Origin of the sequence: Lysinibacillus sp. OL1 (genome assembly GCF_004332175.1) — a bacterium.
Lineage (GTDB): Bacteria > Bacillota > Bacilli > Bacillales_A > Planococcaceae > Lysinibacillus > Lysinibacillus capsici.
Genome location: NZ_SJDS01000008.1, coordinates 115,344 through 173,014 on the forward strand (window position 1 = coordinate 115,344; position 57,671 = coordinate 173,014).

The 57,671-nt window shown below is 39.5% G+C and carries 61 protein-coding genes (2 of these 61 cut by a window edge); 8 read left to right on the top strand and 53 right to left on the bottom strand.

Going from position 1 to position 57,671, the window contains the following annotated elements; all coding sequences use genetic code 11:
• From EW028_RS15350 to EW028_RS15380, 7 genes are all read right to left on the bottom strand, one after another.
• Window positions 1–720, bottom strand: partial view of a 2-isopropylmalate synthase gene (locus EW028_RS15350; RefSeq protein WP_131521503.1) — the 5' end (the start) only. It extends 816 nt beyond the left edge of the window; only the first 720 of its 1,536 coding nucleotides appear in the window; its start codon is at window positions 718–720; the stop codon falls past the left edge of the window.
• Window positions 707–1,741 (bottom strand): ketol-acid reductoisomerase, encoded by a 1,035-nt coding sequence (gene ilvC, locus EW028_RS15355; protein WP_016991908.1) that lies wholly within the window; start codon window positions 1,739–1,741, stop codon window positions 707–709. The genes EW028_RS15350 and ilvC overlap by 14 nt, the downstream gene beginning before the upstream one ends.
• 86 nt (window positions 1,742–1,827) lie before the next feature.
• Window positions 1,828–2,343 carry an acetolactate synthase small subunit gene (gene ilvN / locus EW028_RS15360; RefSeq protein WP_004231416.1) on the bottom strand — a complete coding sequence of 172 codons (516 nt, stop codon included), beginning with the start codon at window positions 2,341–2,343 and terminating at the stop codon, window positions 1,828–1,830.
• Entirely contained in the window at window positions 2,340–4,106 is a 1,767-nt protein-coding gene (gene ilvB / locus EW028_RS15365) for a biosynthetic-type acetolactate synthase large subunit (protein ID WP_131521504.1), read from the bottom strand. Before ilvB ends, ilvN begins: the two co-directional genes overlap by 4 nt.
• A gap of 485 nt (window positions 4,107–4,591) precedes the next feature.
• The gene (gene ilvD, locus EW028_RS15370) at window positions 4,592–6,262 is read right to left on the bottom strand and encodes a dihydroxy-acid dehydratase (protein WP_004231412.1); all 1,671 of its coding nucleotides are present in this window, start codon (window positions 6,260–6,262) and stop codon (window positions 4,592–4,594) included.
• A 370-nt stretch (window positions 6,263–6,632) separates the two neighbouring features.
• Window positions 6,633–7,955: a D-arabinono-1,4-lactone oxidase gene (locus tag EW028_RS15375; protein ID WP_131521505.1), complete on the bottom strand. Its 1,323-nt coding sequence runs from the start codon at window positions 7,953–7,955 to the stop codon at window positions 6,633–6,635.
• Window positions 7,943–9,118 (bottom strand): amino acid deaminase/aldolase, encoded by a 1,176-nt coding sequence (locus EW028_RS15380; protein ID WP_131521506.1) that lies wholly within the window; start codon window positions 9,116–9,118, stop codon window positions 7,943–7,945. Before EW028_RS15380 ends, EW028_RS15375 begins: the two co-directional genes overlap by 13 nt.
• A 790-nt stretch (window positions 9,119–9,908) precedes the next feature.
• On the opposite strand from EW028_RS15380, the gene EW028_RS15385 reads away from it, so the two are divergent.
• The gene (locus EW028_RS15385) at window positions 9,909–10,166 is read left to right on the top strand and encodes a GlsB/YeaQ/YmgE family stress response membrane protein (protein ID WP_004231402.1); all 258 of its coding nucleotides are present in this window, start codon (window positions 9,909–9,911) and stop codon (window positions 10,164–10,166) included.
• Window positions 10,167–10,204: 38 nt separating this feature from the next.
• On the opposite strand, the gene EW028_RS15390 is transcribed toward EW028_RS15385, so the two are convergent.
• On the bottom strand, window positions 10,205–10,900 hold the full coding sequence (locus EW028_RS15390; RefSeq protein ID WP_131521507.1) for a lytic transglycosylase domain-containing protein: 696 nt from the start codon (window positions 10,898–10,900) through the stop codon (window positions 10,205–10,207).
• 203 nt (window positions 10,901–11,103) lie between these two features.
• Between EW028_RS15390 and mscL the strand changes: the two genes are divergently transcribed.
• The 3 genes from mscL to EW028_RS15405 all read left to right on the top strand — a co-directional run bounded on the left by mscL (window position 11,104) and on the right by EW028_RS15405 (window position 14,161).
• A complete protein-coding gene (gene mscL, locus EW028_RS15395; protein WP_009370295.1) occupies window positions 11,104–11,493 on the top strand; it encodes a large conductance mechanosensitive channel protein MscL in 390 nt (129 codons plus the stop codon).
• Between the two features lie 388 nt (window positions 11,494–11,881).
• Entirely contained in the window at window positions 11,882–12,997 is a 1,116-nt protein-coding gene (locus tag EW028_RS15400) for a methionine biosynthesis PLP-dependent protein (RefSeq protein WP_131521508.1), read from the top strand.
• Window positions 12,998–13,000: 3 nt separating this feature from the next.
• A complete protein-coding gene (locus tag EW028_RS15405; RefSeq protein ID WP_131521509.1) occupies window positions 13,001–14,161 on the top strand; it encodes an aminotransferase class I/II-fold pyridoxal phosphate-dependent enzyme in 1,161 nt (386 codons plus the stop codon).
• Between the two features lie 52 nt (window positions 14,162–14,213).
• Here the strand turns inward: EW028_RS15405 and EW028_RS15410 are convergent, their stop codons facing one another.
• Window positions 14,214–14,642 carry an NUDIX hydrolase gene (locus EW028_RS15410; RefSeq protein WP_004231389.1) on the bottom strand — a complete coding sequence of 143 codons (429 nt, stop codon included), beginning with the start codon at window positions 14,640–14,642 and terminating at the stop codon, window positions 14,214–14,216.
• 69 nt (window positions 14,643–14,711) lie between these two features.
• Here EW028_RS15410 and EW028_RS15415 point away from each other — a divergent pair, with 69 nt between their 5' ends.
• Entirely contained in the window at window positions 14,712–15,203 is a 492-nt protein-coding gene (locus EW028_RS15415; RefSeq protein WP_004231387.1) for a GNAT family N-acetyltransferase, read from the top strand.
• Between the two features lie 30 nt (window positions 15,204–15,233).
• On the opposite strand, the gene EW028_RS15420 is transcribed toward EW028_RS15415, so the two are convergent.
• The 16 genes from EW028_RS15420 to EW028_RS15495 form a co-directional block, all read right to left on the bottom strand.
• A complete protein-coding gene (locus EW028_RS15420) occupies window positions 15,234–15,572 on the bottom strand; it encodes a cupin domain-containing protein (RefSeq protein WP_131521510.1) in 339 nt (112 codons plus the stop codon).
• Between the two features lie 20 nt (window positions 15,573–15,592).
• Window positions 15,593–16,129, bottom strand: a complete 537-nt coding sequence (locus tag EW028_RS15425; protein ID WP_131521511.1) for a hypothetical protein — start codon at window positions 16,127–16,129, stop codon at window positions 15,593–15,595.
• Window positions 16,130–16,248: 119 nt separating this feature from the next.
• The gene (locus tag EW028_RS15430) at window positions 16,249–16,401 is read right to left on the bottom strand and encodes a YpzG family protein (RefSeq protein ID WP_004231380.1); all 153 of its coding nucleotides are present in this window, start codon (window positions 16,399–16,401) and stop codon (window positions 16,249–16,251) included.
• A 108-nt stretch (window positions 16,402–16,509) separates the two neighbouring features.
• Window positions 16,510–17,682 carry an amidohydrolase gene (locus EW028_RS15435; protein WP_131521512.1) on the bottom strand — a complete coding sequence of 391 codons (1,173 nt, stop codon included), beginning with the start codon at window positions 17,680–17,682 and terminating at the stop codon, window positions 16,510–16,512.
• 17 nt (window positions 17,683–17,699) lie between these two features.
• Entirely contained in the window at window positions 17,700–18,887 is a 1,188-nt protein-coding gene (locus EW028_RS15440; protein ID WP_131521513.1) for a hypothetical protein, read from the bottom strand.
• A 224-nt stretch (window positions 18,888–19,111) separates the two neighbouring features.
• Window positions 19,112–19,426, bottom strand: coding sequence for a DUF3784 domain-containing protein (locus EW028_RS15445; protein ID WP_131521514.1), 315 nt, complete (start codon window positions 19,424–19,426; stop codon window positions 19,112–19,114).
• Between the two features lie 11 nt (window positions 19,427–19,437).
• Window positions 19,438–20,721 (bottom strand): alpha/beta hydrolase, encoded by a 1,284-nt coding sequence (locus tag EW028_RS15450; protein WP_131521515.1) that lies wholly within the window; start codon window positions 20,719–20,721, stop codon window positions 19,438–19,440.
• Between the two features lie 13 nt (window positions 20,722–20,734).
• Window positions 20,735–21,814 (bottom strand): DUF1648 domain-containing protein, encoded by a 1,080-nt coding sequence (locus tag EW028_RS15455; protein ID WP_131521516.1) that lies wholly within the window; start codon window positions 21,812–21,814, stop codon window positions 20,735–20,737.
• 7 nt (window positions 21,815–21,821) lie between these two features.
• Window positions 21,822–22,199 carry a GntR family transcriptional regulator gene (locus EW028_RS15460; RefSeq protein ID WP_054549216.1) on the bottom strand — a complete coding sequence of 126 codons (378 nt, stop codon included), beginning with the start codon at window positions 22,197–22,199 and terminating at the stop codon, window positions 21,822–21,824.
• Window positions 22,200–22,782: 583 nt separating this feature from the next.
• Window positions 22,783–23,160, bottom strand: a complete 378-nt coding sequence (locus tag EW028_RS15465; protein ID WP_131521517.1) for a carboxymuconolactone decarboxylase family protein — start codon at window positions 23,158–23,160, stop codon at window positions 22,783–22,785.
• 202 nt (window positions 23,161–23,362) lie between these two features.
• Window positions 23,363–24,742, bottom strand: a complete 1,380-nt coding sequence (argH, locus tag EW028_RS15470) for an argininosuccinate lyase (RefSeq protein WP_009370279.1) — start codon at window positions 24,740–24,742, stop codon at window positions 23,363–23,365.
• Window positions 24,743–24,823: 81 nt separating this feature from the next.
• Window positions 24,824–26,017, bottom strand: coding sequence for an argininosuccinate synthase (locus EW028_RS15475; RefSeq protein ID WP_004231366.1), 1,194 nt, complete (start codon window positions 26,015–26,017; stop codon window positions 24,824–24,826).
• A 284-nt stretch (window positions 26,018–26,301) separates the two neighbouring features.
• Window positions 26,302–27,111: a CPBP family intramembrane glutamic endopeptidase gene (locus EW028_RS15480; protein WP_131521518.1), complete on the bottom strand. Its 810-nt coding sequence runs from the start codon at window positions 27,109–27,111 to the stop codon at window positions 26,302–26,304.
• 74 nt (window positions 27,112–27,185) lie between these two features.
• Entirely contained in the window at window positions 27,186–27,980 is a 795-nt protein-coding gene (locus EW028_RS15485; RefSeq protein WP_131521519.1) for a MerR family transcriptional regulator, read from the bottom strand.
• Between the two features lie 109 nt (window positions 27,981–28,089).
• A complete protein-coding gene (locus EW028_RS15490) occupies window positions 28,090–28,845 on the bottom strand; it encodes an SDR family NAD(P)-dependent oxidoreductase (protein ID WP_131521520.1) in 756 nt (251 codons plus the stop codon).
• 8 nt (window positions 28,846–28,853) lie between these two features.
• Complete coding sequence (locus EW028_RS15495; protein ID WP_193767393.1) at window positions 28,854–29,843, bottom strand: MBL fold metallo-hydrolase; 990 nt, start codon at window positions 29,841–29,843, stop codon at window positions 28,854–28,856.
• A gap of 347 nt (window positions 29,844–30,190) precedes the next feature.
• Between EW028_RS15495 and proC the strand changes: the two genes are divergently transcribed.
• Both proC and namA read left to right on the top strand, forming a co-directional pair.
• Window positions 30,191–30,994 carry a pyrroline-5-carboxylate reductase gene (proC, locus tag EW028_RS15500; protein WP_131521522.1) on the top strand — a complete coding sequence of 268 codons (804 nt, stop codon included), beginning with the start codon at window positions 30,191–30,193 and terminating at the stop codon, window positions 30,992–30,994.
• A 48-nt stretch (window positions 30,995–31,042) separates the two neighbouring features.
• Window positions 31,043–32,053: an NADPH dehydrogenase NamA gene (namA, locus tag EW028_RS15505; RefSeq protein ID WP_131521523.1), complete on the top strand. Its 1,011-nt coding sequence runs from the start codon at window positions 31,043–31,045 to the stop codon at window positions 32,051–32,053.
• A 49-nt stretch (window positions 32,054–32,102) separates the two neighbouring features.
• On the opposite strand, the gene EW028_RS15510 is transcribed toward namA, so the two are convergent.
• Both EW028_RS15510 and EW028_RS15515 read right to left on the bottom strand, forming a co-directional pair.
• A complete protein-coding gene (locus EW028_RS15510; protein WP_004231354.1) occupies window positions 32,103–32,381 on the bottom strand; it encodes a YuzB family protein in 279 nt (92 codons plus the stop codon).
• A 379-nt stretch (window positions 32,382–32,760) separates the two neighbouring features.
• On the bottom strand, window positions 32,761–32,952 hold the full coding sequence (locus EW028_RS15515) for a DUF3955 domain-containing protein (protein WP_227744961.1): 192 nt from the start codon (window positions 32,950–32,952) through the stop codon (window positions 32,761–32,763).
• Window positions 32,953–33,200: 248 nt separating this feature from the next.
• Here EW028_RS15515 and EW028_RS15520 point away from each other — a divergent pair, with 248 nt between their 5' ends.
• A complete protein-coding gene (locus tag EW028_RS15520; protein ID WP_131521524.1) occupies window positions 33,201–33,644 on the top strand; it encodes a hypothetical protein in 444 nt (147 codons plus the stop codon).
• 86 nt (window positions 33,645–33,730) lie between these two features.
• On the opposite strand, the gene EW028_RS15525 is transcribed toward EW028_RS15520, so the two are convergent.
• From EW028_RS15525 to EW028_RS15650, 26 genes are all read right to left on the bottom strand, one after another.
• A complete protein-coding gene (locus tag EW028_RS15525) occupies window positions 33,731–34,405 on the bottom strand; it encodes a serine/threonine protein kinase (protein ID WP_131521525.1) in 675 nt (224 codons plus the stop codon).
• A gap of 349 nt (window positions 34,406–34,754) precedes the next feature.
• Complete coding sequence (locus tag EW028_RS15530; RefSeq protein ID WP_131521526.1) at window positions 34,755–35,321, bottom strand: NADPH-dependent FMN reductase; 567 nt, start codon at window positions 35,319–35,321, stop codon at window positions 34,755–34,757.
• 13 nt (window positions 35,322–35,334) lie between these two features.
• Complete coding sequence (locus EW028_RS15535; RefSeq protein ID WP_131521583.1) at window positions 35,335–36,390, bottom strand: LLM class flavin-dependent oxidoreductase; 1,056 nt, start codon at window positions 36,388–36,390, stop codon at window positions 35,335–35,337.
• 16 nt (window positions 36,391–36,406) lie between these two features.
• Window positions 36,407–37,348, bottom strand: a complete 942-nt coding sequence (locus tag EW028_RS15540) for a ring-cleaving dioxygenase (protein WP_131521584.1) — start codon at window positions 37,346–37,348, stop codon at window positions 36,407–36,409.
• Window positions 37,349–37,406: 58 nt separating this feature from the next.
• Window positions 37,407–37,850 carry a MarR family winged helix-turn-helix transcriptional regulator gene (locus tag EW028_RS15545; protein ID WP_004231341.1) on the bottom strand — a complete coding sequence of 148 codons (444 nt, stop codon included), beginning with the start codon at window positions 37,848–37,850 and terminating at the stop codon, window positions 37,407–37,409.
• 100 nt (window positions 37,851–37,950) lie between these two features.
• Window positions 37,951–38,571: a sporulation-specific diadenylate cyclase CdaS gene (cdaS, locus tag EW028_RS15550; RefSeq protein ID WP_054549207.1), complete on the bottom strand. Its 621-nt coding sequence runs from the start codon at window positions 38,569–38,571 to the stop codon at window positions 37,951–37,953.
• Between the two features lie 90 nt (window positions 38,572–38,661).
• Entirely contained in the window at window positions 38,662–40,041 is a 1,380-nt protein-coding gene (locus EW028_RS15555) for a DHA2 family efflux MFS transporter permease subunit (protein WP_131521527.1), read from the bottom strand.
• A gap of 81 nt (window positions 40,042–40,122) precedes the next feature.
• The gene (locus EW028_RS15560) at window positions 40,123–40,704 is read right to left on the bottom strand and encodes a TetR/AcrR family transcriptional regulator (protein WP_131521528.1); all 582 of its coding nucleotides are present in this window, start codon (window positions 40,702–40,704) and stop codon (window positions 40,123–40,125) included.
• Window positions 40,705–40,817: 113 nt separating this feature from the next.
• Window positions 40,818–41,048: an acyl-phosphate glycerol 3-phosphate acyltransferase gene (locus EW028_RS15565; RefSeq protein WP_131521529.1), complete on the bottom strand. Its 231-nt coding sequence runs from the start codon at window positions 41,046–41,048 to the stop codon at window positions 40,818–40,820.
• A gap of 65 nt (window positions 41,049–41,113) precedes the next feature.
• On the bottom strand, window positions 41,114–43,108 hold the full coding sequence (locus tag EW028_RS15570) for a methyl-accepting chemotaxis protein (RefSeq protein WP_131521530.1): 1,995 nt from the start codon (window positions 43,106–43,108) through the stop codon (window positions 41,114–41,116).
• Between the two features lie 323 nt (window positions 43,109–43,431).
• Window positions 43,432–44,364: a ribonuclease Z gene (rnz, locus tag EW028_RS15575; RefSeq protein WP_131521585.1), complete on the bottom strand. Its 933-nt coding sequence runs from the start codon at window positions 44,362–44,364 to the stop codon at window positions 43,432–43,434.
• A 98-nt stretch (window positions 44,365–44,462) separates the two neighbouring features.
• A complete protein-coding gene (locus EW028_RS15580) occupies window positions 44,463–45,299 on the bottom strand; it encodes a class I SAM-dependent methyltransferase (protein WP_131521531.1) in 837 nt (278 codons plus the stop codon).
• Complete coding sequence (locus EW028_RS15585) at window positions 45,296–46,795, bottom strand: cobyric acid synthase (RefSeq protein ID WP_131521532.1); 1,500 nt, start codon at window positions 46,793–46,795, stop codon at window positions 45,296–45,298. The genes EW028_RS15580 and EW028_RS15585 overlap by 4 nt, the downstream gene beginning before the upstream one ends.
• Window positions 46,796–46,883: 88 nt before the next feature.
• Window positions 46,884–47,420, bottom strand: a complete 537-nt coding sequence (locus EW028_RS15590; RefSeq protein ID WP_131521533.1) for a cob(I)yrinic acid a,c-diamide adenosyltransferase — start codon at window positions 47,418–47,420, stop codon at window positions 46,884–46,886.
• A 13-nt stretch (window positions 47,421–47,433) separates the two neighbouring features.
• Window positions 47,434–47,994, bottom strand: coding sequence for a nitroreductase family protein (locus tag EW028_RS15595; RefSeq protein WP_131521534.1), 561 nt, complete (start codon window positions 47,992–47,994; stop codon window positions 47,434–47,436).
• A 33-nt stretch (window positions 47,995–48,027) separates the two neighbouring features.
• Window positions 48,028–48,795, bottom strand: a complete 768-nt coding sequence (gene cobA, locus EW028_RS15600) for a uroporphyrinogen-III C-methyltransferase (protein WP_131521535.1) — start codon at window positions 48,793–48,795, stop codon at window positions 48,028–48,030.
• On the bottom strand, window positions 48,792–49,430 hold the full coding sequence (locus tag EW028_RS15605; RefSeq protein WP_131521536.1) for a precorrin-2 dehydrogenase/sirohydrochlorin ferrochelatase family protein: 639 nt from the start codon (window positions 49,428–49,430) through the stop codon (window positions 48,792–48,794). Before EW028_RS15605 ends, cobA begins: the two co-directional genes overlap by 4 nt.
• A complete protein-coding gene (locus EW028_RS15610) occupies window positions 49,423–50,790 on the bottom strand; it encodes a cobyrinic acid a,c-diamide synthase CobB (protein WP_131521537.1) in 1,368 nt (455 codons plus the stop codon). The genes EW028_RS15605 and EW028_RS15610 overlap by 8 nt, the downstream gene beginning before the upstream one ends.
• Before the next feature lie 11 nt (window positions 50,791–50,801).
• Entirely contained in the window at window positions 50,802–51,923 is a 1,122-nt protein-coding gene (locus EW028_RS15615; RefSeq protein WP_131521538.1) for a cobalt-precorrin 5A hydrolase, read from the bottom strand.
• Window positions 51,916–52,701, bottom strand: a complete 786-nt coding sequence (gene cobM / locus EW028_RS15620; protein ID WP_131521539.1) for a precorrin-4 C(11)-methyltransferase — start codon at window positions 52,699–52,701, stop codon at window positions 51,916–51,918. Before cobM ends, EW028_RS15615 begins: the two co-directional genes overlap by 8 nt.
• Window positions 52,701–53,408 (bottom strand): precorrin-2 C(20)-methyltransferase, encoded by a 708-nt coding sequence (gene cobI, locus EW028_RS15625; protein WP_004231310.1) that lies wholly within the window; start codon window positions 53,406–53,408, stop codon window positions 52,701–52,703. The genes cobM and cobI overlap by 1 nt, the downstream gene beginning before the upstream one ends.
• The gene (gene cbiE, locus EW028_RS15630; RefSeq protein ID WP_227744962.1) at window positions 53,401–54,603 is read right to left on the bottom strand and encodes a precorrin-6y C5,15-methyltransferase (decarboxylating) subunit CbiE; all 1,203 of its coding nucleotides are present in this window, start codon (window positions 54,601–54,603) and stop codon (window positions 53,401–53,403) included. The genes cobI and cbiE overlap by 8 nt, the downstream gene beginning before the upstream one ends.
• Complete coding sequence (locus EW028_RS15635) at window positions 54,578–55,711, bottom strand: cobalt-precorrin-5B (C(1))-methyltransferase (protein WP_004231305.1); 1,134 nt, start codon at window positions 55,709–55,711, stop codon at window positions 54,578–54,580. The genes cbiE and EW028_RS15635 overlap by 26 nt, the downstream gene beginning before the upstream one ends.
• Window positions 55,711–56,370 (bottom strand): precorrin-8X methylmutase, encoded by a 660-nt coding sequence (locus tag EW028_RS15640; protein ID WP_004231303.1) that lies wholly within the window; start codon window positions 56,368–56,370, stop codon window positions 55,711–55,713. Before EW028_RS15640 ends, EW028_RS15635 begins: the two co-directional genes overlap by 1 nt.
• A 12-nt stretch (window positions 56,371–56,382) precedes the next feature.
• Complete coding sequence (cobK, locus tag EW028_RS15645) at window positions 56,383–57,144, bottom strand: precorrin-6A reductase (protein ID WP_048392346.1); 762 nt, start codon at window positions 57,142–57,144, stop codon at window positions 56,383–56,385.
• Window positions 57,141–57,671 carry the 3' portion of a sirohydrochlorin chelatase gene (locus tag EW028_RS15650; RefSeq protein WP_131521541.1) on the bottom strand. Its footprint extends 450 nt past the window's final position, so the window shows 531 of its 981 coding nt (coding positions 451–981); its start codon lies beyond the right edge, outside the window; the stop codon is at window positions 57,141–57,143. Before EW028_RS15650 ends, cobK begins: the two co-directional genes overlap by 4 nt.

Consider the following 57,671-nt stretch of genomic DNA (forward strand, 5'->3'; position numbering starts at 1 on the left):
GAGTGCCACATTACCTGCGCGCTCGCCGATACCATTGATCGTTCCTTCGACTTGTGCAGCACCATTTTCTATTGCTGCAATCGTGTTAGCTGTTGCCATCCCTAAATCATCATGACAATGGGCGGAGAATTTCACTTTGTCAGCACCTTTGACATTTTCCAGTAGGAACTTAAATAATGCACCATATTCTTGTGGGGATGCATACCCTACAGTGTCTGGAACATTAATCGTTGTTGCACCAGCAGCAACCACTTCGTTCATAATTCGCACTAAAAATTCACGATCAGAGCGGAATGCATCCTCAGCAGACCATTGTACAAGTGGGAAGAATTTTTTAGCGTATTTAACAGCCTCTATCGCTTGCTCCACCACTTGATCAGGAGATTTTTTTAATTTGTATTCCATATGAATAGGTGATGTGGCTAGAAAAATATGAATATGTGGCTGTTGTGCTAATTTTATCGCTTCCCATGTAGCATCAATATCCTTTTGGATACAGCGAGCTAGCCCCGTCACAATGGAATTTTTTACTGTACCTGCAATGCGATGGACCGCATCAAAGTCACCGGGTGACGAAGCAGGAAATCCTGCTTCGATAATTGTCACACCAAGGCGCTCTAATTGTTTGGCAATTTCAATCTTCTCAGCTGTGTTTAAGTTAATCCCAGCAGATTGTTCACCATCGCGAAGCGTAGTATCGAAAATATCAATTTTTCGCACTTGTCGCCACTTCTCTCACAACTTTTTCTTTACCTTCGTTGATGAATGGCATCATAGCACGTAGTTTAGCGCCTACTTCTTCGATTTGATGGTTCGCACCAGCTTCTTTGAATTTTGTATATTCTGGACGACCATTTTCATTTTCTTGAATCCAACGACGAGCAAATGTACCATCTTGGATATCTGTTAATACATCTTTCATACGAGCTTTTACAGACTCATCGATGATGCGTGGTCCTGCCACATAATCTCCCCACTCTGCTGTATCTGAAACTGAGTAGCGCATTGTTGCCATACCGCCCTCAAACATTAGGTCAACAATTAATTTAAGCTCATGTAGTGTTTCAAAGTAGGCTAATTCTGGTTGATAACCAGCTTCTACTAATGTTTCGAATCCTGCTCTTACTAGCTGTGTTGCACCACCACAAAGTACCGCTTGTTCACCAAATAAATCTGTCTCTGTTTCTTCTTTGAATGTTGTTTCAAGAAGCCCACCACGTGCAGCACCGATTCCTTTACCATACGCAAGCGCTAAATCTTTTGCTTGGCCTGTAGCATCTTGGTGAATAGCGAATAGTCCTGGTACCCCAGCACCTTCTTGGAATTGACGACGAACTAGATGTCCTGGTCCTTTTGGTGCTACTAAAAATACGTCAACGTCTGCTGGTGGTGTAATTTGACCGAAATGGATATTGAAGCCGTGTGCAAACATCAATGCTTTACCAGCTTGTAAATGTGGCGCAATTTCCGCTTCATAAACTGCTTTTTGACGCTCATCTGGTAATAGAATTTGGATAACATCTGCTTCTTGTGCAGCTTCAGCTACTGTTTTTACGTCAATACCATCTGCTTTTGCCGCATCGAAAGATCCACCTGGACGAACGCCTACTACCACGTCAAAACCTGATTCTTTAAGGTTTAAAGCATGTGCATGACCTTGTGAACCGTAACCGATAATTGCGATTTTCTTTCCTTTTAATACGTCCTCGTTGATATTTTGCTCATAGTACATTGTAGCCATAGTTAATTTCCTCCTAGAATATGTTTTGTTTTTTATAGCTTTAGATTCTTGCTTTGTCTATAAAGCTATTTATTTTTATATGCAAACTATTTTAAAATAGAGAGCTGCGGGTTTGAGACTTTTTGTGTTTCACGAACGGAGGCAGTTGCTCCTGTACGTGTAAGTTCTTTAATGCCATACGGTCGAATGAGTTCGATGAAGGCATCAATCTTCTCTGGATGTCCTACTACTTGATATGTCACAACATTTTTGGCTGTATCAATAATTTGGGCTCGGAACGGCTCAACAATTGAATTCATTTCCAAACGTAAATTTGGTGGGGAAATCACCTTTACTAGTGCTAGCTCTCGCAGAACAATCGATTTATCGGTTATGTCATTGACCTTTAACACATCAATTTGCTTGGATAACTGTTTCACTAGCTGCTCAATTTTGCGTTCGTCCTCTACGTTAACAACGAAGGTCATCTTTGAAAAATTCGGTTGCTCCGTATGACCTACTGTAATCGATTCAATATTGAACTGACGCTTCATCAATAAACCTGTCAAACGGTTTAATACACCACTTTGGTTAATCACAGTTACGGTAATTACTCGTTTCAATTCTTTTTCACCCCAATCATTTCATGTAAGCCTTTGCCAGGTGCTACCATTGGGTAAACACATTCAAGCTGTTTCACTCGACAGTCAATTAATACTGGCTCATCAGACAGCAGTGCCTCACGGAAAATAGACTCTGCTTCATCGATTGTGTTAATACGATAGCCTTTAATGTCATAAGCATCAGCTAACTTAACAAAATCTGGTTGGATCGGCATCAGTGATGATGAATAGCGCTCTTCATAGAATGTTTGTTGCCATTGACGCACCATGCCTAGACAGCTATTATTCAAAATCACTATTTTTACTGGTAAGTTAAATTCCTGTAGGATGGATAGCTCCTGTGCCGTCATTTGGAATCCTGCATCTCCTACAATCGAAATAACTTTTTTGTCTGGCTTCGCAAATTGGGCGCCAATTGCGGCCGGGAAGCCGAAGCCCATCGTACCAAGTCCACCAGACGTTACCCATGCATGATCATTATTTAAATGATAATATTGTGCTGCCCACATTTGATGCTGCCCAACATCTGTCGTCACAATGGCATTCCCTTCAGTTACCTTGTGCACTAATTGCAATGCCTCTTGTGGTAGAATTTCTTGCGTATTTGTATCCTTGCAATACCATAATGGATATTCCATCGCATGATTCCTTAAATAAGCTAACCAATCGGCTGTATCAGGACCTTGGAAATCCTTTTTCAATAGGGCTTTTAAAGCCTCCTTGGCATCAGCAACAATTGGAATATCTGTCGGTACATTTTTGCCAATTTCAGCAGGATCAATATCGATATGGATAATCGTTGCATTTGGTGCAAATGTAGCTAGATTACCTGTTAGACGATCATCAAATCGTGCCCCAATATTGAGTAATAAATCCGATTTTGTGATCGCTGTATTTGCTGTAGCTGTACCATGCATCCCAGCCATCCCAAGGAATAAGTCATGTTCACCATGGATGGAGCCCAATCCTAGCAATGTGTTCGTTACTGGAATACGATATTTTTCTGCGAAAATCGTTAATTCCTCACGTGCATCCGCAAAAAGAACACCTGCACCCGCTAAGATGATTGGGTTTTTTGCCAATGAAATGGCTTGAATCGCCTTTTGGACTTGTAGATAATTTGGTTTATATGTTGGCTGATAGCCTGGTAAATAAATTTCATCAGGTGCTTGCGGTGGATTCTCTACATCAAACAACATTTGGGAAACGTTTTTTGGGAAATCCACGACAACTGGTCCCTTACGACCTGTGCTAGCGATATGGAAAGCTTCCTTCACAATGCGGGGAATATCATTGACATCCTGCACCTGATAGTTGTGCTTTGTAATCGGTGTTGTAATCCCCATAATATCGGCTTCTTGGAAAGCATCTGTTCCAATCACAGATGTCGCAACCTGTCCTGTAAAAACAACCAATGGAATAGAGTCGATCATGGCATCCGCAATACCTGTTACAAGGTTTGTTGCACCAGGTCCACTTGTGGCAATAACAACACCCGTTTTACCTGAAACACGAGCATAGCCTTCCGCCGCATGAATAGCACCCTGTTCATGTCTTGTTAAAATATGGCGAATTGGGTTTTTATACATCGCATCATAAATTTGTAATACGGCTCCTCCTGGATAGCCAAAGACAATTTCAACCCCTTGATCGTGCAATGCCTGCACTAATACATCTGCACCGTCCTTTGCTTGATAGGTTTGTTCAGCTGTTGCTGTTGTAGCTAATTGTTCTTGTTCATTGATTGAAACATTCGCACTCATCAAATTATGCCTCCTTCATTTCTTTCAAACTCACACATCAGTGTTGTAGATTAGTGAAGTGTCAATAGCTGGATTGACTATTCCTCTCATCCTTTTCGTTGAGAGGCTGTTCAATTGCATCGTGAAAATAATAAAAAGCCTTTTTCTCCACACGCAAAGAACTACCTTACGTAGGGATGAAAAAGACTTTCCATGGTACCACCCTTTTTTATAGCAAATAATTGCTACCTCGCGAATAAATGACAGCATTTATGCACCAATGCGAAAGACATCGCATCCAATATAGTGCCATAAAACATTTATTCATTAATAACGAGCACTTTCGACTATGCCCGGAGCTATCTAATGGTGTTAACACGTTTAATAGCCCACTCCGAGGGGATGTCGGATCTAGTTGTATCGCCGGCTTCCAGCACGACCGGCTCTCTGGTAGATACAAGGCTCTAGAACCTTTAACCTCATCAACGTTTTTATTTATCTAGTTGTTAAATTTTCATTACGCCTCCAGTGGAAGCGCTCGTCACTAATTTTGAATATCTTGCTAACCAACCCCGTTTGATTTTTGGCTCAAAGACTGGTAATTTTGCACGACGTTCAGCTAAAACTTCATCTGAAACTTGTAAATTAATCGTACGATTTGGTAGATCAATTTCGATAATATCTCCGTTTTCTACTAAAGCGATTGGACCGCCTTCAGCAGCTTCTGGTGAAATATGGCCAATTGAAATACCACGAGATGCACCTGAGAAACGACCATCTGTAATTAATGCAACCTTTGTACCAAGGCCTCGACCTTGAATGGCAGATGTTGGTGCAAGCATTTCTGGCATCCCTGGGCCACCCTTAGGTCCTTCATAGCGAATGACGACTACATGGCCCTCTTTCACCGTTCCATTATCAATGTTTTCTTGTGCTGCTTCTTGTGAATCAAAAACAATTGCCTCGCCCTTGAATACTTTGATAGAAGGATCAACGGCCCCTACTTTAATAACAGAGCCATCTGGTGCGATGTTACCGAATAAAACGGATAATCCACCTACAGCACTATATGGATTGTCTTTTGTTCGAATGACTTGATCATTCGTGATGTGATAATCTTTAACAAGCTCACCCATTGTAACGCCTGCTACGGTTGGACGGTCTGGATGAATAGCACCTGGAATAGATGTTAATTCATTAATAATGGCACTTACTCCACCCGCTTTATTAATATCATCCATTGAAATATCTGAAGCAGGCATGATTTTTGCTAAATAAGGCACTCTTTCCGCTACTTTATTAATATCTTCAATGTTGTAATCTATTTCGGCTTCATTGGCAATTGCTAATGTATGAAGAACTGTATTTGTGGAGCCCCCCATTGCCATATCAAGAGCAAAAGCATCATCAATTGCCTCTTTTGTAATAATATCGCGAGGTTTAACGTCTTCCTTGACCATGCGAATTAATTGCTTAGCTGCTTCTTTAATCAGCTTGTGACGCTCTTCAGAAGTGGCAACGATTGTACCATTTCCAGGTAAAGCAACACCAAGCATTTCCATTAAGCAGTTCATGGAATTTGCTGTAAACATGCCTGAGCATGAACCACACGTCGGACAAGCATTATTCTCAATATCCAACAGCTCTTCCGCAGACATTTTTCCTGATTTGTGTGCTCCTACACCTTCAAACACAGATGTTAAGGAAAGCTGTTTCCCTGCTGCAGAAGTTCCTGCCTCCATTGGACCACCTGAAACAAAGATAGATGGTACATTCGTACGAACTGCTGCCATAAGCATTCCTGGTGTAATTTTGTCACAGTTTGGAATATAAAATACGCCATCAAACCAATGTGCATTAATAACTGTTTCAGCAGAGTCTGCTATAATTTCACGACTTGGTAAGGAATAACGCATACCAATATGCCCCATTGCAATACCATCATCGACACCAATTGTATTAAATTCGAATGGAATACCACCCGCTTCAATAATAGCTTCTTTCACTACATCAGCGAACGTACGTAAATGAACGTGACCTGGTATTATGTCGATATAAGAGTTACAAACCCCAATAAATGGTTTGCCTAGATCTTTTGCTTTTACTTTGCCTGTTGCATATAAAAGACTTCGATGTGGCGCTCGATCTACGCCTACTTTAATCATGTCACTTCTCATTTTAAACGCCCCTCATTGCTATCCATACTATGTTCGTTTCTATAGACAAAATGTTCTGTCTTTTTAATTTTTGTTTATAGAGTAATAGTCTCTTAGACGATTACCGCTGTAACGAACGTGTTAAATTGTTGTTATCATAGTACGAAAAAAAGGTCTCGTCAACAGTATTTTTTGAATTGTTTAAACAATTCAAAAAATCTGTCAAAATTGAAATCGTTTACATGCTGATTAAGCATCAGTTTTATCTCGCTTTGATAAAAATTTTGACATTTCGTTCAAATTTTAATTTTTCAATAATAAACAACAATAAGTAAATAAATAATTCCCATATATTTGAATAACTTAAATCATCCAATCCTAGAGATAACGCTTACAATAGAAACAATTTTTTTAAGTATCCTGTAAAAAATACTTGTTCAGGATCATATTGGTGTCGAATGCTTAAAAACTTTTCAATCTCTGGATACAACGCATAGACCGTTTGCGCTGTTAAATGATGTTGTTTTCCCCAGTGAGGACGACCTTCATATTTTTGCATCAATGTATGCACCCATTTAAAGTAAGGCTCTTCTGCCATTCCCTTATACATATGAAAGGCTATAAAAGCCGACTCACGCCCTTGTGTTGGACTTAAAAAACCTGCTTCGCCTGCAGTTGTTCGACACTCTAAAGGAAAATGAACATTAAAAGTCCCTTTTTTAAAGGTTGCATGGATTTCCTCCAAACAAGCTTCAAACTGTGATAGTGGGATGGCATATTCACTCTCTTGGAACTTCACGCTACGAGGTGAGGGATAAATTTCATAGCTTATCCCTACTTTTTCACTTTCTACCACATTGGCAGCCGCTATTTTGCTCATGGCACCACTTAAACCTGGTTTCCACTTACAAAGCTCTGACATCGCAAAGAAAGCACCATTTTCTACTATTTGTAGCTTTAACGTTTCTATTTTTTTATTCCATTCACTTTGAAAGACAGGCGCGACCGCGTTCATCCGTTTTACTTGAATTGTTTCACTACCAGGGAAATAAAACCACTCCACATGACGATGTTGACGAATATCCCCCGCAAATAACGAGAGACCATTTGTCAATGTTTCTCTTGCCCCCACATAATGCAAACCATATAGTGGTATGACTTTAATCGTTACTTTGACCAGAACACCTAGCATCCCAAGAGATACATGCAGTGCTTCAGATAAATCATCCATACCTCTCCTATGTTCCTGATAAGTACCCGTACCGTCTACAAATCCCCATGCCTGGACAGCTGACGATAGTGAACCAAGTGTAACCCCTGTACCATGTGTGCCAGTTGACACTGCTCCTGCTATGGTTTGCTCCTGTATATCGCCCATATTGATTAACGCAAAACCGTGTTTCGCTAGCATTGGTCCAATTTCATATAGGTAGGTCCCCGCCCATAATGTTGCCTCCTGCCTTTCCTCATTCACAGCGATTAATCCACGCAGATTATGTAAGGAAATGGCTATATGCTCAGGCATAGCCACAGCGCTAAAAGAATGAGCAGCACCTGTGACACGGATTGTCTTTCCTGATTGACACGCATGCTTCACAATTGCTGAAACTTCATCAATAGAGTGTGGTAAATACATTTCACTCGGATAGGAAATAACATTACCAGCCCAGTTTGTCCACTTTTCACCATTTCGCCATTTTTCTATAGAAAACATTGTCCATCCCCCCTATATGTTGTGTAATGTCCTGCATACTTGTTCCCACGAATAGCATGGAGGACCTGAAAACGCTCACAAAGCTCTCCAGCCTTCGCATGTCGAAAATAAATGGTATCGCCAATATGGACACTCTTCCCTTTGACCTTAATGGGTGTTTGCACTTCCCCTGCGCCTTCTAGGCTAAGATATGCAAAAGTAGTAGGGTCATAGAATACAGGCAAACGATCCATCCCAATGGCTCCAGAAGCCGTGTAGCCTCCCCCATGACAAACAACGATATTTTTTTCCGGCATTCTTGTTACACGTAAGGCAAATCCAGCAGCCTTTTCTAGCTGTAAATGTGTAAATTGATCGAACAATGCAGGTGCATAAAAAGCTGAGCCAACTGTAATTTCCGTTACTTCCTTCTGTTGATTGGTGTACGTCATACTTCCCGATCCTCCACCATTCACAAAGCGCAGATTGGGAAAATAGGCCTTGATATGGGCGATCGCTAATCGACGAAACTGCGTTACTTGCTTTTTGGCTTGTACTTGCATGGCTTCTATGATTCTACCTTTTAAAGCATTTGCAGGACGATTGCCAACCCCTGCTATTTGTGCCTCATAGCCCATCGCTCCTACCACTTCAATTACAGGGGTATTTTGAATGGTTTGTAAAAAAGGTGTCAACGTTTCAAGAGAAGACAATGACGAACGTTTTGTTCCAAAATACAATACTTTAAAATCATTCGAAACATTAAGATCAATGCAAACCTGTACACGTACGCCTATCTCTTGTCCTAATTTCGCCAATAGTTGGATATGTTCTGCTCTGTCTACCATAAAGGTAACGATTTTTCCTTCCTTTACAAAATGCAACAATCGACGAATCATTGCTTCCTCCATTACTGGATAGCCAAGCAATAAGTCATCAAACTGCTGCTCCAATAAAAAAAGGGTCTCTGCTGCAGTAAATGTCATAACCCCCACAACATTCACAAGTTTTTTCTGTATATAACGAAGGACCTCAATAGAACGAATCGATTTTGTTGCAATACGAATTTGTTTTCCACCACAAGCATCTTGAACCATTTGTATATTTTTATCTAGTGCATCTAAATCTAACCATGCAAATGGTCTTTCCAAATCACAAAATGCTTGATCCAATCTTGACGTCATTTCATCACTCCCTTGTATAAACTATGTATTTGACATTTAGCAGAACAATTCCTTTTTTCAGTTAATTAAGCATAATAAAACAACCGTGAGCCTGTTTTACAATAAGACTACACGGTTGTTTTAATAGGGGATAAACATTTTATTCACCTTTCTATTAAGTTGATTACGATGCGTATAAGAATTCAGCTGCAAGATTTAGCATCACTAATAAATGCAAACCAGCAATTAAAAATCCTTGACGATTTAAACGTTTCATAACAGCCATATTCATACGACCACGCTCCTTTTCTACATTATAATCCCTTTATACAGAATTTTCAAACTATTAAAAAGTGGAAATTTACCCATTTTTCTTTCTCTACTCTAAAAATTCTCCCCAAAAATAAGGAATTGTACAGGGAATTGACATTCTGTTTCAATAAATAATGTATTTTTTCACGAATGAAATGGCTATTGTAGTAAATAATTTAGTTAAATGGCTGTTTTTTATTGTTACTGGCGTTTCATTCATTTCTGGTACGAATTGAATGCATGAACATACTATAGAAGTAAGCGATAATCGGTGTATGTACAATATAGAAGTAATTGTAGTTAATGTGGACATTTTCACAGTAATTTATGCAGTTGGATTAGCTATAAAGTGAGCACAGCAAAGGAGCTGCATTCATTTGTCTACAGCCTTATTTACAACATGTAATAATTACTAAACAAATCACAGTGTTTAATCTACTCCATTCAGGGTATAACTAAGTAATCGCCATTATATCTTAAATTTAAGGAGATGAAAGTAATGATTAGTTTCATTTGGTATTTAATTATTGGAGGAATTCTTGGATGGTTAGCTGGCGTCATTTTAGGTAAAGATGTACCAGGCGGCATCATCGGGAATATTATTGCAGGGATTGTCGGTTCTTGGATTGGTAGTATGGTTTTAGGGAACTGGGGCTGGAGAGTAAGTGATTTCTATGTGTTCCCAGCACTAATCGGTGCCATCGTGTTGATCTTTATCGTCAGCCTTATTTTAAAAGGTATGCGTAAAGCAACTTAAATATGTAATGAAGAGCCATCCAGTGTGATGGCTCTTTATTATTTTCCATGTAAAAGAACAGCTGCTTGGAGCTCATCGTGAAAATCATCATACAACTGGTAGTAATATAACACATCCTCAACATATTTCTCGCTATGGTTGTATTGATAAACAGCTTTCTTAATATTCCCTGTCGCAGCACCGTATTTAGATAAGTAATTCGCAGCACTAAATACTGCATCCTCTATATCATAAGGATCGGCTATTCCATCCCCATTTGCGTCAACACCATATCCTCCGTATTTAGCAATTGTCTCAGGACTCATTAATTCAGTTTTCGTGATACTTCCTTTACCTAAACCTGAGCATGTAGGATGCTGCCAGCCAACGAATGTACAGGGCATGAATTGCATATGCCCCTCTGCCCCAGCAGATGATACCATTGATTTTACCGTAGAAAACCGTGTTTCAATACGATGATGAGCAGCAAGTAATGTCCAGGGTACACCATATTTTTCTTCTGCAGCTACATAAACGGGAATGTATTGCTCAGGAATTTTCATATCGAAATGCTGTTGAATCTCCTCAATTGCCTTTTGCTGGACAAGCTTTTCGAATATCGGTAATGTTTGAAGCTCTTTCCAAGCAAAAAACGTGAGGACATACACGGTAATTGCAATTGGAATCAATAATGCTATCATACCCAATTTTGTCGCGGGTGATAACATGGGTTTGTTATTCTTTTTCTTTGCCATACGTCACACCTAATCTAGTATTCTTTTTCTATATTACCAAATTTTCCGTCATGTGCAGTATATCTTTTCATTTTGAAAGATTGAAGTCTTCCACATCTATGAAAGTACATCATTTCCACCATGAAAGCAGTTGAAAGGTTTGGTAAAAATATAGTAAAATACAGATTGATTCGTTTATTGGTTATTAATAGGGAGGAATTTATTTGTGGAAAGACTTTAAAGAATTTGCGATGAAAGGCAATATTGTCGATCTAGCAGTAGCAGTAGTTATTGGTGGTGCTTTCGGTAAAATTGTTACCTCCTTAGTTGAAAATATCATCATGCCATTAGTCGGTGTTTTAACAGGTGGTATTGATTTAACAAAGAGTTTTGTTTTTGGCTCAGGTGAAGCCCAAATCAATTTTGGTGTATTTCTACAATCCATCATTGATTTTTTAATCATAGCATTTGCCATTTTTATGGCCTTACGAATTATGACAAAGCTCACACGTAAAAAAGAAGAAGCAGTCGTGGAAGAACCAGCACCTGAACTCGATGCCAAAGAAGAGCTTCTCAAAGAAATTCGCGACTTGCTAAAAAAAGAACAAGCCTAACATGTTGTTAAAGCATCTGTCTCTCAAAGGAGGCAGATGTTTTTATTTTGCATCCTTTACTTTTTGTGTTCTATCCGCTACTTCAAAACCTATCCCTCACTTTGTCTGTTCTATCCGCCACTTTTCACGTTGTATCCACTACTTTTCACGTTCTAACCGCTACTTTCTATCTTCTATTCGCTAACTTAGAAACTATTTATTTCGCATAAAGCCACAGTTAATCTCCTACTATTCCTAGGTGATTAACTATAAATAATCTAGCTAATTTTCAGAAATCACCTTGTTCTTCTTTAGTATCCATGTTAAATTGGTAACAATTATTGAGAATACTATTAAATTGAAAGCGAAAGCTGTTGCTTTTAATAATATTGAAGAAAAGAGTGACGTCATGACATTAAACAGAAGTATAGAAACAAAGCTTGTACAACTTGGTAATTTAAGTGACCCAGCAACAGGAGCTGTGAGCCCACCCATTCACTTATCGACTGCTTATAAACATACTGGGATTGGTGAATCTACTGGTTTTGACTATACACGTACAAAAAATCCAACACGTGCTCTTTTAGAAGCAGGAATTGCTGATTTAGAGGGTGGCGATATGGGCTTTGCCTGTAGTTCCGGGATGGCTGCCATTCAATTGGTGTTATCCCTATTTAAACCAGGCGATGAATTAGTCGTGCCAGATGATTTATATGGTGGTACATATAGACTATTTAACTTCTTCCAAGATACTTATAATATTAAGCCTGTTTATTCAAAATTTGAATCGGTTGAACAGGTGGAAGCATTGATGAATGAAAATACCCGTGCAATATTTATTGAAACACCAACAAATCCACTTATGCAGGAGTTTGATTTACAAGTGTATGCGGAGTTAGCACATAAGCATGGGGCATGGCTAATTGTGGATAATACATTTTATACGCCATACTTCCAACGCCCTATTGAATTAGGCGCAGATATTGTGCTTCATTCTGCAACGAAGTATATTGGTGGTCATAATGATGTTTTAGCTGGGCTAGTGGTTGCTAAAGGCACAGAATTAGCCGAACGCATTGGCTTTATTCATAATGGTAGTGGTATGGTGCTAGGAGCTATGGATTCATGGTTACTTATTCGTGGTCTAAAAACAATGCATCTACGCTTAAAGCAACATGATGCCAATGCGAAGGCAATTGCTGCTTACTTAGAGGAAGAAGAGTTAGTGACCGATGTCCTTTATACTGGAAAAGGTGGCATGCTGTCATTCCGCTTGCAAAAGCCTGAGTGGATTGACCCATTCCTTCGTAACTTAAAGTTAATTACTTTTGCTGAAAGTCTTGGCGGTGTCGAAAGCTTTATTACGTATCCTGCTACACAAACACATGCAGATATGCCTTATGAAGAGCGTGTGGAGCGTGGCGTTTGTGATCGTTTATTACGCTTCTCTGTTGGCATTGAGGAAGCAGAAGATTTAATGGCAGACTTACGACAAGTGTTTGATATCCTTAGAAAAGAGGCGTAATTGATGAAGCACCGTATTGAAACAAGCCTCATTCACGCAGGTGTTCGTGATGGCTATAGTAATAAAAAAGGGGCTGTTAACGTCCCGATGTATCTGTCGTCTACTTTCCATCAAGAAAGTATAGATGAATTTGGAGAATATGATTATGCTCGTTCAGGCAACCCTACAAGAGATGCGTTAGAAAAAGCTGTAGCAGAGCTTGAGGGTGGCGTTCGTGCCCATGCATTTTCATCTGGTATCGCTGCCGTATCAGCAGCATTAATGCTGTTATCGCAGGGAGATCATATCGTCATGACTGAGGATGTTTATGGTGGAACCTATCGTTTTGTAACAAAGGTGTTGCCGCGCTTTGGGATTTCCCATACATTTGTAGATTTTACGGATCTAGCAGCTGTAGAAGCAGCAATCACGCCAGCTACAAAACTACTTTATATGGAAACACCATCAAATCCAACGTTAGGCATTACAGATATTCGTGGTGTAGTGGCGCTTGCTAAGCAACACCACTGCCTCACATTCTTGGATAATACTTTTATGACACCGTTACACCAACGCCCACTAGAACTTGGTGTAGATGTCGTCATTCATAGTGCAACGAAGTTTTTATCTGGACATTCTGATATTATTGCTGGCTTAACGGTTACTGCCGATGAAAAGCTAGGTCAGGATCTCTACTTTATCCAAAATTCATTCGGTAATATTTTAGGTGTACAGGATTCATTCACACTACTACAAAACATCAAAACAACAGATGTACGTTTTAGTCGTTCTGCTGAATCTGCACAAAAAATTGCTGTGTATTTGGCTAGCAATCCACTAGTTGAGCAGGTCTACTATCCAGGGCTTGCTTCACACCCTGGCTACGCTATTCATCAACGTCAAAGCACAAGTCCTGGGGCCGTTTTATCCTTCCGACTACCAAGCTATACAGCTGCAAAGGCATTGGTTGAGGCGATGACAATTCCAGTATTTGCGGTCTCTCTTGGAGGAGTAGAATCTATCCTTTCTTACCCTGCAAAAATGAGTCATGCTGCTATGGAGCCTGAAGAGCGTGCTAAACGAGGCATCACAGATGGTCTTCTACGTTTTTCTGTAGGACTTGAGCATGTTGATGATTTAATTGCTGATTTTGCACAAGCCCTAGAGATTGCTGCCAAGGCTTAATTGAATCAACATAAAAACCGCGTCCAATTGACGCGGTTTTATTATGATAGGTTCAATTTCTCACCTTTGCTAACAATCGGTATAAATAATCGCCATGCCCCTTTGCTAGCAGGGCATCTTGCTCAGCTGAAATCCAATAGAATGAAAAGATTAAATCCCCTTCGTTTAAGCCTGTTGGATGATGTTGCCATGCATCCCGTGTTTCATCGGATGTTAAATGATAAAAATACCGTTTCTGTAAAACACCTGATGGATGGTTAAAATAATCCTGTGCTATTAGCGCTTGAACGACAAGTGTGGTTAGACCTGTTTCTTCTAGCATTTCACGTTTCACAGCATCTAAAGGTGTTTCCCCTTCCTCAACCGTACCTTTGGGCACCTGGATACCTGCCCCAACTGAATTCTGTTCAAATACGAGTACCTGTAATTGATCCTCATGCGTTCTCGTGATATAGCCAAAAGCTTTTTCAATTACTTGCATGAAAGTGACCCCCTTTGAATGATTGAATGTTACAATAAAGAGAAAAATTGGAATAGCAGGTGAAAAGTGTTGACACTTATTATACGACAGATGCAAGAAAATGACATTACTTTTGTACAAGAAATTGCTAGAATAAGCTGGCATCATACATACGAAGGAATCATTCCACGTGACATTCAAGATCGTTTTTTACAACTAGCTTATAGTCGAGAACGATTAATCGAACGTCTTATCAATAGTCCGTTTCTCGTTGCAATTTTTGATGAATGGCTAGTAGGCTTTGCTAATTTTTCAAATGTAACACAAGGTGAGGCGGAGCTACATGCGATTTATTTACATCCTGATATGCATGGTAAGGGCGTGGGTACTGCACTTTTACAGGAAGGACTACGCATGCTCCCAAATCTATCGTCTTTATTTGTTTGTGTAGAGAAAGAAAATAAACTTGGTATGCATTTTTATCAAGCAAAGGGATTTGTAGCAATAGAAGAATTTGATGAACAATTTGATGGCCATCTACTTAAAACAGTTAAATTGGTTAAACAATATGAAAAAGTGTAACGGTTCTTGCAACTACCGTTACACTTTTATTTATGTAAGATTTATCTGCTCCGCTTGGAAAACAAGTGCTGTTAAGCCCGTTATACTACCAGATTCATGTGCCTGTCCTTGATGCCATAGTACTCCCTGTCCTGTTTTTATCGTGATTTTTTCACCATCTTCACCACTAATCCATCCCTCTCCATTAATAACGATAAATAGCTGTGGAATGGGGGCGTCATGCAAACCAACCACACCGCCTGGCTCAATATAGATGAAACCAATCATCGTAGGTACTTCCGTTTTCGTGATTTTTCTATAAAATGTATCGATGGATTGGTATTGATGAATTGGATTTGCTAAATCTTGTGTAAATTGTATGAGTTGCATTTCGCGAAAATCCCTTCCTATTAGGCTAGTTCTTCTTCAGCAAATGCTAAAAGTGTTCCATCTTCTTTTTTAAAATAAAAAGCAAATGCATCATAGCCATTTCTTTTAATCGTTTCCCAGTTAGTGGTTTCTCCATTTATAAGTTGAACATTTTCTTGTTCATCTACCTCATATTCGTCTATTTCTTCGTCATAGTCGATGTTATAGAAAAATGATAATACGACTTTTGTTTCGGGTAAATTATATTTTTCTAGTGGACGGTTGTCACGGTGATTCTCTGTATACGCCTCACAAAATAGCGCATTATAACCATGTAGCGTCGCATCAAAGAGCAAAATTTCCTCCGCGGATAAAGGATCTTTAGCAACGATTCTAGCGGTTGAGCCTGTAATATAAGGCATTTCCTCCCCTTCAATCATTAGCAAATCACCGTAATACCAAATTTCAAATTGTTCATTGCCTGCACTAGAATGAAGCTGAAACTGGGATTCAACGTCATCTATAATTTGGACGTTTCCTGCAAATTGCTGTAGATAAATGGGAATAGGATTAATCATAGCTTTCCCCTCCTTTTCTGTTAGAAATTACTTCCTTACAATATAATACATCTTTCTTAGTCATAAAGAAAAACCCAGAATTTTTTCTGGGCTTGATGACACTTACTTTTCTAGCATGATTAAAACTGACGGGCCTTTGCTTCACTTCGCAAGAGACGGTTATGGAGAGTAATCTCCGTTTCACCATTTACTTGCGATTTTGATCGCTTAATCCTTGACCAGTTGCGGTGGATTTTTTGAGATTTGGGGTCTAGTTGTTCGAACCTACTCATTTTTCATCCTCCTCATCATTATAGATTTCATAAGTGAAATCTTCTTTATTATGACCAGTTAAGGTGAATTTATACTAATTTCATAAGAAGCTTATTTACTTCACTTTATTAGTTTTCGCTTAACCAAGTTAATGCATATTGTACATATAATTCGGCTCCAACGCGCAAACCATCTTCATCGATAGTAAAATGGCCGTTATGATGTGCCCAGCGTGTATCCTTTTCTGTATTGCCTGAGCCTACTAGAGCAAAACAGCCAGGTACTTCATCTAAGTAAAAGCTAAAGTCTTCTCCACCCATTGTCGGATCATCAATATGATAAGCATCCGCGCCAAAATGTTCAGCTGCAAGGCGCTCGACTAAGCTGGCACTCGCCACATCATTGTTGACGGCTTGTGTACCATATTCATAAACGACCTCTGCTGTGCCACCAAAAAGTGAGGCAATCTGGTCAGCATAATGACGAATTTGCGTTTCGATATGTGAACGAACCTCTTTATCAAAACAACGCACAGTCCCTTCTAAAATGGCATCTTCTGCAATTACATTAAAGCGTGTGCCAACCTCCATTTTTCCAATTGTAAGAACGGCAGGTTGAAGTGGATTGACTGTACGTGCCACAACTGTTTGGACATTCAAAGCAAACGTTGAAGCAATCATCACGGCATCAATGGCATCATGTGGTACTGCGGCATGACCGCCCTGCCCTTTAAAGCGCACTTTGAAAATATCAGCAGAGGCAAAGGCAGGACCTTTATTACACTGAATTTTCCCTGTGTCAATTTGTGACCAAATATGAATACCAAAGACGTTATCTACACCTTTCATTGCTCCTTGCTCTACCATCGCTTTTGCGCCTGTAGCTACTTCTTCCGCTGGCTGGAAAATAAAACGAACTGTTCCCTCAATTTCTTCTTGTACCGTATGTAATGTCTTAGCTGCAATCAGCAACATGGCTGTATGCGCATCATGACCACAGGCATGCATCTTACCATCCGTTTTAGAGCGATACGGAATATCTTCTCGTATTTCATAAACTGACAATGCATCCATATCTGCACGTAAGGCAACGGTTTTTCCTTCCTTGCCCCCTTTTAACTCCGCAATAATGCCTGTTGGCTCTGTTCGTCTATACGGAATACCAAGGTTCTCTAAATATGCTGCTACATAATTCGTTGTTTCATATTCTTCCCAAGAAAGCTCTGGCTCACTGTGCAATTTTTGACGAATTGCCACAAGCTCACTATTTAATTCCACAATAATTTCTTTCATTTTATTCATGCTGACTCTCTCCTTCTTTATAGCCAATTGACAAAAATACCCGCTAAAATCACAGATGTTATCGTTACACTAATGAAACCTCCCACAAGCATCGGTGGTAACATATGACTTAACAGCATTTCTCGTTCTTTTTGATCGGCTGTGGACGATTTCACTACTTCATTCGTTAAAATATAATCTGCGGGGAACCCATAGAGCGCTGTTAAGGATACAGCAAACGCTAAATTCGGGCTGACCTTTAAAACTTTCCCTGCGATGAAAGAGAAAATATACATACCAATAACTGCTAAGACAATAGACACTACTAATGGCACAATAATACGCATCAGCATTTCAGGGGAAGCCTGTTTTAAGCCATCAAATATAAAGAGCATTAACCCCATAATGGCAAAACCGAAGCCATTTGCTTTTTGCAATGGTTGTCTTTCTAAAAAACCAAATGTCGATGCAAGGACACCAAACACTAGGCATAGCACTAACGCATTGACTGTCACAACAGGTGCTAATGCTGTAGATGTACCATACGCTAATAATCCAACAAGCGCTAAACGGAAAAATTTAAAGTATTCTGTATTGTACTTGGGAGGAATTTTCCTAAATAATTTTGGTTGCTCAGATGCCTGTTCAACATCTTCCTCTACCTGTGTTACCGATTGTATATTCCCTTGCTGGTGTTCTTTTAATAAACGTTTTGCTTCACGCTTCAATACAATGGACGTGATGGGATATCCTGCAAAACCTTGAATGACATAAATTACAATGGCAAAGACGGCTAAATCCTCTAAGCCAGCTGCAGAAGCGCCTTCTGACATCACTAGCGCTGCCACAACACCACCGACTAATGGTGGAACTGCAACAATCATCGTTTTTAAATCAAATAGCAAGGCACCAATTGTAAATAATATGGCGATGATGCCTACAATACCTGCTAAAGAAATAACGATGGCTTTCCACTGGTTTTTCAATTCCTTAAGGGACAGAAGTGTACCCATATTCGTAATTAATAAATACATTAACATCGTGGCAACGACTGGACCAATCCCGGCAATACTAACAATATCTTTCGGGAAGAATGTCCAATAGCCAATTAAAAATAATACCGCACAGACGAACACAGATGGAATCCACGCCTTCGTTCTTGTTGCTACGATATCTCCGATGTAAAGAATAGCAAGTACTATCGTCAGTGCTAACATTTGCGACATATCAAAGAATTCTCCTAACTTAGTAATTTTTTAATGTCATCTATAATAATACTAATTATTCTTAAAATTCTATTTTTACAGAAAAGAAGAAAAACAGCGCGTGAACGAGCATATTCGCGACACTAAAATTACGGTTTTCCAAATATTTAGATTTTAAAGAATTTTCATAAAGCGCTTACAAAAAAATAGAACCATTATAAAATGGTTCTACTTTCTCTTACATGCTATTTTTTGAAACGATTACCTGTGTTCGCATAGATCAATAAAAATATCGTAAGGGCAACAAAAAGTACAAGACCTACATGAAATAACCATTGTGTATGGAAAAATTCGTTTAGTATCCATAAAAGGACACAAAAACAGTAGCCATACATCATTTTTCCCATAAATCTTGCCAGTGCCTTTTCATCATATTGTTCTTTATTTTCCTGTGCCATCGTATGAAAGCCTTCAAGTAGAAAAGCTCCTTTACCTTGCGATAGAACAATGGCGAAGATGAGAAACGGCAGCATGATTATTAAATAGACAAGTACTCCCAAGGTTAATTATCCTACTTTTCATTTTTAATAAATTGCTCAATTGCTGGTAGTAATTCTTCATGCAGTGGCAGCGAAGGGTCTGCATAGGTTGCTAAGTTTTTGGCGCGATCTGCCGGTGCCTTTTTCAATACGTGATTCATACCCGCTAGATAAAGTAATTTTGAGTCTTGTTTGCCTTTCTTCAATGCCTCAGCATCGGCTTCCTTCACTTGTAAATCCGTTGTTCCTTGGACTAACAATACACGGCTTTTTACTTTTGCAAGCTCATTAGCAGGTTGATATTTTAGCAAGGAAATTAGAAAAGGCTGTACAGATGGACGGAAAAGGGCCTGTAGCTCTGGCGAAATATTTTTCACTTGCTCCCCTTGCTTTAAAGCTGTCAAAATGTTCGTTGATTCATTGAAAAGCTTTGGTGCTAATTGACCTTTTAATTGCTCTAAAAGCACTTCATCTAACGATCTACCTGCACCAGCTAAGGAGACAAAGGATGCTACGCCTGTCTTTTGAGCCGCGAGCAAACCAATGAGTGAGCCTTCGCTATGGCCAATTATATGGACACTTGTGTAGGCTTTATCAGCCATCAATGTTTCGATAATTTGTACAGCATCATCCACGTATTGATCAAACGTTCCATCCTCTTCCTTTGTTAAGAGCGCTTGATTGTCACCAAGTCCTCGCTTATCATAACGCACCGTCGCAATGCCCTGTTGTGCTAAACCTTCCGCCAACATTTTCAAGCTATTATTTTTTCCAGCCAAAGCGGAATTACCATCTTTATCAGTTGGCCCCGATCCTGCTATTATCAGTGCCACTGGTGATGGAGATGGAGAAGCCTTTTGTACAGCTACCGTTAAGTTGCCGTTTTGAACGGGAATTTTTAATGTGTCATAGGTAACAGGTTGCTCTTTATAAGCCTTTAGTATTAAAGGAAATTTCCCACCATTTTGTTGAAATGTAGCCTCTATTTGTTCATTTTTGATTGTGCCATTAATGGCAATAGCAGAGCCGTTTAAATTTATGGACACTTTTACTTTATCACCTGTATACGTCACACTTTGAAACGGAAAATTAGATAAGCCCTGTGCTGGCACGGATAATGTACCACTTTCCTTCTTTAAATCAATAATAATCGGTAATGGTCCGTTTGGCGTTTCAATATTCCCTTCCCATTTTCCAATAAACTGTTCATTCATTGCATTTGTCCCCTTTGTTCCTTGATGTTGAGCAGTGACCTCTTTTTGCCCACAGGCAGCTAAAAGTAAAATTGTACAGCAAATCAATAACCATTTTTTCATCTAATCTTCCTTTCTATATGAAAATCACCAATAAAATTGGCAGTAACGTAATCACTATTAAGATGTAACACCATTTGTTCGCGAAATTAACAGTCCAACCAATCCCGAACTTTTTAGGCACTAATAGGGATGGATCATTTTTATTGCAATAAAAAATACCCCATTTCCAGTATTGATCATCTGTGGCAGCTGTTTCATTTGTATGTACCTCATCAAAACGTTCATTACTTTTACTGAGCTTCCAAATGAACACTAGTAAACCACCCAACGTAACGACATTAAAGACAAGAAAAAGTGGGAAGAAGTAGGGAGCTGTTTGGTCTTGTAAAATAACAGTTGTATAGTGTAAAACAACAAATAGAATTGTCATACTAAAATTAATAGCTGCCAGGTACCAGCTTCCGTATTTACGCTGAGTTAACTCCCGATGAATGGATGCTTCTTTGGCCTGTGCACTTAATTGAATTTTGGCACTTTTCATGCCTTGACTCATCATGAAAAAACTAATTTGTATTGCCAATAATATCAGTGGCATACTGATGACTGAGAGCCGCGATTTTTGAGTCCAACCATCGACCTCCCCTGCCCCATTCCAATGTATCGCGAAAACCTCAGGGATTGACTCATAGTTCATGTACGTAAAAGCGATTAATGCAAGTGTGATGATAATGGGTACACTAAAAAATATAGGTGATAATGTTTCCTCTTTCTGACGGATAGACAAATCTGTCACATATATTGTTTTTATTTGTGCCTCCCACTGCTCCTGCACCTTTAATTTTTTCGTTTTAGCATGATAACTCATGTAAAGACCTGATGATAAAAGGAGCATGACATACAAAAGGATAAAGGAAATTAAAGATACCTTCTCCTCTTGTATAGGTGAAAGATAGAGAGCGATTTGACCTACTAGGAATAAGCCAGCAATCCCTGCGATGATTTGGCTATAATGCTTCTTCCACAGCTTTAATTGTGGATGTTTGACATATGGTTCGGGTATGGAAACACCAAAAACAAGTGTTTTTCTTGTTAAATGTGGTGTCATCATTTCCATAATTCCGACAATGATAAAGATGCCTACAATTATAAGCATACTACCCCTACTTCCATTGTTTTAAAATTCGCTGGAACAAACTTGTCATTTGCTCTTTCTCGAGGCCACGCGCAAAAGCCTCCGCCATGATAGGCTTCAAGGCATTTTCGACTTTTTCAACCTCCGTTTCTTCCAGCGCCCTCTTTTGACCACCAATAATGACCGCTTTTGCTTTCGGCTTCAATTCAATTAAGCCCTTCTCTTCAAGCTCATGATAACTTTTACTGACCGTGCTAACATTGATGCCTAGATCTGTAGCCATCGAACGTACAGACGGTAAAGTATCACCATTTTTCAGCTCACCTTGCGCAATGCATTCTATTATTTGATTGGCCAATTGTTTATATAGCTGCAATTCACTGTTTGGATCTAATTGTATTTGCATAATAACCCTCCAATCTGTATTGCTTGTAACCAAACAGAAATCTGTTATGTATATAGTAATACAGATTTTCTTTAATGTCAAATGAAGGAATTTTTTATGGTGTTGAGTAGAGGTTTTTTCACAATAAGGGCGGGAGCCTTCCCTTAGTAGTGCTTTGAACTTCATTTAGAGCGGGTTCTCCTCCCCTAGGAGCACTTTGAACTCCATTTAGAGCGGATGCTCCTTCCTTAGGAGCGCTTTGAATTTCATTTAGAGCGGATATCTTGTGTACTTTAGACCCCAAATAAGAAACAAAAAGGACCCAGAATAATTCTGGATCCATGGACACTTATTGCTTCTATTTGATTTTTAACTGGTATGGTTTACACTTCTTCTTAATCTATAGCAAAACAGAATAGTCTGTTTCACCTTTAGGCTTAAGATTTATGAAGCTTCAACCTTCAACAGTTGTGGCGGACTTTCCTGAGATTCTTGGTCTTTGGGTGTTTGACTATTACTACTCATTCTGCATCCTCCCCATCAGATTAGATTAATAAGTGGTTCCTCTCTTATTATGAGCCTTCTTCTATTTTTTATACATGCTTTAGCTTTTTTCTGCAAAGACTTGTTGGGCTATCGTTAAAGCATTTTGCACTCTTGGAAAACCGATGTAGGGTGCTAATTGTAAAAGTGCCTCGACCACTTCTGTCTGTGTCAAGCCTGCATGTAATCCACGCTGAATATGCGTTTTGGTTTGTGGTGCAGCACCTTGTGTAACTACCGCTGTTATCACGACGAGTGCTCGACTCTTTGCATCCAGCCCAGGCCGTGCATAGACATCACCGTAAGCAAATTCAATAATCATTTTGCGTAAATCGGGTGCTATATCGGCTAATGCATCGGATTCAATCATCTGTGCTGCTTCTTCTTCTGTCACATATTGTTTAATTGTTTCGAGCCCCTTTGTAAAACGTTCATTCATTTCTTCATCCCTCCTACATTTACTTATACAAAAACCCCAATTCCGCGTCTCCAGAATTGGGGATTGTCCTTCACATATGTAAGGTTCTCTTCTTTACGTCACCCTCTGGCTCAGTGAAAAAGGATAAAGGTTTTCATAGTGCCTCACAGGACAGCTTTAATGAATATCTATGCAAAAAGTCACAAGGACATGCACGCAAAAATTAAATGGCTACAAGACAGGCTTTCGCTTTTTCAATTTGGATTTTTACTTGTTCAAAGCCAGTACCACCTAAGGAATGGCGGCGGCGAACAGCAGCTTCTGGCGCTAGTACATCATAAATATCCGCTTCAATTAACGTACTTTCTTGCTGCATTTCTTCCAATGGCAAGTCTAATAAATAAATGCCCTTTTGAATACATGTAAAGACAAGCTTACCAGTCACCTCATGTGCCTCACGGAATGGCATCCCCTTTGTAGCGAGGTAATCTGCTAGCTCCGTTGCATTTGAAAAATCAGCGTGAACAGCCTGATGTAAGCGTTCCGTGTTGACAGTCATTGTACGAACCATACCTTCAAAGATTTTAAGTGAACCAAGAATCGTATGAACAGTGTCAAACATCCCCTCTTTGTCCTCCTGCATATCTTTGTTATATGTTAATGGTGTGCCTTTTAACACCGTTAATAAGCCCATTAGATTCCCATAAACACGCCCTGTTTTACCACGAATAAGCTCTGCCATATCTGGGTTTTTCTTTTGTGGCATAATCGAAGAACCTGTTGAGAAGGCATCATCCAGTTCGATAAATTTAAATTCATCTGTAGACCAGATAATAATTTCCTCAGCAAAGCGTGATAAATGCGCCATAAGTAAGGAAGAATGACTTAAAAATTCCACGATAAAATCACGATCACTTACAGCATCCATGGAGTTTGCGTAAACCTCGCTAAACCCTAATAGCTCTGCTGATTTTAAACGGTCAATCGGGAAAGTTGTCCCTGCCATTGCCCCAGCACCTAAAGGTAAAATATCAATACGTTTTATGGATTCTGTAAAACGTTGTTTATCACGCTCTAGCATCCAAAAATAAGCCATTAAATGGTGTGCAAAGGAGATTGGCTGTGCACGTTGTAGATGCGTATAACCTGGTGCAATCGTTTCAATATGCTCTTGTGCTTTGTCTAATAGTGTTTGTTGGAACGTCACAATTAAATCAATTGCTTCCTGCACACGCTTTTTCAAGAAAAGATGCATATCCGTTGCTACTTGGTCATTTCGGCTACGTCCTGTATGTAGTTTGCCACCGACAGGACCTATTAAATCAATTAACATTTTTTCTAAATTTAAGTGTATATCTTCATTGGCAACGCTAAATTCAAGCTCACCTGCGATTGCCTTATCTTTTAATTGGGCAAGACCACCTAGTATGGCCTCTACATCAGCTGCTGGTAAAATTCCTGTGGCACCAAGCATTGTGACATGTGCAACACTACCTTCAAGGTCCTCTAGCACAAGTTGCTGGTCAAAGCCAATGGATGCGCCAAATTCGTCTACCCATGCTTCTGCTGATTTTTGGAAACGTCCACCCCAAAGTTTTGTCATGTCAGCTCACCTTTTCCTCGATTACTTATCAAAAGGTGTAGTATAAGCACAAATGCCTCACCACACCTTGCTTGTTCAACATTACTTTTTATTCACAGATGAGTTCACTACAGTTGGTAGACCCCATAACTCGATAAAGCCTACAGCGGAAGCATGATTGAATTGATCTTCCTTCGAGTATGTTGCTAGCTTTTCACTGTATAATGAATTTGGTGATTTACGTCCTTCTACAATCGCATGTCCTTTAAATAGTTTCACACGTACTGTACCATTCACATATTGTTGTGTTTGCGCAAGGAATGCTTCCAGAGCATCACGTAATGGTGAGAACCATAGACCGTCGTAAATTAATTCGGATAGTTTTTTCTCGATTACTGGCTTGAAGTGTGCTAATTCTTTTACAAGCGTTAAGTCCTCAAGCTCTTTATGCGCTGTTAACAGCACTTTTGCACCTGGAATTTCATAAACCTCACGAGATTTAATACCAACTAAACGATTTTCAACGTGATCGATACGTCCTACACCATGAGCACCCGCTACTGCATTTAATTCTTGAATTAAATCAGCAAGCTTCATTTCTTTTCCGTTTAATGCTACTGGTTTACCAGCTACAAACTCGATTTCCACATACTCTGCTTCATTCGGTGCATTTTCAACAGAAACAGTTAAGCCATACGCTTCTTCTGGTGGTGACACCCATGGGTCTTCCATGATGCCAGCTTCATTCGCACGGCCCCATAGGTTTTGGTCGATTGAGAATGGTGAATCCAATGTTGCAGGAATCGGTACATTATGCTTCATTGCATATTCGATTTCCTCATCACGGCTCCAGCCCCACTCACGTACTGGTGCTAATACCTCTAAATCTGGATTTAATGCTTTAATCGATACTTCAAAACGAACTTGGTCATTCCCTTTACCTGTGCAACCATGCGCAACAGCATCTGCGCCTACTTGATTAGCAATCTCTACTAGTTTTTTCGAGATAAGTGGACGGGAAAGTGCTGATACTAAAGGATACTTTTGCTCATACCATGTATGTGCTTGTAAAGAAATTAATGCATACCCTTCAGCAAATTCGTCTTTCGCATCTACCATATAAGATTCAATCGCTCCTACTTGAAGCGCTTTATTTTTTACGAATTCAAGATCTTTCCCTTCGCCAACGTCAAGACATACTGCAATTACGTCCCAACCTTGTTCTTTTAACCATGGAATTGCTACCGAAGTATCAAGTCCACCTGAATAAGCTAATACCACTTTTTTATTTGCCATTAAAAATGCGCCTCCATTGCTCTATCGATATGTATGTTTATACATTCATTTAAAAGTTTATACACGAATAGTATCATGTTATAAAAATAAATACAAGTGTATTTTTATAAATTCATAGACTTTTATTTTTATTGTCAAAAGTAAGTCGTTCCTTGTATAAGGTTGACAAGAAATCCATGGCAATTCACTCAAAAAAACGTTTTTTTACTATATATATAAATGTATACTATATAAATTTAGCAACGGACGAAAAAAAAGAATCCATGATACAAACTGGATTCTTTCTAGTTACTTAGCTGATCTATCTTATACAATACTTTTTTAGGATTAATCAAAATCAGTAGAACGGCCACCGCCGAATATAAAATGGCATTATACATGATTAAATCAATTAGGTTGCCATTGATAGAGCCGATAAAAAAATTAAAGAGCTGATGAATAATAATAGGAATCATTAAATTCTGATTGATCGTATAAAATACTGTCATGATGATGGTCGTAGCTATAATCGTTAACATAAAGAAGAAGCTATATTTGATCAAATCCATTCCTATAAACCCTGTTGTAAGCCATATCGGTAAATGCCACATTCCCCACCAAAAGCCTATGATAATTGAAGCTATTAATGGCGAATACTTCTTTTGCAGCTCCAGCAGTGCAAAGCCCCTCCATCCTAACTCCTCACCCAGTGGTCCTGACAAAAGCGTTTTAACAAAATAAAAACTGAGCATGCCCCATGAAGACACCGTAAAAATAGAGTTTTCTTCATAATTATTCATGATTTGAAACAAAATCATGATAAAGATAGCTGTTTGTATCATCACGATTAAAACAATTACTGAAAGTGACAATTTGTTTTTGAATTTTTGTTTGACAAAGTGGATAAAACGTTGTCCAGGATAGATTCTTGGAAATAGTAACGCAAAGGCAAAGGTGGATGACCAAGCCGATAGACAGCGTACGGTATCAAATAGCCAAGTAGGATAGCCTAATAGCTTGACGGCTCCTACAACACAGAAAAGAGGCCAAAAAATAATATTGGTTAAAATAATAAAGCTTGCTACTGGTTTTTTTAATTTCTTTTTTCTACGCAAGTAAATCCCCCATTTCATCTGAATATCTTCAGCATAAACCTAGGGGTTGCTCACAGGTCAAACCCATTTTGCCATTATTTTATCGGTACATACATTTCTAAAAAAATACGTTCAAGCCCTTCTTCATAAGTGGTAAGCAATAAGTTGATATAAACAAGCCCTAAAAGCTCATAGCCATTTTCCTTAGCTACTTTTCTTATACCAGCCTCTACTTTATTGTCTGTATTTTTGCCACCTGTTGACCAGCGCCCATCTTCAATAACTGTATAAAGACATTTGGGATGCGCTAAAACTTCACCTTTAATTGGATAATCGCTATTTTCTACTTTCCTGACAACCATAAATTTATTTTCGAGCATTCCGTTATCATCGAATCTAATAACTCTTCTTAAAGAAGTAAGAATTACCGCTTTCTTTATACTGTCTGCATTTTCTTTTAACGAATCATATTCATCATAGGCTGTATAATGATCTATTACGCCCATTATTTCTAATGGTTTCATTTCCTTTATAGTATACGTGCCTAGATATTGGCTAATTTTTTGACAATCCTCTTTTACAAGCTGGAGCTTTTTTAATTGTAGCTTTTTATAAGCTATTTCCTCTAACATTACTTGTTCTTTTTCTACTAACAATGATTGGATGCCCTCTATACTCTTGCCTTTTCTCAATTCCTGAATCTTTTTGATTTCAAAATCAATTTCTCTATAAAAATTGATTGTTGTGATATCGTATATATCAAAATGATTGTATGTTCTATACCCATTTTCACTATTTTGCTGGGGCTTTACTAACCCCTTTTCTTCATAAAATTTTAAGGTATCTCTAGAAACTCCTAGAAATTTTGCAACTTGACCAATTGTATACATCTATGTCTCCTTTTCAACTCTTCCTTTTTACTACTATAGCTACAATTATATGTAAATATGAAAAAACCGTAGACATGCACGTGAAGCATGTTTACAGTTTCAAATGTTGTTATTTCTTATGGAAAAATGATTTGCCTAGCCATTCAATGGTCGCAGGGGCTAATGCATACAATTTACTCGACAATCCCATAATTCTAGGTAGATTAATCTCACGAACAGGACGATCAATCGTTTTCACTGTCTCTTGAGCTACTTCCTCCGCTGACAATAAAAAGCGCCCTAAGGATTCTCGGTAGCCACTTGTATCATTGGCTTTATCTAAAAATGGTGTATCAATGGGACCAGGATGGATGGCTGTCACTTTTACATTGTACGGAGCTAATTCCATACGCAATCCATTGGTAAAACCGACAATAGCATGTTTCGTCGCAGCATAGACACTCGCTTTTTGTGTGGCCACCTTCCCAGCCTGAGAACCAATGAATATTAAATGGCCCTGTTTACGCTCTATCATCTTAGAGGCTAATCGTTTGGCAAGATAAATGGGTACGCTAACATTTAATTCGATCATTTGCGCAATATCCTCATCCTGTAAAGCAGGGGCTACAGCAAACTTCCCTACACCTGCTGAAAGAATCGCTACATCAATCGGTGGTAGCTGCGCACAAACATCATCAAGTGTATGTAGATTGGTTAAATCCGCTTGGATCACTTGAGCACCTAAACGCTCTAGCACCTTTAGTGCAACGGCATTGCGACCTGTGGCATAAACGATATGCCCTTGAGCTACTAGTAATTCAGTTATTTTTAAGCCAACCCCACTTGTAGCTCCTGTCACAAAGATTGTTTTGTTAGGATGTTTCATGTATAAACCTACTTCCTTTGAAATAAATAGATACCTGCTTCTGTCTTTGTTGACGTAATATAGTCATTGGCCTCTAGGTAATCTAAATGACCAAGTGTTTTAGATAAAGTTAAACCAAGCTGATGCTGGAAGATAGCAGGATACAAGCGTTTTGTTACTTGGACAACTGTTAATTGATCATCGCCTAATAATTCAAAAACTTTCATTGATTGTTGGTGCTGTCGCTCTAATCGTTTAACAATTAACAACGGAATATCCTCTAGCTCTGCTCCATGCCCTGTATGCATCATTTTGACAGGTAATTGACGTAGAATTTCAAGGGATGCATTATATTGTAGTAAAGATTTTGTACGTCCTACAGTACGATCCAATGGTGGCTCTATTAATGGATTGGGCGTTATTTTTTCAAGCAATAAATCTCCACCAATCACATGATGAGTTTTTTCATCCCAAAAAATGAAGTGACTTTGTGCGTGACCTAATGTTTCGATTGCCTTTAATCCTGGATGCCCAGGAACTTCATCTCCATCTGCCAAAATTTGCGTTAATGGTCGTTCCCCTACAAGCTCCAATTCACGACGAACATGGACACTTTTTGCAATATATTCTTGTGGTACCCCATGCTCCAATAAACGTTCACTGTAAAATTGTTCATGATAGCGTAAAAAGTCTTCATCATGACGAAGCCATTTGTCATTATAGGCATGCCCTAAAATTTCTGCATATGGAAAAGCATCGACCCATCCCGCATGATCTGGATGGTGATGGGTTAACACAACCTGTTCAATATCTTGCATGTCAAAGCCTGCTGCTCGAATCCCCCATTTTAAAGCATCATAGGCTTCCATTGTTTTTGGGCCAACATCAAAAATGCTAAGTGCATCGCCTTTTACAATAAATGCATTGACATCTCCTACTGCATAGGGTGTTGGTATTTCTATCTTGTATATAGACAAAGTTGTCTCCCCCTTTTCACGCACTTGTGAATACTGATTCATTCTATTTTACAAGTTTTTTCTGTTTTCGTCATCCTCCTGTTGACAGGTTGCTTATTCCTCACTATAATTTTGAATAATCTAATTATTTATGTGCGTTGAAGAAGACGAGTACGTATCTGGTGAAGGTGTTAGAGAGTGTTACATTTGCTGAGAGTAACATCACCCGCTCCCATTACCGAACCTACTTCTGAGCAGTTATGCAAACATAACCGTTTCCCTTGCGATAAGAGGGCTAAGAGTTGTGCCAACAATTGGCAAACAAAGGTGGTACCGCGGAAACGAGAGCGTTTTCGTCCTTCTAGATAAGGACGAGAGCGCTTTTTTATTTTGAACTGGAGGTTTTGTTCATGAGAAAAATTTTATTTATCGGTGCAGGCTCAATGGCGGAAGCATTGATGCAAGGCTGGATTAAACAAAAGGTGTTCACACCACAGGAAATTTACGTCACCAATCGCTCAGACAAGGAACGCTTACATTTCCTACATGAAACATATGGTGTCCATTGTGTGTTTGATCCTGCGATTTTTCAACAGGCAGATCTGATTATCTTAGCGATGAAGCCGAAAGATGCTATTGCTGCTATGTGTGATTTAAAGCCTAAACTTACAGCACACACTGCTGTACTATCTATTTTAGCAGGCATTGCGATTGATACAATTACAGAATTTTTAGGGAGTCGCCCAGTAGCAAGGGTGATGCCGAATACTTCCGCTACAATCGGCATGTCAGCAAGTGGCATTGCATTCAATAACGAGGTATCTGCAGACCAGCGTATCCTATTCCTCCAGTTATTAGAGGCTGTTGGCTCCGTTATTGAAGTCGATGAGGATCAGTTACATGCAGTCACAGCCCTTTCAGGTAGCGGCCCTGCCTATATCTATTATTTAATGGAAGCTTTTGAACGAGTAGGGACGAAGGTAGGCTTATCGAAAGATACGGTGCGCTTGCTAATGACTCAAACACTTGCGGGGACAGCTGAGATGCTCAAGCAGTCATTAGATGAACCAGATGTCTTACGCAAAAAGGTGACAAGTCCTGGTGGCACGACGGAGGCAGGGATACAGGCATTAGAGCAATATCAATTTAATGAAGCCATCGAAGCCTGTATTAAAGAAGCCGAGGCACGATCTCGTTCACTTGCAAATGGGTAGCATTATGTGCAAAATAGAGTGTATCACTAGGAATTAGGAGGCTTTATTTTGAGTAAATTATTCGAACCCTATACATTGCAATCTATCACCTTAAAAAACCGTGTTGTGATGGCACCTATGTGCATGTACTCAGCACAAGACGATGGCATGGTAACACCCTTTCATTTGGTCCATTATGCAACACGTGCAGCTGGTCAAGTAGGCTTAATCATTTTAGAAGCTACTGGTGTTGTGCCAGAAGGTCGTATCTCAAATAAGGATTTAGGGATTTGGGATGATGCACATATTGAAGGATTAAGTCAATTAGTTGAGGGGATGAAAGCGTACGGCGCTAAAACAGGCATCCAGCTTGCACATGCTGGTCGCAAAGCAACAGTAGATGGCGAAATTTTTGCTCCATCAGCGATTGCCTTTAGTTCAGACTATAAAACGCCAACAGAAATGACAGAAGAGGACATTCACTATGTCATCGAGGCATTTAAACAAGCAGCTATTCGTGCCGCAAAGGCTGGCTTTGATGTACTAGAAATTCATGGCGCACATGGCTATTTAATTAGCGAGTTTTTATCACCTGCTACGAATAAACGTCAAGATCGATATGGGGGCTCACAGGAAAATCGATATCGCATTCTACGTCAAGTCATCGATGCTGTTCGCAGTGTATGGGATGGTCCTTTATTGGTACGTGTCTCTGCGGAAGATTATGCGGAAGATGGTACAACAATGGATGACTTTATTGTTTTTAGCCGCTGGATGAAATCTCAAGGTGTTGATTTAGTTGATGTGTCAACAGGGGGCGTTGTACCAGCAGCCATCAATGTCTTTCCAGGCTATCAGGTACCACATGCAGAAGCGATTAAGCATGGGGCTGATATTCCTACTGGTGCAGTTGGTCTTATTACCACAGCCATTCAAGCCGAAGAGATACTCCAAAATAATCGTGCAGATTTAATATTCTTAGCGCGTGTTTTATTACGAGACCCTTACTGGGCACTACATGCAGCTAAAGAGCTAGGAGAAGACGTGCAGCCTCCCGTTCAATACGTTCGTGGTTGGTAATTACATTTCCATCAAAAAACAGCTTGTGCTCCAGCAAGCTGTTTTTTCATTAGAAAAGTGGATTTTGTTTTAATTCTTCATCAATAGCCTGTACCAATGTCTCCGCGTCATCTGCTGTCACAACTTCCCCATTTACTATCGCAAAAATACCTTGCTCACAGATTTCACAATGGGATGTACAACCAGATTCCTCTATCTCAATATCTTCTCGTTCTACTAATACATCATACGCATCTGCCGCACCAAGAGCTAAATTAGTGATACAAAACTCCACTCTATTTTTTAGCTGCTGTGGTTCCTTCTTTTTTTTAAAAAGAGAAAATACCATGTTTATTGACCCCCTACTCTCTAAAAATAATCATACCACAATTCCATAAACTACATGAAAACTGTAGCGTTAAGCAAAATGATTATCATAAAATACTATTAATCTTTCAGCTCAATCAACATAAGTTTTTCTTATGAAATTAATGTACAACCATTAAACGAAGATGACTGCCTTGAAAAAAGGTAGTTACAAACTTATCATGCAAAACCTTCAAGTACAATTTTGCAGTCAACTAAAATAGCTATTTATGTTGTTCAATCAAATCATCAGTCTACTCCATAGATCGTGTAAACAAAACTCCCACACAAATGTAGTGCTTTTATTAAGTAAATATTAAAAACAACCAAGTCTCTTATGTATGACCTGGTTGTTTTATCTATTATTTAACGTATTGTGTCTTTTTAATAACCGATTTTAACGCCACCCCTACTACACATATAAATCCAATAAATAACAATAAAAATCCTATTGGAATAAGAAAGAATGGTTCTTCTAATGTACCATCAGGTGCTACATTACTCCCTTTCACCATAAAGATTAAAAAACTAAGTACGCCTAATATGATTGGCATTCATGCCAAAATATATTTTTTCATAACTTTTTCTTCTCTCCTAAATATTTTTATGTTTAATTCCTACACTGCAGCTTTCTACAACTCGCTGTAACAATCATAAACCCAAAATATATTCTAATTCAATTATTTTTTATTGATAAATAATAAATTTTTATTCTAATTCAACCAATCTCAAAATTGACATTTTGAAATTCTAACTATAAAATGACCATAATCTCAAGTGATAATATGGAAGGATGATTTGTATGAACTATGAAGATTTAATGCAATGGAAAGGTTATTTGTTTTTAGATAATATAGTAGAGCCAGGGACAAACTCTTTGAGAGTCTCTATTTCTAGAGCTTCCGTCAGCTCCGAAATCGAGGATATAAGTTTTGAGGAATATACTATAAATGATGTCTATCCTATTGAAATTGATAAGACATTACCGGTCATACATATAGAATTCGATTCATATGTAGCCTATACTGTTTTTGACGAATCATTTCATTTTGTCAATCAAGAAGATGATTTCTTGGGTAACTCAGTACGTCTTTTTACAAAATCAACTTATTTAGATTTTATAAGTAAAGGAACTATAGCTCTCGATATCTATTCCTACAAGGAGCTATTCCATTATCAGATTGTTTGTTTAGACCATATTATTGATATTGTCTCATTTTATAAACCTACTATTATAAGCGAATAAGTATTTTTTAAAACAGTCAATGAAATTTTGTTGTCTGTTTTCTTTATTTCTATTAAAGCATCTCGTAAAAGGTAGCTCCCGTAAGTTCAATTATTTTTTAATAGAAACTTTAAAATATTTTTTGTAAACTCTTCGTATGAAGTATTCTTTCCACGCTGGTTATACCACTTTCGTATTGTTTCTACTAACCAAAACGGCACAGAATTTCCATCAATTACATGATAGTATTGCTCATATCCTTTTTTTAAATGCTCCCATCGATGATCATTACCCTGTAGTGTGTACTCAGAGACATCAATTATTTTTGCCCTTCCATTCTGTAGCAAAATATTTTTCAAATGAATATCACGAGGGTTAAGGCCCTTCTTCCGAACATATTCTCTTGCATCCTCCACTTCATTTATAACCTGTTTTGGAATGTGAATACCTTGTAGAATGCAATCAAAAAGCGTTTTTCCTTCTTCGTAACTTAAAACAAGGTATTCGTCATGTGAAGCAAAGCATGTTGAAAAGAAAGGTGAATCTCCAAGTATTTGATACACATTTGCTTCAACTTTTACTTTGTGCACTTTGTCTTTGGCATATAGTTTAAATGCATACGCTGGGGCGGAAAGAGCTTGAAAAACAGCCGCATCCGTTCCAACACCTATACATTTCAAATCATCAGCTTCACCACTTATGGTAACAGGCTCGTTATTTGGGTTTGAAAAAACGTTTATTTTAGAAAGAGAACCTATAGCTTTGTCCCAGTCGTTTTCCATTTCCATCTCTCCCATCATTTACATTGAAGAAAACTACACTACTTCAGTAGGAATTCTATATCGCCCCTAACAATATTCAAATCTCAAGTTTCCTACACATACTCTTTAATTTTAAAACGTTGGGAACTACTAGAAGTTTCTATTTCCATTTCTCCATATGGAAAGTATACTGCTTAGTTAGCTACAGAAGAACAAGTTCTATTCTCTATTTACCCTTAACCACCTTTATTAAAAACTCAAAGTGATTTGGGTTTTATTTTTTTTCATGATTGTCACGAACTAATAGCTAGCCTTGACACAAAAAGAAACGCTGTGTCAGACTACTTCACAGCGTTTCTTCTATTAATCTTTAAAAATCATATTCAGCATCTTTTTTGGCTCGAATTTCTGCAAAAGCCTCTGTAACCATCACGGTATCCTCCGCTAACCGTTCTAGACGAAAAAGGACATCATCATTGACAATTTCTTTACGTAAAAAATCCTTTTCTTCTATAAATACATAGGTCGGTACGATGTGCGCTTTCATATAAGCAAGGATCGGCTTTAGTTGCTGTTCCACCATTAAATAATGCTTGGATGTACCCGCTGTAACAATAACACTGACGACTTTATCGCGGAAGGCATTGACAGGTAAAAGGTCAAAGATGTTTTTTAATGTAGCTGGTATAGATGCTTGGAATGTTGGCGTCCCAATAACGATCGCATCTGCAGCCATAATGGTTTCCGTCACATATTTTGTATCGCCTTCATAGTCAAAGTAATTACGTCCATCACTAAAAACTAGCTGATAGTCAGCAAGATCTAGTAATGTTACTTCATGCTGTGGGTATTTTTCTTGTAACATCTCGACTAACTTTTGTGTAGCTGTTCTTGTCTTTGAGCCGACAATAGAACCCGCAAGTGCGACAATTTTCATAATGAGCCACTCCTTATTTTGCTGTGTGTTTTTTTATCGCTGGAATTATATCATTACCAATGATTTCAATATTTTTCATCAATTTTTCGAATGGTACGCCACCAAAATCGATTTGTGCCATAAAGCGTTGCATGCCATATAGTTCGTATTGATAAAGTAGTTTTTCAATAATTTGCTCTTTACTGCCCACCATTAAAGCATCACGTGTATCAGGCGCTTGTGCAAATTGTTGCTTTGGATAGCCCCCACCACGAATCGCTTGGAAACCACCGTTTAAATGTGGATACATGCCCTGCAATGCCTCTTTTGTTGTGTCTGCTACATAAAACAAGCTTGTTGTGGCAATAGGTAATTCATTTGGGTCAAAGCCTTTGCGCTCTGCCGCTTCGCGATAGGCATCCACTGATGGTTTAAAGTTGATAGCAGGTCCACCTAATGTTGTAAGCATCATCGGAATGCCCATATAACCTGCTTTAATGGCGCTGGCAGGTGGTCCACCCACCGCACGCCATATTGGCAACGAGCCGTTTTTTGGCTGCGGTAAAATTTGTGCATGGTGGAGTGGTGCTCTAAATTGCCCTTCCCAAGTCACAAGCTCCTCATCATTGATTTTCATAAGAAGCTCTAATTTTTCCTCAAAGATTTCTTCATAATCTTGTAAATCAACACCTAGTAAGTGATAGGCACCTACACGTGAACCACGTCCCGCTACAATTTCTGCACGACCATTTGATAATAAATCAATTGTGGCAAAATCCTCATATACTCGTACAGGGTCTGAAACACTTAATACGGTTGCGGAGCTAGATAATTTAATGGTCGAAGTTGCTTGTGCGATAGCACCTAACACGACCGTATGTGCCTGTGTTGTAAAATAAGACTGATGACTTTCACCTATGCCAAATACATCAATTCCAGCTTGCTCTGCTAATTGACTTGCCTCGACTAGCTCTTTTAGTCGTTGTTGAGCAGAAATACGCTCGCCCGTTAGTGGATTAGGGATATGATCTCCTAAAGAGTACAGTCCGAATTCGAGTCCTTGTGCTTGATCAATACGATATTTTTCCATCATGTGTTATCTCTCCTTATTCTAGCGGTTCTAAAATAGCTTCAATTTCTGAACGTCTCTCTTCTAAAAATGGCGGGAGGTCTAACTCTTTGCCAAGTTCTTCGACTGCTGAATCTACCGTAAACCCTGGCCCATCTGTCGCCATTTCAAATAAAATACCGTTACGATCTCTAAAATATAGACTTTGGAAATAATAACGATCAACCACACCAGTACTATCCAATCCAAGCTCCTTAATTTTGGTATCCCATTGCTGTAATTCTTCAACGGTTGCAACACGTAACGCAAGATGGTGAATACTGCCTTTACCAGGTTTCTCGCTTGGTCCTTCTAATTCTTTGACAACAATCTCGCCAAGCACTTCCCCTTCTATCGATTGTAGGACCGTTTCTTTGTCCTTTTCGGCAATAACTGTATAGTGAAATAAATCTTGTAATAAATTGACCGTTCTTGGTAAATATCGCACAGTGATTTCGATCGTTCCCATGCCTAAAATACGATGTTCCTTCGGTATATTATTTCCATCCCATGGTTGCCATTGAGCAGGCGTTTCTTGTCCTTGGTGGTTTAACAATACCATCCGTAAACCTTCATGATCTTCAAAAAATAAAGCCTCTTTGCCTGCATAAGTAGTGATATCGCTATGTTCTACCTCTAGCTGCTGAAAGCGTTCTTTCCAGTATAGTAGGCTTTCGGAGCTAGGTACAAGTAAGCCAATGCGCGTAATAGCATTCGTCCCTCGCACTGTACGTCCTGCAACAGGCATTTCAAAAAATGTTAATTCTGTACCTGCTGCGCCTGTTAAGTCTCCATAAAATAAGTGATACATGGAAGGTGAGTCTTGATTCACCGTTTTTTTCACACGTCGTAACCCTAAAATAGTTGTGTAAAAGTGATTATTCTGTTTACCATTTTTCGTTAGCATTGATATATGATGGTGTCCGCTTAATTTGTTCATCATAATTGTTCCTCCTCATTATTTTCACTTGACTAAGCAAGTGATTTTACAAAAAAAATTACACGGGTGGCAATTTTTTTTCTCGACTATGTTTTTCAAGCTTTGTCATCGCAATATATAAAGATTTAATTTCTTCAGCTGTTAATACTTCTTCAAAAAACGAAGACTGGAAATGAAGTTGACTAGGTGTTGCTGCATCAATCATTTGCTCCCCTTTTGATGTCAATGAGATGGTTTTCGTCTTCCAATTTTGTTTACGCTCGATTAGTCCCTCTTTTTCTAGTCGGGCAAGCATGCGAGACATGCCACCTTGTGTTACAGTTACTTTTTCTGCTAATTGAGACTGTGTAATCGGGGCATATGTTTTAATTTGGATTAACACATCAAATTGTGCTGTCGTTAAGTCGAAACGTTTTAAAAATTCATTCGATAACTGATTACTTTGCGTTGTAAAGCGCATCATCCGAATCCACGTTAAGGTGCCTAGTGTATGATTTCTCATGACTTCACCCTCCCTTCAGTTATCACTTTACCACGCAAGTGATACTTCCGCAAGAAAAATATCTCGAATTCAAGATATTTTTTTAACATAGGGAGACCCCCTATATGATGCCAGGTGTTGTAACAGGATATAAATTGCCCTTAAGAGCAAAAGAAATTCTACCCGTTTCTTCTGATACAACCATTACAAGTGCATCACTTTGCTCACTCAATCCCAGCGCTGCACGATGTCTTGTTCCTAATTTCTTTTCCCCTGTATACCGCTCTGACAATGGCAGTACATTGGCAGCTGACTCAATTTGATTTTGATGGACAAGTACCGCTCCATCGTGAAGTGGATTACCAGGGAAGAAAATAGATTCTAATAAAGAATGGGTTAAATCTGCACCAATATGAATACCAGGCTGAATTAAATTCTCTAAAGCATCCTGTCTTTGAATAACAATTAAACCACCATGCCTTCTCAAAGACATATTTTGCACACTGTGTGATAGCTCTGGATACTTTTCAGTAAACGGGGAAAGATAACAATTTAAATAGAACGTTGCAGCTTTCATTTCAATTGTCATAAACTTCTCTTTAATTTTCTCAAAATTACCGAGGAGACAATTTGCATCTGTATCCATTTCCTGTACACTCTGCTGTAAAGACATGATCACTTCGAGAAGCTCATCTTTTAAAGTTTCTTTCATTGGTGAAAAATCACAATTTGTTGGATCCACAAAAAGCACCTCTCTTTTTTCAAAATCGTGAAGCCTCTTCTTCCCTTAGTTTCTCTATTTAGGCTATTTTTATGCGTATTAGAAATGAGGTTAATGAGTAGTTTGCCCTTTCCTTACATATAGAGACAATAGTAGTCCAATGCTACTTAAAATCGTTGTGGCAATAAAAGCAGTTCGAATACCATTTAGCATCGGATCAGCTACTCCCAACTGATGTTGTAAAGTCGTCACAGTACTCATGATGGTTACAAGTAATGCCGTCACTAATGCACCCCCAACCATACGCAATGTGCTAGTCATTGCTGTTGCATGGGCCATTAAATGTGTAGGTAACGCATTCATGCCAGCAGTTGTTAGGGGCATCATAATCATTGAAATCCCAAAGGAAATCATCGTAAACACCCCTGCCAGTAGCAAAAGTTTCGTATTCATTGATATCGCTATAAGCAGACTTGTTCCAAGGAAAATACATGTGAATCCTACTAGTGCTAAGCCCTTTCCTCCAACTTTATCGAAAATCTTCCCTGTCACTGGAGACATAAAGCCCATCACGAGAGCACCAATTAATAAAACTAATCCTGTTTCAAGTGCAGAAAGTTGACGCACGTTTTGAATATAAAAGGTTAATAGTATTTGCGTACCAATCATAATGGCATAGACCAAACTTGATAGGAAGGTTGTGATAGAGAACATAGTAGATTGAAAGACACGAAATTCTAGCATGGGTTTGGGTAATCGTAGCTGTCGCCTAATAAATAAAGTCAACATCGTCCCACCTATCCCTAATGTGACAACAACCTGCATTGATTGGAAGCCAGCTGTTCCTGCAATACTAAAACCATATAACAAACCTCCCCACCCTAAAGAAGAAAACACGATGGAAAGAGCGTCTAACTTTCCCTCTTTTGTAGTCGTTACATTTTTCATAAAAATCGTCGCTACTGTCAACACCATGACCGAAACAGGTAGGACAGTAAAAAATAAATGTCGCCATGTAAGATGTTCTAATATCCAGCCAGATAAAGTTGGGCCAACTGCTGGCGCAAAACCTGTTACAAGACCAGCTAGCCCCATAATTGAACCCCGTTTTTCTTTTGGATACATCGTTAATAAAATCGTTTGCATTAACGGCATAATCACCCCTGCTCCAGCTGCTTGAATAATTCTTGCGAGAAGCAAAATTGTAAAGGTTGGGGCAAAGGCACCTAAAAAAGTACCGATACTAAATAACGTGAGGGCAACGATTAGCAGCAATCGATTTGAAAAACGACCGATTAGAAATGCTGTAATGGGGATGAGAATTCCATTCGTCAATAAATAAATTGTCGTGAGCCATTGTGCTAAGTTAGCATGAATCTTAAAATCTTCCATAATGGGCGGCATAGCTATGAGTAATAAAGTCTGGTTGAGAATAGACACAAATGCTGCAGATAGTAAAATTGCTACTATAACATTTCTTTTTTCCTTCATGTTTGAATCCCCTTTAATTTGTTAGTTAGTTATAACTAACATTTTATTTAAAAAATATATGAAAGCTTTGTGGGTAGAGCATTAAATACAGACTCCACCCACAAAAGTAGCTACTAAATGATCAACAAAACTTTCCTTTTGGTTTTTTAAAAAATGATCATCCCAAAATGCATTGGATACAAAGAATCCGAAAAGGCTCGTTAAAAAAACAGTGGCCTGCCCATTTGTATCAATATCCTTGATCTTTCTCTGTTGGATTTGGACTTGAAAATAACCTTCCAATAATTTTAGTAATTGTTTGGTTTGGCTATCCGAAATAAGCTCCATTACTCCTGGTAGTATACTTCTATCTTGTATAGTAATGAGAAATATCGCTTTATTTTTTTCCATAAAAGCTAGATAAGCGTTAGCAATTTGCTGTAAGTCATTCACTAGATTTCCTGATAAATCTCGAGCAAATAACTGTTCAAAGTATGGAATATAAGAATGTCTATCTAGCACAGCTTGTAGAATCCCCATTTTTGTTTCAAAATGACGAAAAACAGTCATTTCACTCACTCCAGCAGTTAAAGCAATATCTTTCACAGAGACATTGGAGTAGCCCCTTTCAGTCATTAAGCTTGTCGCAGCAGCAAGAATTTTATCCTTTGTGTCTTTTTTCATTTTACACGTCCCCTAAATGTTAGTTATGACTAACAAAAATATAGAGGATTAAACCCAATTTGTCAAAAAAAAGTGTTGTTAATAGAACATGTTCTATTAACAACACTTGTGAGTTACATATGCCCTGCTCGGATTTTCTTTACGATGCTGAAAGTCGTGTAGGCAGCAGCAGGTGCTAATACGACAATAAAAATAATCCACACAGTTAAATTATTTGTTGCTTTTAATGTTTCATAATTTGTCATGACAAAAATAAGTAGACCGAACAATAGTAAATAACTCAGCACATTTGGAAAAATGACGATTAATCGTAATAATGCTGGCGGCATCTTTTGTTGATTCATTTAAACCACACCCCTTTTTTCAATTATACGGGAATCTAGTGATTTATCGTACTATATTTTTCCTTTTATACTTTATATTTGCCTGCTGATAGTTGGAGGTTTTCCGCTGTTGTATTCAATTGGTCGATAAATGCGGTCATACTCTCCATATTTTCCGCTTGATGTTTAGCCTTTTGAGCAACGGCATCAACACTTTGCGAAGTCTGCTTAGCCAAGAGCGAAACATCTTCCATGGTAGCTGTTACTTCTTCTGTACTAGCAGCAATTTCCTCGGTGGAGCTTGACACTAAATCCACTTGTGTTGCTAACACCTGTACATCATTATGAATTCCTTCAAACGATTGCTGTGCTTCTAGTACGATAGCACGTCCTGTATGTAAGACATCTGCTGTTGCTTGGATGGTTGCTACAATATTGGCTGTTTCCTTTTGGACATTCATCACCACCTGGGTGATTCTATCCGCCGCACTCTTAGAATCTTCAGCTAATTTCCGAACTTCTTCAGCTACAACGGCAAAGCCTTTCCCCGCTTCACCTGCACGTGCCGCTTCAATAGATGCATTTAATGCCAGTAAATTCGTTTGATCAGAAATTCCTGTAATCACATTAGTAAATTCCCCAATCATTGTAGATAGTTTTTCAAGCTCCTGTGTTCCAATCACCGCAAAATTCGTTTTCTCATGAATAGTCACCAGTTGCTTTTGTAAGGACTGCATAATTTGTAATCCGTTATCTGCGTTTTCCTCAGTATTACGCGAAATACTAGAAATTTCTGCTATGGATTCCGAAATATATTGAATGCTGCGTGCCAATTCCTCCATTGAGTGCGCACTGTCTGCCGTATTATTCTGTTGTGCAAAGGAGGCCTGCGCTACCTGACTAGATTCTCCTTGGATAATTGCGGCTGAGTCAAGTGTTTCATGAGCATTTTCTTGAATTGTATAGGTAGCTTCTTTTATTTGATTGGCCCCTTGCTTGATTTCACACATAATTTGTTGGAAATTATCCATCATCCCATTAAATGATGTCACTAATTGGCCAATCTCATCCTTTGCATGGATTGGAATACGCTTGGTTAAATCTGCTTCTCCTTTACTAATTTCCTCTAAGGAGTTGCGCACACTTAAAATACGCGATACTTGCTTCGAAATAGACAGGCCCGTAGTGAAGAAAATCACACAGACAACGATCAATGAAGCTACAATTGTGCCTACCAAAATTTGTGAGAGGATCGCATTGGATACAATGATAGCTAAGTATGTACCGTTTGATAATGGTTTTACATATTGCGTGACACGCGTGCTATCGTAGCGCCCTGAAAATTCAGTTGACTTTTGTGCTGAAAATTGGGCTGGCTCAAAACCAATATCCGCTAAATTTTGTTTTGCTGTAGCGTCAATGGCTTGGCCTTTTTCATCTACAATTGCGGCGAATAATACGATTGAGGATAAATAGTTGTCCAGTTGATCGATATAGGATTCACTACCGATACTTGCTTCTAAATCTAGTAGCTGCTGTCCATGGCGGGCCACCTGTACAATTTGTGGAGTTGCTGGATTCCAGCTACCTACCCCGACAAATTTGAAAAATTGATCATCGACATCGCGAATTTGTGCTTTTTGGACAATTTCTTTCGCTCTTCCATCTAAGAGTTGCATATATTCAGCAGCTTGTCCGTTTGGATCAGCACCAAAGTTAAAATCAACAGTTGGAGCTACTGATGTCACCGTTGTATTCCCTTTATCATCTGTACTCCAAATCTCATCAATGCCACCTCGCTCAGCAATGGCCTTTAAATCCTCATATGTAGCACCTTTGTCAATGATGTAAGAAGCCATTACAGATTCAGCAATCATTTCTTTTTCCATAATTTCTTCTGCTTTTTCTCTAGATTGAATCGCTCCTTCCAACCCCATGACAATGGAGTTGGCGATTGCTTCTCCATTGCTTTTTTCACTTTTATATGTAGCTTGATAAACATAAATAGAAAATGCCGCTATAATGAACACCACAATGCCCATAATCTCCAGAAGCATTTTCCATTTCATTGACTTTCTCATGATGAGATCCCCCTAAAAATTACGATTATTTCCACTTCATCATACAATATTACTTCCATATATTTCATTAACAATTTATTAAATATAAAATAATAAGTTTTGAAGAAGTTCAAATTGTCATTAATTTGTAAAATTTTCGAAATAGATAAGCATGGAGGATAAAACTAACTATTTTGTACTAGTAGAGGCATACAAAAAAGCATATTTCTCATGACTAAACAGTAATATTTAAACAAATTCATCTATACATCTTTAGGACTATAAACTAAAAACATCTATTAGAAGAATCTCCTCTAATAGATGTTTTTCACTTAATAATTATATCAAAATAATTTATTGTGTTGCCATGTATAAACGGCTTGATCAGCTGTTAGGAATGTATTCGGAAAAATCCCCTGTGCTTCAGCTAAAAATTGTGGTAAGTCATATGGAAGAAAACGCGCGCTTAAATGATTTAATAATAAATAGTGTGCACCAGCTTGCTGTGCGACTTTTGCAGCCTCCACGTTTGTTGCATGACCGTAGCTTGCTGCTAAATCTGTTGTTGTACCATCAAAAGTTGCTTCATGAACAATGATGTCAGCGCCCATTGATAATTGGATTGCTTCTTCACAATATTTTGTATCGCCTAAGACTGACAATGTAAAGCCCTTTTTGGCTGGTGCAACCACGTCTTTCGCAAGTATCACATCACCATTTTCAAGTACAATATCGTGGCCATTTTTTAATTGACCTAGTAAAGGTCCCTTTGGAACGCCAAGTGCCTGTGCTTTGTCGATTAATAATTCGCCTGGTAAATCCTTTTGTTCGATACGATACCCATAGCAAGGTACAACATGGCGCAATTCTTTAGCATGAATTGTAAAATGAGCATCCTCAAAAATAATGCCTTCTTGTACCTCTACAAAGCGTAAAGGATATGTTAAATGGGTTTTTGATAGCGCTAATGTTTGTTCAATCCACTGCTGTAAGCCAGATGGCCCGAAGATTGTTAGGGGCTCATCCCCACCTTGAAAGGAACGCGAGCTTAAAAAGCCTGGAAGGCCAAAAATATGATCTCCATGTAAATGTGTAATAAAAATTTTCGTTACTTTCCGTGGCTTTAACGACGTATGAAGGATTTGATGCTGTGTCGCCTCCCCACAGTCAAATAGCCACATTTCACTTACTTCGTCTAATAGCTTTACCATCAGAGCACTTGTATTTCGTTCTTTTGAAGGCATGCCTGCGCCTGTCCCTAGAAAATGTAGCTGCAACATATGTCACCTCACTTCTTATTAATATCGTTTTATTGTACCTTATCCGTTCCCATAAGAAAAACCTTTGGTGTACAGTTTCTCCAAAGGTTTCTTGATTATTTTGGTTGCCATGAAACAAGCGCCGCATGGAAATCATGACGATAATAATAACGTCCATCCTTTTCTTCGATAAAAGGTAGCAGTGATTCTTCTACATGGGCTCGCTGAAAATTCGTCGTTAATATTTTTTTACTCTGCGTTGTCACAAGCTGCTCATAGCTTTCATATTCATAGACACGTTCTAGAGGGATAATCTGACAATCCGCGTAAATATCCATTTCATAGAGTAGATTCAAAAACTCGATATAATCTCTGCGCGGAAATTTAATATCATACCCATACTTTTCATATAACTTTTCATAATGTGGCTGAATGGGGCCTGTCGTCATCCCAATGATAGCACGCTTTCTCGCCAGCCGATTCATGTGATATAAAGCCGCTTTTATTTCATACATTCGGTAAAAACAATTCACGCCCAAGACGATATCATGTGGTTCAATCTCATCATCCTCTAAACTTTCCCACTTTGCATGAATATAGGAAACGTGCTCCTCCTGCGGTATACACTGTTGTAAGTAATGTAAAATGCTTTCCGAGCTATCTACACACGTGAGCTTCCTTACTTTATCAGCTAATGGAAATGTATAATTGCCCCACCCAGGACCAATTTCTAATACAGAATGCTGAGGTTCAATCTTTTTTTGAAGCTCCTGAAAAATCAATGCAGCATAAGGATCTGTTTGGCCCACTTTTTTACGTGCCACGGATTGGGCCCAAAATTGCTCCTCTAGCTGATCATTCACCATTCGTTCAGGCATATTGCCATGCCAGTCCTTCATGCCTTCCTGCCATAATGCCTCATAGTTAATGGCTAACGGTCCTTTTCTCGTCATATAGATACCTCTAACGATAATATTCCATATATTTTTTTCATATCAAGATTTGCTCGAACGTGGTCGGCTAACATATTATAGGCATCTTCTCTTCGTTCTGCGTCACTTTTCACATCACCTGGTAAAGCTGCTAGCCCTTTTTTCACTCGTATTTCATTGACGAGCTGACGGGTAAAGGGACGATTATGGAACAAGCCGTGGAAATACGTGCCAATCACTTGCTCATCTTGACTAACCGCTCCATCTTCTCTTCCATCCTCTAACAGTAAAAACGGTGATACCGCATCACGTAAAATTTTCGTACGTCCTAGATGGATTTCATAGCCTGTCAATGTGTCCTGCCCTCTTACGCCTGTCATTTGCACCGTTTTTTTATTGCCTACAAAAATGGTTTCCATCGGTAATAGCCCAAGACCATCTGCAGATTCACCATTCCCCTCCACCGCTTCTGGATCAAGTAATGTTTCACCAAGCATTTGGAAACCGCCACAAATGCCAATAATTTTAGTACCGCACTCACGTAAATGTGTGATGGCTTGATCGAAGCCCTGTGCTTTTAGCCAAGCTAAATCATCCATTGTACTTTTCGTTCCTGGCAGAATGAGTAAATCTGGTGTACCTAATTCATTGACATGACCAATTAAACGTACACCCACCTCAGGCTCATCGAAAAATGGATCAATATCGGTGAAGTTTGAAATACGAGGTAAACGAATCATGGCTACATCTACAGCAAATTCGCCTGGCTTTGGTTTTTTAAAACGTAGTGACGATAATGCAAGAGAATCCTCTGCTTCAATATTGACATCGACATAAGGAATCACACCAAGTACCGGAATACCCGTTTCGCGCTCCACCCATGCCAAACCATCATCCAGTAATTCACGCATGCCTCTAAACTTATTGATAATTAATCCCTTCACACGTGCTCGTTCTCCCTCATCTAACAATGCCAGTGTACCAACAATCGAGGCAAAGACACCGCCACGATCAATATCAGCAACGAGGACTACCGCTGCATCTGCTAAATGAGCCATTCGCATATTAGCAATATCGCGATCCTTTAAGTTAATTTCTGCTGGGCTACCAGCGCCCTCTAGGACAATAACATCATATGTATGTTGAAGCGTGCGTATTGATTTTTCTACGATTGGCATCGCTTCTTGCACAAAATTATTGCGGTAGCTTTTGGCATCCATATTTAAAAAATGCTTACCATGAACGATAACCTCTGACATCATATCTTGCTTCGGTTTCAGCAAAATAGGATTCATATCCGTCGTTGCAACAACACGAGCTGCCTCTGCCTGTACCCCTTGTGCACGGCCGATTTCACCGCCATCCTTTGTAACAAATGAATTAAGAGCCATATTTTGTGATTTAAATGGGACTACCTTCAGTCCATCATCTGAAAATATACGACATAGTGCAGTACAAATCATACTTTTTCCAACATCGGAAGCTGTTCCTTGAATCATGATTGATTTTGCTGGCATAGTCACTCTCCTCCGTAATTATTCTATGGCAGAACGCATGTATTCGTTTTCGCTTTGTGTGTATTTCCTCCAGCAATTGCAAAGGGCTTTAAAATTCAAGCCCTTTCACCGCTGGAATCCCTTCATCATAATAATGCTTTGTCGCCTCAATGGTTGACACTAAATCAGCCATTGCTAGTAATGCCGGATTCGCACTTCGCCCTGTGACAACCAAATGCATTGTTGAAGGGCGATGTAGGATTGCCTCAATGACTTCTGCTAGGGGAAGAACATCATCGATTGGAAACTTGGTGATCGCTAGGGCATTGTTCAGTTCATCTAAGACCAATAAATCAATGCTGTCATCCTGTAGAGCTGCCTTCGTTTTTTTCCAAGCCTTCGCTAATGCAGCTCGATGCTCCTCAGGTGTTTTTGTCCATGTAAACCCTATGCCCATTTGTTCCATTTCTACGCCTAGCTTTCGAAGGGCAATTTGCTCTCCATAAGTACGTTCTGGGGATTTGATAAACTGCATATAACGCACATTTAAGCCTCGACCAACCGCACGCAATGTAACACCAAGTGATGCAGTCGTTTTGCCCTTACCTTCACCTGTATATACTAAAAACAAGCCTTTTCTTGCCATGCTGATAGCCTCCTTACAGCCATGTTGTCTTTTCTGCAAACGGTGTTCGTTTCTTGTCGGTTTGTTCTTGCTCCTGTGGGTAGCCAATAAATATTGTACCAACTACTTTTTGAGCGTCGCTTGCACCAATAAACGTATGCATACGAGGATCATGTACGAGGCCAACACCACGTGTACGCCAAACAAAGCCAAGACCTAGCTCCTCTGCTGTCAACCACATAGACATAATGGCACTACATACAGCAAAGACATTATCTTCTGTCGCATCTGTGTCTCCCTCTACTATGTCAGCTGTCACCACAATGGCTACAGGGGTTGTTTGTACAACCTTTAATGAACTTTCCACTAAATTTGGCTTCGTGGGAAAGCGTTCATGTAAATAAGCACTTGCCATTTCTTCATAACGCTTCATGGCTTCATCTTGAATGACATAAAAATGCCAGGGCTCACGCATCCGGTCATTCGGTGCATAGGTTGCTGCCTGTAAAATTTGCTCAATTTTTTCTTTCTCTACTGGTTGTGTCGTGTAATTACGAATTGCTCGACGTTTTTTTAATGCTTCCGTGACAGTCATAGTACTTCCTCCTTGTGCGCTTATAAGAAATGATTATGAAAAGGTAAGTCCTTGCTCTTCAAACCATTGAATTTTTTCACGTACATTGACAACCTCGCCAACCACAATCATAGAAGGATTATGGTACCCTTCACGCTCAATGATGCTAGCTATCTCATTTAACGGCCCTGTAATCGTGCGTTGCTGAGCAGTTGTTCCCCACTCAATGACTGCTACTGGCGTTGTTGCCTTCCGTCCATTTTCGATTAATTTGCGAGCAATGTAGGCAATATTACCAACGCTCATATAAAAGGCAACGGTATCTATACCCGTAGCTAATGCGGGCCAATTCAAAAAATCTTGTCCTTTTTCTTCACGACCATGTCCAGTTACAAGGGCAAAGCTTGTCGCAAAGTCTCTATGTGTAACTGGAATTCCTGCGTATGCAGGAGCTGCTATTCCCGCTGTAATCCCCGGAACGATTTCATAGGCAATGCCATGATTTTTTAATATTTCAGCTTCCTCCGCGCCTCGTCCAAAAACAAAGGGATCGCCACCTTTGAGGCGTGTAACAATTTTACCTTCTTGTGCTTTTTCCACGAGTAATGCATTTATTTCCTCTTGAATGAGATGATGCTTCCCAGGTAATTTGCCACAATAAACTAGCTCCGCATCCTTTTTTGCAAAATCAAGCAATTTAGGATTTACAAGACGGTCATAAGCAATTACATCAGACTTTTGAATACATTCCAGTCCATACACAGTAATGAGCTTCGGATCGCCAGGACCTGCTCCCACGATATATACGATTCCATCCTTCATTGCGTTGCTCCCATCAATAGTTGTTGTAAATAGGCTTCTCGTCGATCGATCTCACCATGACGTGTCCATTCAAGGATGTTTGGCTCTAGCAATGCTTGTAATGCCGCACGTCTTTGTGGACCTTTATCATACTGAGCAGCAATCATTAATCGAGCTTGCTGTAAAAAGCATACATAGTCATCATAAGCATCATCGAATTGCTCTTCTAAATCTGCTTTAATCTTGCGGGCTAGGCTTGGGCTTGCTCCCGATGTCGAAACAGTTACCACCAATGGACCACGGCGAACAGTAGCAGGCGTAATAAAATCACTTTCACTTTGTTTATCTGTGCGGTTGATTAATTGCCAATGCTGTGCTGCTTCTTGAACGGCTTCGTTCACAGCTGTCACATTCGTTGCAGCGATAATGAGAATGGCATCATCTAAATCACGAGGTTCAAATTCCTTTTGCTTCCAAGTAATTTGCCCTGACTCTGCAAGTGACTGTAATGTGTCATGTAAGGTTGGACTGACAATCACGATGTTTGCCTTTGCTGGTAACAGGGATGCTACCTTCTGCGTTGCCACGTGACCCCCGCCTACAATCACTACTGTTTTATATTCTAGATTGATATGAATAGGAAAATAATTAGTCATTACTTTTCACCTTCTTACAAGCTGTTAACCAATTGTCAACTAGCTTTGGGTTTGATACAAAATGGAAATGAGTATAGCCAGCCACTAAATTTCCTTCTTGATAGCCTTCTTTCTTTTTGCCAAAACGACCAATCGTTTCATAGGCTGCTGTATTGTGAGAACCACTATATTTGGAATAATGGAACTCATGGCCCTTCGCTTGTTCCTCAGCACCAATTAAGAAATTATCGGCTGTGCCAAAAATTTCACGATAACCAAGTGCTGCTAGTTTTGTTTGCATCGCCACTTCTCCAGGAATTACCCCTACCATGTCATAACGGTCGCCATGGCTATTTGTAATGGCCTCTGTTAAATACATAAAGCCCCCACACTCAGCTAATGTTGGAAGACCTTTCGCAATGACTTGACGAATAGAGTCTTTAACGACTGTATTGGTAGCAAGTGACTCTGCAAATTCCTCAGGAAAGCCACCACCAATATACAAGCCATCTGCTTCAGCTGGTACAGGCTCATTCGCAAGCGGTGAGAAAAACTGTAGTGTCGCACCTTTCGCACGTAACAAAGCCAAGTTTTCTTCATAATAAAAATTAAAAGCTGCATCTCTTGCAACTGCTATACAAATATTTCGTGAAGGCTCCTCCCTAAATAAATGGCCTGATTCTTGCAAGATAGGAGCCTTTGTTAAATGTATTAATTGATCCAAATCAATCGTTTCCGCCATCAGGTTCCCTAGTTTATCAAAAAATGAATCTAGCTCTCCTCTTTCAATAGCAGGTACTAACCCTAAATGACGACTCGGGATATCGATCCCTTCCTCACGCTTTAGGTAGCCAATAACAGGTATGCCGCATTCTTGTTCAATAGCTGCCTTCGCAATTTCGTAATGACCGACACTACCAACCTGGTTCGCAATAACACCAACGATATTCGGCTTATCTGATAGTAATTGGAAGCCTTTCACAACTGCTGCTACGCTACGTGCCATGCTAGCACAATTGACAATTAAAATAACAGGACTCTCTGTCACTACACTAATATCAGCAGCAGACCCAGCGTCAGATAAAGGGCTTTTACCGTCATAAAAGCCCATCACACCTTCAATAATGGACACATCTGCATCTATACTTGCACGTGCCACAATATCACGGACTGCTTCGTGTGAGAACATCCAGCTATCAATATTACGTGATATTCTGCCCGTTACAGCTGTATGATAGGTTGGGTCGATATAATCAGGACCGCATTTAAAGCCCTGCACCACGTTCCCTTTGTTTTGAAGTGCCTTCATCAGTCCAATGGTAAAAGTAGTTTTGCCTACACCACTGCCCGTACCAGCTAGTACAAAGCGATTTGTTTGCATGGACTTCCTCCTTAAAATAGATATCTAGCAACTGAAATCGTAGCATTACCCGATTTTTTCTTCCCTAATAGAAGTGATGAAACCTGTGCATAGCGCATAGCTGCTGGTTCACTCACGCCGTATGCACCTGTATATTTAAAGACTGTTTCAGAGGGTGATGGAAATTCGATTTCATTTAATTCATCCGGTGTATACGTAACGAACTCCCAATCATATTTCTTCGTAATCTCTAAGAAACATTGCTCATCTTTCTTCAAATCAATCGTGCATAAGGCTTTCACACTTTTTTTCGAAAGCTTTAACTCTACCAAGGTTTCATCGATTACTTGTTCAATTTCCTCTAAAGATGTACCACGGTTACAGCCCATTCCTAGCACAATGGATTTTGGGCGATAAATAACACCGTTTTCTAGAAGAACCTCTTCTTCAGGTTCAATGATTCGATCTGTTATTAATAATGTGGCATGGGGAGTAGCTTGGATGGCTGCCTGTGTGGATGGATAGATTTTAATTTGCTCTGGCATCGGTGTATCACGCATCCACCAATCACGTTCGCCTGTTTCCTGTACAATGGCTACATGTTCCTCATTTACAACAGATGCACTAACTGGTGTCAATTTATCCGCACTATCCCATACCCAGCCAAAGCGGGCTCCAAATAAATCAACTGGAATCGTCTTTTGTACATCAGAAGCCGTTGTAATAATCGGATTTGCACCAAGTGCAGCTGCCACCTCGTGTGTTAGCTCATTGGCCCCACCTAAATGCCCTGATAATACGCTAATAACATTTTCCCCTCGATCATCAATCACCACAACGCCAGGGTCTGTCTTTTTATCCTTTAAAATCGGTGCAATCATTCGTACAACTGCCCCTAGTGAAATAATTAAAATTAACCCTTTATATTGCTTAAAAAGTGTTGGCAATAGCAGACGCACTGTTCCTGTAAATAGTTGAATATGCTTTTCTCCTTCATCGCCTTGTTCAAATTTACTCATATAATATAAATCACTTGCTGCAAAGGTTTGCTGCAGACGACGTCCTATTTGGACACCATGCTTCGTAATAGCTACAACGGCATAAGGATTACGTTGATCAACCTCTGGTAACACACCCTCTTGTAACTCAATCACTCGTCTTCACACCTTTTCTAAAGCCATGTGTAAAGCTTGCATCATATAACTTCGAACGATATTGATCCTTATCATGAATGTTCGGATCTAATGCCCAGCCCGCTAAAATCATCGCATGCTTACGAATACCATTCACACGCATCGCTTCATCTAATTCGATTAAAGTTGTTCGTACGATTTTTTGATCGGGCCATGAAGCACGTTGAATAACTGCTACAGGCGTGTCATCAGCCCAACCAGCATTTTGTAGCTCTTTGACAATTTTCTTCGTCAGCGTTGCACTAAGGAATAAGGCAATTGTACAATGATGGCTCGCTAAATCACGTAGCTTTTCAAATTCTGGTACAGGTGTGCGCCCCTCTGCACGTGTTAGAATAAGGGTTTGGGTTAGATCAGGAATTGTTAGCTCAGCTCCGATTGCAGCGGCCGATGCAAATACAGAGCTAACTCCTGGAATGACTTCATACCCAATGCCTTCCTTTTTTAATAGTGCAACTTGCTCCATAATGGCACCATACATCGCTGGGTCTCCTGTATGCATACGTGCCACTGTTTTCCCAGCATTGACTCGGTCCACCATCACAGCAACCATTTCCTCCAAATGCATACCAGCTGTACGAATGACCTCAGCATCTGGTCTAGCTTTCGCAATAAGGTCCTCACTCACTAAAGAATCTGTATACATGACAACGTCCGCTGTTTGTAACATATGTAAACCTTTGACTGTAATTAAATCTGGATCACCAGGACCAGCGCCGACAATATAGATTTTTTTCATTATTTACGCACCACCATTAATGTTAAATATTCTAAATCGACACCATCCAACTCACGCACATCCCAAATGATTTCTTCATCAGATGTTACCTTTGTCACCACGGATGCTTTATCTAATAAATCTAAATCGCGTAGCACTTCAAGCATTAAATCAATCACTTTCGCCACTTTAATAAAAACAACAGCATCATGGGTTTCAATCGCTTCACGCATAGCTTCGTAATTGTCATACGCTGGAATAATCGCAACACGATCATCACCATCCGCTAACGCAATGCCTAAGCGCGATGCAGAGCCGTTAAATGAAGAAATCCCTGGTACCGTGCGAATTTCAACATCTGGATGCTTGTCCTGCATTAGCTTCATCATATGAATAAACGTACTATACAATAATGGATCGCCCTCTGTAACAAAGGCTACATCTTTGCCTGCTTGTAATTTTTCGTAGACAAGTTCTACTGACTTTGTCCATTCACGTTCTAAAACAGCCTCATCTTTCGTCATTGGGAATACAAGACCAAGCATATCTTTTTCTTCTGGATTAATATACACATCTACAATACGATGGGCATAGCTTTTACTGCCTTTTAACTTTTTTGGGTAAGCAATAACAGGTGATTCCTGAATCACTCGAAATGCCTTTACTGTAATTAATTCTGGATCGCCAGGACCAACGCCCAAGCCATATAAAATTCCTAGATTACTCATGATTTTCTTCCTTTCGATAAGCGGAAATAATGTATATTGGATTTAATGGCACAAAGCGTGTCATATCTAAAATTGGTTTACTGCGTGCCAGCTGAGCCTGTAAAATGTCAACAGCAAAACCACAAGCTTTAAATGCCTCAACAGCTTTATATAAATTTTCAATAGTCGCCGCATTTAAGACAATGCGCCCATTTTGCTTTAAACGCTGACAGCATAATTGCAGTAACTCAACCATTTCACCACCAGTGCCCCCTATGAAAATGGCATCAGGGTCTGGAAAGTTGTCTAAACCCTCTGGTGCTTTACTATGGATAGCAGTTATATCGACTCGAAACTTTTGTTGGTTTTGAAGACAGTTTTCTAAATCAGGAGCATTTTTTTCTACGGCAAAAACTTGTCCCTCAGGAGCAAGCTTACCTGCCTCAATAGCCATGGATCCCGTACATGTGCCAATATCCCAAATAATGCTATCCCGTTGAAGCTGCATGGCTTGCAAACTTAGAACTCGAATTTCTTTCTTCGTAATAAGTCCTTTATCTGGCTTTCGTTGTGAAAATTCCTCATCATCAATCCCAAGTGTGTAGCGTTTCGGTGCTATTGTTTGTTTTAAAACCACGACATTTAAAGGAGAAAAATGAGTAACTTCCATTTCATCGAGCGAGTACCAGCCACTTTTTTCGTTGTCGCCCTGTAAATTTTCGGCTACAAAGGCACGATATTCCGTCATACCAAAATGCTTTAAATATCGAGCAAGAGCATTCGGACTATTCTCTGCATCTGTTAAAAGTGCTACTTTCTTTTTGCCATCAATTCGCTGTGCCAAGCCCTTCATTGGTCGTCCATGAATACTCGTTACGTAAGCATCCTGCCAGCTCTCTCCCATTTTCGCAAAGGCCAGCTGGACAGAGCTCATATAGGGATAAACCTCTATTTGTAGCTTTTTTGCTAAATAGCCTCCGATGCCATAAAATAATGGATCTCCAGATGCAAGAATCACGGTATTTCTTGTTTCTTCAGACAATCTTTCAACAAGTGTTGAAAGACCTCCTTTTATCAAGATTTTTTCACCCCTAAAGTCTGAGAAAAAATCAAGTACTCGCTCACCACCAACAAGTACCTCACAGTCTTCAATCCACTGAAGGTATTGCGGTAATAAGCTTGCTAATCCGTTATCCCCGATCCCAATCAACTTCATCGATCGATGCAATGTCATCAGCCCTTCCTAATAATTGTCCCTGCATCGAATAGATCGATGTGGAAAGCGTTAAACCGCCCTTAATATGATGGATAGAGGAATAGCAGCAAGCCTCACATAAACGATGGAAGAACGCATCATAGCCCTTCTCCATCATCATCTCACCTACTTGTGAAGCTGTATTTGCCTCTAGAACTTGTGCTATCGTTTCTCTATCTGCCCCTATATCCTCTGCCAGTTGTGCTAAAAAATTAAAATCGATTGGTGCACTTTTGGAATGCACCATCATGACTCCTTGTGCGACTTTAGAAAATTTCCCCATCATCCCAACGAGTGAAACTTGTTTGATGCCTAGACGCTTACAATGCTTTAATGTAAAACCTACAAAGTCACCCATTTCAATAAACGCTTCTTCTGCTAGATGTGGGTATTGTTTCATCGCAAACTTCTCACTTCGTCCACCTGTTGTCACCACTAAATGCTCACAGCCAGCCTCTTTCGCTACACTAATAGCTTGGACAATACTGGCCATATAAGCAGAACTCGAAAAAGGCACGACGGTTCCCCTTGTGCCTAAGATTGAGATGCCCCCAAGTATACCGAGTCGTCCATTTAACGTTTTTTTAGCAATCTCCTCTCCCTTAGGTACAGAAATCACCACATTCACGCCTCGAGTAATGTGAAATTCGTCCAACACACCTTGGACCGTGCTATAAATCATTTTACGGGGTACAGGATTAATGGCTGCCTCTCCGACAGGCACTGGCAGGCCAGGCTTTGTGACACGCCCGACGCCAATACCTCCATCTAAATGAATCCCAGGTGTATCTGCCCAGCTCACTGTGCCAACGATGAGTGCCTGATGGGTCGCATCAGGATCATCACCAGCATCTTTAATCGTTTCACAGCTGACAGCATTTTCTTCAAATATGCATTTTTCAATTGTAAAGGTTGCATCTCGACCAATAGGTAAATGAATCGTACTTGTCTCTTGCTCCTCCTTAGTAATAAGAGCAAGCAGTGCAGCCTTTGATACAGCAGTTGCACAGGCTCCCGTCGTATAACCGTGACGCATGTCCTTGGGGTCCTTTTTTGGCTTCCGCTCCATTATTTTTTCGCCTGTTCGTCCGCTAAAAGTGAGATGGCATTTAAAGCAGCAACCGTCACTGTACTACCGCCTTTACGACCAACATTTGTAATGTACGGAATCCCTTCTAGTTTAAGCAGCTCTTCTTTTGACTCAGCTGCTGACACAAAACCAACAGGCATACCGATAATTAAATCTGGTTTTGCTAGCCCTTCTTTAATTAATCGAATCAATTCCAGCAATGCAGTTGGTGCATTACCAATGGCATAAATACCACCTTCATGTAATTTGGATGCCTTTTGCATCGAAATAATGGCACGTGTTGTATTTTGTTTTTTCGCTTCTATTGATACATCTTCATCCGCAATATAGCAATGCAAATCACCGCCATGTTTTTGGAAACGCTTTTTACCAGAGCCACTTTCAATCATTTGCACATCTGCAATGACATGACGTCCTGCAAGAATAGACTTGATACCCGCTTCAATAGCACCTGGTGTAATGATGACACTACGACCTAGCTCGAAATCAGCTGATGCATGGATAATGCGACGTACAACTTTCCATTCATCTTCTGAGAAGTCATGCTCGCCCATTTCCTCTGCAATAATAGAGAAACTGTAATCGTAAATTTTATCTGGGTCTACCGTTAATGGTTTAAAATCTGTTTTAAAATCCATGGAAAATGCCTCCTAAATTGTATGTTCAACAGCCTGTAATACTTCTTCAAATGTTGAATATTGTTGGCCGTACTGTATATTTGGTCGTGCAATAAGAATCGTTTCAATCTGGCATGCGAGAGCTGCCTCTAGCTTCTCATCAACTGAGCCCACTTTACCGCTTTCTTTGGTAATCATCAACGTCACTCCGTATTGACGAAATAGAGCTTCATTTAATTCCTTTGAAAACGGACCTTGAATAGCCACAATATCTCGCTGCGCCACGCCAAGTGCCTCACATTTTTCCATATTATCCAGTCGTGGAAGCATACGAGCGATTACTCTTGTATTTTCTAAGCCCTGTAAAACCCTTGTAAATGTAGCGAGTGTTTTACTACCTGTCGTTAGCATAATGACACCGCGTTTTTCTGCAGCTAGCTGAGCTGCCTCCTCATAATCCTTTACAACAGTAATCAAAGGATGGGCATAATGCTCATGAGCTCTTTCATAGCGAATATAAGGAATCTTTGCCTGCTCTGCCGCTGCCATCGCATTTTTAGAGGCTTCCTCCGCAAATGGATGAGAGGCATCTACCACCAATTGATAGCCCTGCTCTGTCATGATGGTCGCCATTTCCTCAGCTGTCAGTCTACCGATTAAATGTGGCAGGCCAACGTCAGCAAGACTAGAGGCTGCCGATTCAGTGACGACCGTAGCGGTTACCGCATAACCTGCGCTTTGTAATGCAAGGGCTAGATCCCTTGCATCACTTGTCCCTGCTAACATGAAAATCATTTTACCGGCTCCTCTTCATGATGATGGTCATGGTCATGATGGTGATGGTCATGCCCATGATCGTGATGGTCATGATGGTGATGGTCATGGTCATGGTCATGATCGTGATGGTCGTGATGATGATGCGCATGTCCATGATCGTGATCATGATGGTGATGATGATGTGCATGTCCATGTACTGCCGCATAGGCGCGATAATCTTCTAGATCTTGCATACCTGTTGATGTACCGTTGATTGCCTGTTCAATACGCTCTAATAAAACATTTTGTAACCGTTCATGGTAGCCAAAATAGTTAGCAATTTGAATATCACAATCTGGATAAAGTTCATTAAACTTCTCACACATGCCATGCATGCGTTCCATCAAAATGCCTGTGAATAAAAAGTATGGTAACATGATGATTTTTTTTGCACCTAGTTTGACACAACGTTCAATTCCTTCTTCAACTCGTGGATCTGTGACACCCATAAAAGCACTTTCTACGTATTTTACAGGTAGTTTTTCCCATAAAAGTCGCGTGATTTT

What these genes read in the sequence shown, in the direction of transcription:
- EW028_RS15495 (WP_193767393.1), bottom strand. Translation starts at nt 29,843, where the DNA reads ATGAATCAGTATTCACAAGTGCGTGAAAAGGGGGAGACAACTTTGTCT.
- EW028_RS15475 (WP_004231366.1), bottom strand. Translation starts at nt 26,017, where the DNA reads ATGGCAAATAAAAAAGTGGTATTAGCTTATTCAGGTGGACTTGATACT.
- ilvB (WP_131521504.1), bottom strand. Translation starts at nt 4,106, where the DNA reads ATGAGTGCGAATGTTTCAATCAATGAACAAGAACAATTAGCTACAACA.
- cobA (WP_131521535.1), bottom strand. Translation starts at nt 48,795, where the DNA reads ATGAAGGATGGAATCGTATATATCGTGGGAGCAGGTCCTGGCGATCCG.
- EW028_RS15455 (WP_131521516.1), bottom strand. Translation starts at nt 21,814, where the DNA reads ATGCTTATAATTGTAGGCATCTTTATCATTGTCGGAATTATGGAAATG.
- EW028_RS15410 (WP_004231389.1), bottom strand. Translation starts at nt 14,642, where the DNA reads ATGCAAGTAATTGAAAAAGCTTTTGGCTATATCACGAGAACGCATGAG.
- EW028_RS15375 (WP_131521505.1), bottom strand. Translation starts at nt 7,955, where the DNA reads ATGTTTTCTATAGAAAAATGGCGAAATGGTGAAAAGTGGACAAACTGG.
- EW028_RS15400 (WP_131521508.1), top strand. Translation starts at nt 11,882, where the DNA reads ATGACATTAAACAGAAGTATAGAAACAAAGCTTGTACAACTTGGTAAT.
- EW028_RS15485 (WP_131521519.1), bottom strand. Translation starts at nt 27,980, where the DNA reads ATGTATACAATTGGTCAAGTTGCAAAATTTCTAGGAGTTTCTAGAGAT.
- EW028_RS15640 (WP_004231303.1), bottom strand. Translation starts at nt 56,370, where the DNA reads ATGGATTTTAAAACAGATTTTAAACCATTAACGGTAGACCCAGATAAA.
- EW028_RS15420 (WP_131521510.1), bottom strand. Translation starts at nt 15,572, where the DNA reads ATGCAACTCATACAATTTACACAAGATTTAGCAAATCCAATTCATCAA.
- ilvC (WP_016991908.1), bottom strand. Translation starts at nt 1,741, where the DNA reads ATGGCTACAATGTACTATGAGCAAAATATCAACGAGGACGTATTAAAA.
- EW028_RS15385 (WP_004231402.1), top strand. Translation starts at nt 9,909, where the DNA reads ATGATTAGTTTCATTTGGTATTTAATTATTGGAGGAATTCTTGGATGG.
- EW028_RS15605 (WP_131521536.1), bottom strand. Translation starts at nt 49,430, where the DNA reads ATGACTAATTATTTTCCTATTCATATCAATCTAGAATATAAAACAGTA.
- EW028_RS15555 (WP_131521527.1), bottom strand. Translation starts at nt 40,041, where the DNA reads ATGAAGGAAAAAAGAAATGTTATAGTAGCAATTTTACTATCTGCAGCA.
- cobM (WP_131521539.1), bottom strand. Translation starts at nt 52,701, where the DNA reads ATGAAAAAAATCTATATTGTCGGCGCTGGTCCTGGTGATCCAGATTTA.
- EW028_RS15520 (WP_131521524.1), top strand. Translation starts at nt 33,201, where the DNA reads ATGAACTATGAAGATTTAATGCAATGGAAAGGTTATTTGTTTTTAGAT.
- EW028_RS15530 (WP_131521526.1), bottom strand. Translation starts at nt 35,321, where the DNA reads ATGAAAATTGTCGCACTTGCGGGTTCTATTGTCGGCTCAAAGACAAGA.
- proC (WP_131521522.1), top strand. Translation starts at nt 30,191, where the DNA reads ATGAGAAAAATTTTATTTATCGGTGCAGGCTCAATGGCGGAAGCATTG.
- EW028_RS15380 (WP_131521506.1), bottom strand. Translation starts at nt 9,118, where the DNA reads ATGACGTCAAGATTGGATCAAGCATTTTGTGATTTGGAAAGACCATTT.
- argH (WP_009370279.1), bottom strand. Translation starts at nt 24,742, where the DNA reads ATGACAAAACTTTGGGGTGGACGTTTCCAAAAATCAGCAGAAGCATGG.
- EW028_RS15580 (WP_131521531.1), bottom strand. Translation starts at nt 45,299, where the DNA reads ATGACGAGAAAAGGACCGTTAGCCATTAACTATGAGGCATTATGGCAG.
- EW028_RS15450 (WP_131521515.1), bottom strand. Translation starts at nt 20,721, where the DNA reads ATGAAAAAATGGTTATTGATTTGCTGTACAATTTTACTTTTAGCTGCC.
- EW028_RS15405 (WP_131521509.1), top strand. Translation starts at nt 13,001, where the DNA reads ATGAAGCACCGTATTGAAACAAGCCTCATTCACGCAGGTGTTCGTGAT.
- EW028_RS15490 (WP_131521520.1), bottom strand. Translation starts at nt 28,845, where the DNA reads ATGAAACATCCTAACAAAACAATCTTTGTGACAGGAGCTACAAGTGGG.
- EW028_RS15465 (WP_131521517.1), bottom strand. Translation starts at nt 23,160, where the DNA reads ATGAATGAACGTTTTACAAAGGGGCTCGAAACAATTAAACAATATGTG.
- cobI (WP_004231310.1), bottom strand. Translation starts at nt 53,408, where the DNA reads ATGAGTAATCTAGGAATTTTATATGGCTTGGGCGTTGGTCCTGGCGAT.
- EW028_RS15590 (WP_131521533.1), bottom strand. Translation starts at nt 47,420, where the DNA reads ATGGCAAGAAAAGGCTTGTTTTTAGTATATACAGGTGAAGGTAAGGGC.
- EW028_RS15535 (WP_131521583.1), bottom strand. Translation starts at nt 36,390, where the DNA reads ATGGAAAAATATCGTATTGATCAAGCACAAGGACTCGAATTCGGACTG.
- EW028_RS15595 (WP_131521534.1), bottom strand. Translation starts at nt 47,994, where the DNA reads ATGACTGTCACGGAAGCATTAAAAAAACGTCGAGCAATTCGTAATTAC.
- EW028_RS15515 (WP_227744961.1), bottom strand. Translation starts at nt 32,952, where the DNA reads ATGCCAATCATATTAGGCGTACTTAGTTTTTTAATCTTTATGGTGAAA.
- EW028_RS15540 (WP_131521584.1), bottom strand. Translation starts at nt 37,348, where the DNA reads ATGAACAAATTAAGCGGACACCATCATATATCAATGCTAACGAAAAAT.
- cbiE (WP_227744962.1), bottom strand. Translation starts at nt 54,603, where the DNA reads ATGAAGTTGATTGGGATCGGGGATAACGGATTAGCAAGCTTATTACCG.
- EW028_RS15610 (WP_131521537.1), bottom strand. Translation starts at nt 50,790, where the DNA reads ATGCAAACAAATCGCTTTGTACTAGCTGGTACGGGCAGTGGTGTAGGC.
- EW028_RS15435 (WP_131521512.1), bottom strand. Translation starts at nt 17,682, where the DNA reads ATGAATAAAATGAAAGAAATTATTGTGGAATTAAATAGTGAGCTTGTG.
- EW028_RS15430 (WP_004231380.1), bottom strand. Translation starts at nt 16,401, where the DNA reads ATGAGTAGGTTCGAACAACTAGACCCCAAATCTCAAAAAATCCACCGC.
- EW028_RS15545 (WP_004231341.1), bottom strand. Translation starts at nt 37,850, where the DNA reads ATGAGAAATCATACACTAGGCACCTTAACGTGGATTCGGATGATGCGC.
- EW028_RS15425 (WP_131521511.1), bottom strand. Translation starts at nt 16,129, where the DNA reads ATGATTAATCCTATTCCCATTTATCTACAGCAATTTGCAGGAAACGTC.
- EW028_RS15525 (WP_131521525.1), bottom strand. Translation starts at nt 34,405, where the DNA reads ATGGAAAACGACTGGGACAAAGCTATAGGTTCTCTTTCTAAAATAAAC.
- EW028_RS15565 (WP_131521529.1), bottom strand. Translation starts at nt 41,048, where the DNA reads ATGAATCAACAAAAGATGCCGCCAGCATTATTACGATTAATCGTCATT.
- EW028_RS15635 (WP_004231305.1), bottom strand. Translation starts at nt 55,711, where the DNA reads ATGGAGCGGAAGCCAAAAAAGGACCCCAAGGACATGCGTCACGGTTAT.
- EW028_RS15560 (WP_131521528.1), bottom strand. Translation starts at nt 40,704, where the DNA reads ATGAAAAAAGACACAAAGGATAAAATTCTTGCTGCTGCGACAAGCTTA.
- EW028_RS15440 (WP_131521513.1), bottom strand. Translation starts at nt 18,887, where the DNA reads ATGTCGCAAATGTTAGCACTGACGATAGTACTTGCTATTCTTTACATC.
- EW028_RS15585 (WP_131521532.1), bottom strand. Translation starts at nt 46,795, where the DNA reads ATGCCAGCAAAATCAATCATGATTCAAGGAACAGCTTCCGATGTTGGA.
- EW028_RS15390 (WP_131521507.1), bottom strand. Translation starts at nt 10,900, where the DNA reads ATGGCAAAGAAAAAGAATAACAAACCCATGTTATCACCCGCGACAAAA.
- EW028_RS15460 (WP_054549216.1), bottom strand. Translation starts at nt 22,199, where the DNA reads ATGCAAATACAATTAGATCCAAACAGTGAATTGCAGCTATATAAACAA.
- ilvD (WP_004231412.1), bottom strand. Translation starts at nt 6,262, where the DNA reads ATGAGAAGTGACATGATTAAAGTAGGCGTAGATCGAGCGCCACATCGA.
- cobK (WP_048392346.1), bottom strand. Translation starts at nt 57,144, where the DNA reads ATGATTTTCATGTTAGCAGGGACAAGTGATGCAAGGGATCTAGCCCTT.
- EW028_RS15510 (WP_004231354.1), bottom strand. Translation starts at nt 32,381, where the DNA reads ATGGTATTTTCTCTTTTTAAAAAAAAGAAGGAACCACAGCAGCTAAAA.
- EW028_RS15570 (WP_131521530.1), bottom strand. Translation starts at nt 43,108, where the DNA reads ATGAGAAAGTCAATGAAATGGAAAATGCTTCTGGAGATTATGGGCATT.